The sequence below is a fragment of the Spongiactinospora sp. 9N601 genome (assembly GCF_044326295.1).
In the GTDB taxonomy this organism is placed as follows: domain Bacteria; phylum Actinomycetota; class Actinomycetes; order Streptosporangiales; family Streptosporangiaceae; genus Spongiactinospora; species Spongiactinospora gelatinilytica.
The window spans coordinates 1-57,671 of sequence record NZ_JBIRBB010000028.1; the positions used below are offsets into that span (position 1 = coordinate 1).

The window sequence follows — 57,671 nt, forward strand, 5'->3', positions numbered from 1 at the left end:
GTGGAGGGGGTTGGGTGGGGCGGGGGCGGGGGCGGACGAGGATGGAGGTGAGGGTAGCGGCGAGAAGGAGCAGGAGTCCGGCGCCGGCGAGCACGCTGTGGCCGAGGATCTTGGTCCGGTCGCGGACCACCGCCTTGATGGGGGTCTTGGGCGGGCCGCCGCCGGCGCGGGTGCTCTCGGGGAGGGTCTTGCCCTCGGCGTCGGCCGTGTCGGCGATGTCGGTGAGGTCGCCGGCCGCCTTCAGCGCCGCCGCCGGGTTGATGATGCCGTGGCCGCGTTCGAGGTCGTAGCCGCCGGGTGGCCGGCCGCGGGTGGAGGAGGTGATGGCGCGGGCGACCAGGTCGGGCGGTAGTTTCGGGTGCTCCTGGCGGATCAGTGCCGCGGTGCCGGCCACCCAGGCGGCGGCGACGTCGCCGCCCTGCACCCACCAGCTCGAACTGCCGCCGTCGCCGGTGGTGTCCACTTTGGTGCCGGGGGCGGACACGGCGATCGTGGAATTGCGGGCGGAGTAGGCGGGGGCGCGCCGTCCCTGGCCGTTCAGGGTGCCGACGCCGATCACGCCGGGGAACCCCGGCGGGTAGCCGATCTGGGAGGCGGGGGCCTTCTTGAGCGAATCGTCCACCAGGCGCGGGGAGGCCGACACGATGACGGCGTTCTTGCCGTTGGCGTGCTCGATGGCGGAGAGCAGCTCGTCGTTGCCGCCGGCTTCCCCGCGCGCGTCGGTGACGAGGATGACGTCGGCCCCGCGGTCGGCGGCGGAGCGGATGCCGTCGGCGACGTTGTCGAGGTCGTCGCTCTTGACGAACCGGCGGTAGGCGCGCTCACCGGTGGGCATCACCCTGATCGACAGGATGTCCGCGGCGGGCGCGACGCCGCGGACCGACGTGCCCCGGGGGTTGCCCTTCCCGGCGATCAGGCCGGCCAGCAGCGTGCCGAACCGCTGCTCGCTCTCCTTGGGTGTGTAGAGGTCGGGGGCGGCCTTGACCCGGCCGCGCAGCTCGGGCAGGCGCGCGTCGATCCCGTCGCCCAGGATGGCGACCGTGACGCCGTCGCCGTCGGCGACGTCGTGCGCCGCGCGCAGGTCGGCGGCGAGGCGGGACAGCACGTCGTCGGCGGCGGACGGGCCGGGCGCGGCGAGGAGGGTGATCGCCGCGACCGACGCCACCAGGGTGATCCGGGTCACGGTGGTCAGCACTGGACCACCCCCGCGACCTCGCAGGGATCGCGCTCCTCGCCCAGCGCCGCGCCGACCCGGGTGATCAGCGTGTCGTCCAGGTCGAACAGCTTCGGACGGTCGGCGGTGATCCGCTTACGGCCGTCGGCGTAGCCGCTCGCCGCCAGGAGCACGTAGTTGGCGTAGCCGCCGACCGTGTCGTCCTGGCGCGCCGCGTCGCGGTACCAGGCCGCGCGGGTGCCGGGGAAGGCCGCCGCGCGCAGCATGCCGTCCGCCGCGCGGATGGTCTCGACGGCCTTGTCGGCCGCCTTCTCGGAGGGCAGTACGGCGATGCCGACGGTGGTCACGAGGGTGCGCGAGTGGTCGATGTAGGTCGCGCGGAGCACGGCCGAGCAGCCGTTGTCGACGAACACCAGGGCGACGGCGGGGTCGGCGGCCTCATCGCACCGCGCCTGCGGGGCGATGCCCACGCGCCGCGCCCGGTGGCGCTCACCGTACTCGATCTCGGCCGGGAAGATCTGCCCGGCCGTCCTGGTCCGCCAGCGCAGGGCGACCTCCTTCACCGCGGCGGCGTCCTTCTCCGCCTGGGTGGGCGGGCGTTCGAACTCCCGGCGGACCTCCAGCCCGCCGTACACCCCGGCCGCCACTCCTACGACGGCCATCGCGATCAACGCGACCCACAGCTTCCATGGCCTCCCCCTGCGCCGGGGAGGCGAGCCTAAGTATTCGACTACGGTATCCTCCATGAACGCAAAATCTACCCTATTGACGGCCTTTCTCTAAGCCAATTGATTCCTTATGGAAATGGAGCAGTGAGCGTTAAACGACCTCAAAGTCCGCCATCATCGCCATGTCCTCGTGCTCCAGGTTGTGGCAGTGCATCATGTACCGCCCCCGGTACCCCTCGAACCGCACCAGGACCTCCACCACCTCATATGGCCGGACGTCCACCGTGTCCTTCCATCCCGCGTCCGCCGGGGCGGCCGGCCGGCCGCCCCGGGAAAGCACGAGAAAATGCGCCAGATGCACATGTACCGGATGGTGGAAATCGCTGGCCAGCCGCCACACTTCGGTCGTCCCCAGCCGTGGCGCGGCCAATGGGCGGCCCGGCCGGAACGGCAGGCCGTTGATCGTCCACGCCTCGTGCGCCCCTTCGCCGGTGCGCCGGAAATCGAACACCCGGGTGGCCACCGCCGCCCGCCGTTCGGCCCGCGGCGGAGCCGACAGGCGGCGCGGCACCGGCGGGTCGCCGCCCGGCCGTACCCGGCCGGTGACCCGGAAGCGCAGCACGTTCCGCGCGAGGCCCTGCCCCAGCGTGTTGACCACGGTCACCTCCGTCCCCGGCCGGTAGGCGGCGAAGTCCACCACCACGTCGAACCGCTCGGCCGGGGAGATCGGCAGCGACCGGTGCTCGACGGGCGCGGCCAGCAGTCCCTGGTCGCCGCCCACCTGCGTGAAGCCGCCGCCGGGCCGCAGTTCGAGCCGGTAGCGGCGGGCGTTGGAGGCGTTCAGCAAGCGCAGCCGGTACCGCGCGGGCGCGACCTCGTGGACCGGCCACGGGGCCCCGTTGACCAGGATCACGTCCCCCTCGACGCCCGCCATGTAGGCCGCCGCCACGCCCGGCCGGCCCATCAGGCTCGGATCGACGGACGGATAGCGGAAGGAGCCGTCCTCGGCGAACGCCCGGTCGCAGATCATCAGCGGGATGTCACGCTCGCCCCTGGGCAGCGGCAGCGCGTCGTCCTCCTCGTCGCGGACCAGCGCGAACCCGGCCAGCCCGCGCCACACCTGCGGCCCGGTGAAGTCCATCCGGTGGTCGTGGTACCAGAGCGTGGCGGCCCGCTGCTCCAGCGGGTAGACGTAGTCCTTGGCCCCGCTGTGGACGGTGACGGGGTGGTGTCCCCCGCCGTGCGCGGCGTGCCCGGCGGGCACCACCAGGTCGGTCGGGTAGCCGTCGGAGTCCGGTGGGGTGACCCCGCCGTGCAGGTGCGTGGAGGTAGGCACGCGCAGCTCGTTGCGGACCCTGACGGTGGCGCGCTCCCCCGCCCGCAGCTCGAACGTCGGCCCGGGGAACAGGCCGTCGAAGCCCCACACCTCGGTCGTCGTCCCCGGGATGATCTCCACCCGGGCGGCCCGCTGGGTCACCTCGTAGTGGCCCGGCCGCAGCGCGCGGGCCACCGGCGGGATCGGCAGCGGGACGGTGAACGGGCGGGGCGGCGGCAGCGCGCTGGTCAGCAGCCGACCGGCGACCTCGGCGGTCAGCGCGCCGCAACCGGCCGCCGTGGCGGCGACCCCGCTCACCCCCGCGAGGGCCAGAAATCCGCGGCGCGAGATCATCGTGCCGCCCCCCGCCAGCGCCAGGACCACAGCGTCACCATGAGCGACACCCCGAAGATCAGCATGCCCAGCGGCATGTGCAGCGCGAGCCGCCGATCCTGGCCCAGCACGATCTGTACCGTCTCGACCACCACCAGCGCCCCACCGGCCCACGCCGGCCACGACGGGCCGCGCCCCGGCCGCCACACCAGCACCGCCGCGACCGTCAGCAGGATGCTCACCACATGGGTGTAAAGGGCGTTGTCCGAGTGCAGGGCCAGCATGTCCACGTCGCCCGTGACGAACATCCCGGCCAGCACCGCCTGGCCGAGCACCCCCAGCAGGTGGACGGTGGTCAGCACGCGCAATGACCAGATGACTGTCTTCATGGGGTCCCATGCTCGGCGGGCCTGTCGGTGAGGTCGTCAGCCCAGCGCGGGCCCGGCGGTACACCCCAGGGCGTACGTCACCCCGTTTGTCCGCATTCGCCGATCAGTGCGGCGGCCGGGATAATTGTTCGGGATGGAACGTTCCGAGCGCGTTGACGACCCACCCGGCGTGGCCACGCTCGTGCCACCGCCGCCGGGCGGCGTCCGCCGGGACCGGCGCGGCGGCGCGGTCGTGCTGTGGGCCATGACGGCGACCTGCCTCGGCTGGGGCGGGCTGCGGATGACCGGGTGGGAGCCGGTGTTCCGCTGGTCGCAGGCGGTGTCGTTCACGCCGTACCTGGCGGTGGCCGCGCTGGTCCCGCTCGCCTGGGCGGCCCTGACCCGGCGGTGGCGCGCGGCGCTGACGGCGTTCGTGGCGGTGGCGATGTTCGCGGTGATCATGCTGCCCCGGATGCTCCCCGGGGCGCAGCCACCGGCGCGCGGCCCCGCGCTGCGGGTCATGACGCTCAACATGTGGAACGGCAACGTCCCGATCTCCGCGCTGATGGAGCAGGTCAGGCGCTACCGCCCGGACGTTCTCACGCTTCAGGAGGTCACCGGGCCGGTGCCGGAGCGGCTGGCCGCCGAGGGGATGGCCGGGCTGCTGCCGTACGCCTACACGCTGCCCGAGGAGGACGCGAACGGCGTGGCGATCTACGCCCGGCACCCGATGAGCGAGGGCAGGCGGCTGCCCGGTACCGGACCGGGCCAGGCCGCCGCCATGGTGACCATGCCGGACGGCCGTCGGGTGGAGATCGTGTCGGTACACGCCTGCGCGCCGTCCTCGGGCTGGCGTACCGCCTGCTGGGAGCCGAGCGTCCGGCGGCTGCCCGGGGCCGGCGGCCCGCTGCGGGTGCTGGCCGGCGACTTCAACGCGACCCTGGACCACGCCGTGCTCAGGGGCCTGATCGCCACCGGCTACCGGGACGCGGCCGACGCCACCGGCCACGGGCTGACCATGACCTGGCCCTACCACGAGCAGCCGTTCTTCTTCCCGAAGATCGCCATCGACCACGTGCTCGCCGACGAGCGGATCGCGGTACGCGACTTCCGGGCCGTCACCCTCCCCGGCGACGATCATCGCCTGACGGTCACCGACCTGACCCTGCCCTGACCCTCGCGACCCCCTGCGGGTATAGCCGTGGTCCATTCCCGCCCATGCGAGCACCGAGATTGCGGCGATGGGCGGCGAGCACCGTTTTTCCGCAGGTCGGCACGGGCATGAGCGGCGCACGTACCGCCGCTCGCCGCGCCGGGAGAACTCGCCGCGCCAGGAGACGATGTGACCAGAGTCGAGCCGCCGCCGGATCGGGAACACCTCGTACCCGGGCCGGTGGAGCACCGGACCAAGGGCGCCATTCTCGTGTCATGGCTGTCCAGCACCGACCACAAGGTGATCGGCAACCTCTACCTGATCTCGTCGTTCGCGTTCTTCCTGGTCGCCGGGATCATGGCGATGGTGATCCGCGCCGAGTTGTTCGCGCCCGGCCTGCAGTTCGTCTCGCGCGAGCAGTACAACCAGATGTTCACCATGCACGGCGCGATCATGCTGCTGCTGTTCGCGACCCCGCTGTTCGCCGGGTTCGCCAACGCCGTCATGCCGCTCCAGATCGGCGCGCCCGATGTGGCCTTCCCCCGGCTGAACATGGTCAGCTACTGGATGTTCCTGTTCGGCGGGCTGATCACCCTCGCGGGTTTCGGCGTGGCGGACGGGGCGGCGTCCTTCGGCTGGTTCGCGTACACGCCGCTGTCCACCGCGGCCTACTCCCCCGGGCCCGGCGGCGACCTGTGGATCATGGGGCTGGTACTGGCCGGGCTCGGCACGATCCTCGGCGCGGTCAACTTCATCACCACGATCATCTGCATGCGCGCGCCCGGCATGATCATGTTCCGGATGCCGATCTTCACCTGGAACGTGCTGCTCACCTCGATCATGGTGCTGCTGGCCTTCCCGGTGCTGGCCGCCGCGCTGCTGGTACTGGAGGCCGACCGCAAACTCGGCGCGCACATCTACGACGCGGCCACCGGCGGGGCCATCCTCTGGCAGCACCTGTTCTGGTTCTTCGGGCACCCGGAGGTCTACATCATCGCGCTGCCGTTCTTCGGCATCGTGACCGAGGTCCTGCCGGTCTTCAGCCGCAAGCCGCTGTTCGGGTACATCGGCCTGGTGGCCGCCACGATCGCCATCGCCGGCCTGTCGATGACCGTGTGGGCGCACCACATGTTCCCCACCGGGCAGGTACTGCTGCCGTTCTTCTCGTTCATGACGTTCCTGATCGCGGTGCCCACCGGCGTGAAGTTCTTCAACTGGATCGGCACCATGTGGCGCGGCCACCTGACGTTCGAGACCCCGATGCTGTTCGCGATCGGGTTCCTGGTCACCTTCCTGCTGGGCGGCCTGACCGGCGTCATCCTGGCCTCGCCGCCACTGGACTTCCACATCAGCGACACCTACTTCGTGGTCGCCCACTTCCACTATGTGGTGTTCGGCACGGTGGTGTTCGCGATGTTCGCCGGGTTCTACTTCTGGTGGCCCAAACTGACCGGCAGGATGCTCAACGACACGATGGGCAAGGTCCACTTCTGGCTGCTGTTCGTGGGCTTCCACACCACTTTTCTGGTGCAGCACTGGCTGGGCGTGATCGGCTTCCCGCGGCGGTACGCCGACTACAGCCCGATCGACGGATTCACCGGGCTCAACGTCGTCTCCTCGGCCGGGGGCTTCCTGCTGGGCGTGTCCACCCTGCCGTTCCTTTACAACGTGTGGCAGACCTCGCGGAAGGGCGCGCGGGTGACCGTGGACGACCCGTGGGGGTTCGGCAACTCGCTGGAGTGGGCGACGTCCTGCCCGCCGCCGCGGCACAACTTCACCTCGATCCCGCGCATCCGGTCCGAACGGCCGGCGTTCGACCTGCACTACCCGAGGGTCCGGCGCGTCCGCCGATGACCAACTAGGTCATGAACCGGCCTATATGGGTTCTAGCGTTGCCGAGTCAGTGCGGCGACGACCCGAACCTAGGAGGCCGGCACATGCCCGTCAACGCGATTCCCGAGGGCTACACCACCGTCACGCCGTGGATCATCTCCACGGACACCGGCGCGGTGATCGACTATCTGACCAGGGCGTTCGGCGCGGAGGAACTGGGCCGGGTGGTCGATGACCGGGGGCGGATCGGGCACGCGGAGGTGCGCATCGGCGACGCGGTCGTGATGCTGTTCGACGGCGATCCGAGCTGGCCGGCCCTGCCGTCGTTCCTGCGGCTGTACGTCGAGGACGCGCACGCCGTACTGCGGCAGGCGGTGGCCGCGGGAGGCGTACCGATCAGCGAGGTCACCCACCTGGCCTTCGGCGACCTGGTGGGGCGGGTGCGCGACCCGTTCGGGAACGTCTGGTGGATCCAGACCCGCATCGAGGACGTGACCATGGAGGAGATGGAACGCCGGATGACCGATCCGGTGTTTGCCGCGGCGATGGAGTACATGCAGCGGCCGGAGACCGCGTTCTTCCCCCCGGCGGCACCGGACGCACGAGCCTGAAGGGTGGGGCCCGCCCCCGGATGACTGGGGGGTCTTCCGCGTGGTCCGGGCGCATCGTGCCCGCCTAGCGTTGTCGATCACGACACGGCTCGACGACACGAGGGGGAGACCGACTCATGCGCCCTGGATGGGCCCTCGCATCGGCGGCGGCCTGCCTGCTCGGCGCGTTCGCCCCAGGACCCGCGGCGGCGGGGCGGCGGACCGGCACGGGACGTACGCGCTGGGCCGTACGGCGGGGCATGTCCGCGACACCTGGTTCCGCCTGGCGGCGCGGGTGGACCGAGAGCCCGTCGCCGGGACCGACGGCACCGCGTTCCGCTGGATGACCCGCGTGCTGCTGTACCGCGACGAGATGTTCCCGCAGCTCGCGGGCCGGCTGGCGGCCGTCGCCGCGGGCAGGCCCCCGACGCTGGACCAGCCCGGCGACCAGCCGCCCCCCGCGCCCCCGGACAGCGCCGCGATGGCCGCCGTGACCTGCAACGACACGGCCCGGCCGAGGGCCACCTGCCCGCGACCGACCGCTTCTGCCGCGCCACCGGCTGAGTTCTCCAACCGGTCGTTCGTGCGACTGGGGCGGTTCCGCAGTCGCACGGCGGGGGGTCACGAACCGTAGGGAAGGAGGCTTTTGGCGGCGCGGATGTGGCGGGCCCACCAGGCGAGTTGGTCAAGGAGCAGCTTGGCCGCGGCGTTCACCTTTTCCGGCTGGAGTGGCCGGCCGGTCGCGTCGAAACGGGAATGGGCCATGCTGAAGCTGACCGTCTCGCGGATGGTGATGGCGTGCAGTTCCGCGAATACCGCGCGGAGTTGTTCCACCGACCGCAGGCCGCCGGAAATGCCGCCGTAGGACACGAAGGCCACGGGTTTGGCGTGCCACTCCGGATTGAGCGAGTCGATGGCGATCTTCAGTGGTCCCGGATACCCGTGGTTGTACTCGGGCGTGATGATGACGAAGGCGTCGGCCGCGCCGATTCTGGCGGCGAAGGCGCGTACCTCGGGCGAGTCGTACTCCCCGGTCACCACCGGGCGCGCCTGACCGCGTGGCGGCAGCGGCGTCTCGGCGAGGTCTATCACGTCGAGGATCACGTCGTCGCGTCGCCGGACCTGCCCGATGAACCAGTTCGCCACGGTCGGGCCGAAACGGCCCTCCCGGACACTGCCGATTACGACGGCGAGGCGGAACGATTCAGACTGCACCCCAATTCCTCTCTCCGGATCTGGATTCTCCCTGCGATCGCCACTGATGCTAGAACCTGAATATTTGTTAAGGTCAACTCGTGGCGGAGAACTCCCATGGCTAAAATCCCGGCCGAGCTCACCATCGGTGAGTTGGCGGCGCGCAGTGGCGTTTCGGTTTCGGCGTTGCACTTCTATGAACGACAGGGGCTGATCACGAGCCGTCGTACGGCCGGAAACCAGCGGCGGTACGGGCGGGAGACCCTGCGCCGGGTCGCCCTGATCCGGATCGCGCAGCGGGTCGGGGTGTCGCTGGCGGAGATCGGAGAGACGCTCGCGGAGCTGCCGGAGGGGCGCACTCCGAACCGCCAGGACTGGGAGCGCCTGTCGGCGAGCTGGCGGGAACAGCTCAACGAGCGCATCCGGCGGCTGGAGCAGCTACGCGATGACTTCACCGACTGCGTGGGGTGCGGCTGCCTGTCGATCGACCGTTGCGTGGTCGCCAACCCCGACGACGCGCTCGGCCGGCTGGGCTCCGGTCCGCGCCGCCTGCTCGGCGACGCCAACCCCTGACGTTCGCTCAGCGGGGTCCGGCAATGACGAATTCGCGTTCCCAGGGCTCCTCGTGGGTCAGGCGGAAGCCACGGGCCTGGTAGTTCGCCCTGGCGTGCGGGTGGTCGGAGCGGGAGGTGCGCAGCCAGACCCGGCGGATCTCCCCGCCCCCGTCGCCCCGCGGCTCCTCGACCGGCGCGATCTCCCAGGCCATCCGGGTGATCAGGGTCAGCAGGTGCCCGCCGATCCCGTTGCCCACGTACTCCGGCGCCAGCCCGAAGTACTCGATCTCCACCGTGTGCCCCGGCTGCGCCTGGAGCTGGGCGAGCCCGGCGGGCCGCCCGTCCACCTCGGCGATCCACGCGCGCACCCCCGGCCGGGCCAGGTGCTCGCGCCACCGCGACTCCGGCCAGGTGAGCGACGGCCAGCCGTGCGGACCGGCCACCCGGTCGTGGATCTCCCGGAACTCCCGCACGTCCTCGGTGCCGGTCTCGCGCAGCCGCACGGCGGCGCCGGACGGGCGGGCCGGGCGGAGTTCGGCGGGGGAGGTCATCTCCAGGTGGTAGACGACGTCGTGTACCAGCATGGGCGAAATCCCTTCAGGTCATCGTGAGACGGGTTCGGGGGTACGCCCGGTCGTCCGGGCGGGGGCGCGCAGCAGTACCGTGACCACCAGCACGGTCACCAGCGCGAGCCCGGTCATCGACCACAGCACGACCCGCAGTCCGCCGGCGAAGCCGGGCTCGGCCAGCCGGCCCGCGGTCATCGCGGCCAGCACCGCGCCGAACACCGCGATGGCGACCGTCTCACCGCCCAGCCGGACCGTGTTGAACAGGCCCGACGCCGTTCCCGCACGCTCGGGCCCCACGCTGCTGAGCGCCACTCCGTCGATCAGCCCCGTGGAGACGCCCACGCCGAAGCCGATCGTCAGCAGCGGCCCGGCCAGCCCGAGCGCGGTGGACGCCGGACCGCTGAGGGCCAGCCAGGCCGAACCGAGCCCCACCAGGACGACCGCCAGCACCACGATCACCGCGGGCGGCACCCACCGGGTGATCAGGCCAGCCAGCGAGGGCAGTACCAGCGTGGGCGCGGTCAGCATGATCAGGACCGCGCCGGCCTGGTCGGGGCCCATGCCGAGCACCCGGGTGAAGTAGGACGGCAGGTAGATCAGCAGAGGGATGAGCACGCTGACGATGGTCGCGGCGGCGATGGAGATGCCGAGGAACCGCGGCGTGGTGAGCAGGCTCAGGTCGAGCAGCGGTTCGCGGGTCCGGTACTCGATCACCACGAAGGCGGCGAAGAGCACGACAGAGGCGACGAAAGCCCCCAGCACGGCGGGCGACGTCCAGCCCAGGGCCGGCCCCTCGACGAATCCGAAGATGAGCAGCAGGAGGCCCGCCGTGAAGGAGACCGTGCCCGCCCAGTCCACCCGGCGCGAGCGCGGGTCACGGGACTCCGGCAGCAGCCGGACGACCCCCAGCACCAGCAGGCACGCGACGGACGGCACGCCGAACACGGCCCGCCAGCCGAACGCGTTGACCAGCACCCCGGCGATCGTGGGCCCGAAGGCCAGGCCGATGCCGAGCGCGGTGCCGAACAGGCCGAACACCCGGGCCCTGGCCGGGCCCTGGAAGGAGGCGGCCAGCAGGGCCGAGCCGCTGGCCGCCGCCGCGGCCCCGCCGACCCCGGCGAGCGCGCGCACGACGTCGAGCAGCACGATGTCGGTGGCCACGGTGCTCAGCAGGCCGCTGACCACAAAGATGATCAGCCCGGACGTGTAGACCCGCCGCCTGCCGATCAGGTCCGCCAGCGAGCCGGAGGCCAGCATGAAGCTCGCGAAGGTGGCGTTGTAGCCGGTCACCACCCACTGGACCGGCGCGAGATCCGCCTGGAGATCGGACGCGATCTCCACGAGCGCGACCGACGCGCCGGTCAGCGTGATCGGCAGGGACACGCTGGAGAGCAGGACGGCGGCCAGTACGAGAATCGGATTGTTACGCACGTATCACCTGTCAACCGCGGCAGCTTGGACGCTCCCAGGGTGCAACCTCAACCAATATTGAGGTCAACCGGCGAGCGAGCGGCCCCGGCAGGTTCAGGCACCGATCACTTCGAGGGACAGTTCGTGGTGCGCGTGGACCATGGCCTCGTGCAGGGAGCGGATCGTGCGGGAGGGGCCCAGGCCGAGTTCCGCCGCCAGGGTGGCGCGCAGCCGGTGGAAGACGTCGAGCGCCTTGACCTGCTGGCCCGATCGGTACAGCGCCAGCATGTACTGGGCCTGGAACTCCTCATTGAAAGGATGCCGGGCCGCCGTGGTGCGTAGTTCACCGAGAATGTCCTGGTGGCGGCCGAGGCGGAGTTCGGCGTCGAAACACTCCTGCATCGCCGCGATCCGTGACTCTTCCAGTCTTTCCACCTCCGGTCGCAGCCGTGGCCCCACCGGCACGTCGCCGAGCGCCGGGCCCCGCCACTGCGCCAGCGCCATGCGCAGGCAGCGGGCCCGGGTCTCGTCGTCGTTGCGCAGCGCCGCCCGCCGGCCGTCGCGCAGCCATCGCCGGAACTCCATGACGTCCAGGGAGTCGGCCGGGACGATCAGGTGGTAACCCCGATTACCGGTGATCAGCACCTTACGGGCCTGCGCCACCGAGCCGATCTCCGGCGACATGGCGAGCGAGCGCCTGATCTGGAGGATGTACGTTTGCAGGGTCGCGGTCACCGTTCGCGGCGGGCCGCTGCCCCATAATTCCTCGATACAGGCGGAGGCCGGCACGAAATGGCCGGCGTTCATCAGGAAGAGGGCGAGCAACTGCCGCTGCTTGGGCGCGCTGGGCAGACGGCCGATCCCGTTGTCGTCGATCGTGAGCGGTCCTAATACTCCGAAACGCATAATTCCCCCAGATTGCCGGTGGCCACGGTCGTAAGCCGCATCGGGACGGCGGAAGGGTGATGGAGGGATGATGGAAGGATGTCCTCGCGGCTCGGGACTGCGGCGATGTCGGCGATGTCATGGCGAAACCCCCGGTCGGGTGCGGGCGGCGCAGCGCGCCCGCGAATGCCTCCGACCCCACTACGTCAGGATGCCAATACCGCGTAACCCTGTAATTTAGGTCTTGTTAACTTTTCCACTTACAGACCAGGTTACTTATGATTGTGGCTCGATAGAACTGGTCTCCAATGCGGCGGAGGGTGCTCGCATGTGGTTCAGATACCTCGGGCGAGTCGAATTTCGGACGGACATCAACTGGTATCCGATCCCGGGGCCTCGCCCGCGAGCACTGCTGGCGCTGTTGATGCTGGACGCCGGGCGGGTGGTCTCGGTCGATCGGCTGGTACTCGAACTGTGGCCCGGCAGACCGCCCGCCTCCGCCGCGGTCCTGATCCGCAACTATGTGCTGCAGTGCAGGCGCGCCCTGGGCGACCGGGAGGGCAAGGTCATCGCCACCAGCGCGGGCGGGTACGAGCTACGCTGCCCGCCGGAGTCGATCGACGGCGTGCAGTTCGAGACCCAGATCACGGAGGGTCTCGCGGCGCTGGACCGCGGCGAGGCGGAAGAGGCCGAACGCCGGCTCTCCGCGGCCCTGTCGCTGTGGGACGGCGAGCCGTTCATGGACGCCGCGCCCACCGCCTCACTGACCGCCATGACGCACCGGTTCACCGAGCTGCGGCAACTCGCCGCCGAAGGACACGTCGAGGCCCGGCTGCTGCTCGGCCGACACACCGAAATCGTGGTGGAACTGCGCACGCTGCTCGCCCAGCATCCGCTCAGGGAGCGGCTGTGGGGCCAGCTCATGCGCGCGCTGCACGCCGCAGGACGGCGCGCGGAGGCGCTGGACGCCTACCGGGAGGCCCGCTCGGTGATCACCGAGGAGCTGGGACTTGAGCCCTGCGGCGAACTCCAGGCCCTCCACCAGGCGATCCTCACCGACGACGGCTCCAGCGGGCAGGAGGAGGGCGCGTCCCGCGCCGTGGCGGGGCTCGCCGAAGACCCCGACCCGGTCTCCGCGCCGCCCAACGAGATCTTCCGCGGCAGCGGCGTGTTCGCCGGGCGGCAGGCCGACGTGAACCGGCTGGAGCACCTGCTGCTCGACCCCGAAGGGCCGGGGATCGTGGTGATCGACGGCGTGGGCGGCGTGGGCAAGTCCGAGCTGGCCACGTACCTGGCCCATCGGATCAGCCGGCACTTTCCCGACGGGCTGTTCTATGTTGATCTGCAAGGTTCGTCCAGGTGCCTGAAGCCGCTGGAGCCGACTGACGTGCTCGGACGCATGCTGCGCTCGCTGGGCGTGGCCACCCACGCGGTACCACCCGAGGAGGCCGAGGCCGCGGCCCGCTTCCGGTCCCTGACCGCGAACCGGCGGATGCTGCTGCTCCTCGACAACGCGGTGGACTCCGCGCAGGTCCGCCCGTTGATGCCGGCCAAGTCGTGCTCGGTACTGGTGACCAGCCGCCGTACGCTGCCGGCGCTCGGCGGCGCGGTCCACCACCTTCAGCCGATGTCGGAAGAGGAGTCGCTGGCGCTGCTCTCCTCGGTCGTGTCGGCCGAGCGCATCGCCGCCGAACGCGAGCAGGCCGTACGGATCGCCCGGCTGTGCGGCGGGCTGCCGCTGGCGCTGACCATCGCCGCCGCCCGGCTGGCGTCCCGCCCGGCCTGGCCGCTGCGGTTCCTGGCCGACAAGCTCATGTCCAAGCACCACCGGCTGGACGAGCTGAAGGTCGACGACCTCGAGGTCCGGACCAGCTTCGCGACCAGCCGCCAGGAGCTGGACAACGACCCGCGCAGCGAGGAACTGGTCAAGGTCTTCCGCCACATGGGGCTGCCGCACTGGCCGGAGATCACCGTACCCGTCGCCGCCGCACTCACCGGCCTGCCGCAGCGGCGCTCCGAAGAGGGCCTGGAGGGGCTGCTGGACGCCCGGCTGGTCGATTCGCCGCGCCCGCACCACTACCTGATGCACGACCTGGTGCGGTTGTTCGCCACCGAGGAGGCCCGCTCGCACCTGTCGGACCGGGAGCGGCACGAGGCGCTGCTGCGCGCGTTCCAGTACTACCACGCTGCCGCGTTACAGGTCACCGAGCTGCTCGACCCGCTCAACCTGCGCTGGCTGCACGAGGACGAACGCCGGCCGTACACCGCCGCCGAGATCTACACCCCCGCCGACGCCCTCGCCTGGCTCGACGACCACCGCCGCAACCTGGTCCCGGTCGTCCGGCAGGCCGCCATCGTCCCCGGCAGCCACGAAACGCTCGCCGTCCAGCTCGCGGCGGCGCTGACCGGCCCGCTGCGCATCCGCGGCTACCTCCAGGACTGCTGCGCGCTGAACCAGATCATCCTGCCCGCCACCGCCCGCCGGGAGACCATCCACGCCGAGGCCCGCACCCACCTGGTGCTTTCGCACTGCCACGGGCTCGGCGATCAGGACACCGAGCGCGCCCTCGGCCACATCGCCCGCGCCCAGGCGCTGTACCGGGCCGCGGAGGACACCACGGGCGAGGCGCGGGCGATGCTCGAATGGGGCAGCCTGCTGGTCCGGGAGGAGCGGTACGACGAGGCGGCCGACCGGCTCCTGCGGTCCATCGCGATCCTGCGGTCGGCGGGCGAGCCGTACGACGAGGTGCTCGCCCTGCACCGGCTCGGCCTGCTGGAGGAACGGATCGGCGACACGCCTGCGGCCATGGACAACTACCGCCGGGGGGCCTGGCTCTCCCAGGACCTCGGCTACCGGCACGGCGGGTACTACCACCTGGCCAGCCTGGCCCGCGCCCACTACCGGAACGGCGACCACGACCAGGCCGTGCGCCGCTACGAGCAGGCGCTCCTGCTGGCCAGGGAGGTGGGCGACCGGCACGGCGAGGCCGGCCTCCTGTGGGACCTCGGCCGCCTCTTCCACGAACTCGCCCGCGGCGACCGCGCCCGCACCTACCGCCACCAGGCCCTGGACATCATGGCCAGCATGGGCACCCTCCCCCTCACCTCCCCCGAAGCCCCACCCACCTCCTCCAACACGCCCTGCCACCGATGATCAGAGACCACCGGCCCGAGCCTGCCGCACATCCGGGACACCCCCACCCAGCACACGCCAGAAAGTGCCCCATCGCTGCCGCCAGATGACCTTAGGTCGGACTGCCCCCGCCGAACCCTCACCATCGTCTCGGTACACGACCACACACCCGCCCACCATCGGTAACAGGCAGTAGAGCCCCGCCCACCCTTACCGAAAACACGCAGACGGCCACCACAACCTCGCCCCCCGGCATACGAAACGGCCGCCGGACCATAAGGCCACACCCACCCCACATCGGAAACGGCCACCGGGCCACAACGCCCCGACCACCCCATACCGAAAACAGGCAGACGGCGGCTACAACCTCGCCCCCGGCAGAGGAAGCGAACACCGGACCACAACCCCCGCCCACCCCGCATCGAGAAACGGACGCTGAACCACCACGCCCCGCCCACCCCGTACCGAAAACACGCAAACGGCCACTACAACCTCGCCCCCGGCAGAGGAAACGAACACCGGGCCACAATGCCGCGACCACCTCACATCGGAAACAGGCACTGGACCACCACGCCCCGACCACTGAGCACCGGAAACACGGGCGACCACTACAACCTCGCCGGGGCCCGGGACGGCGTCCCGCCGACCCCGCTCCCGGCATACGAAACGGCCGCCGGACCATAAGGCCACACCCACCCCACATCGGAAACGGCCACCGGGCCACAACGCCCCGACCACCCCATATCGAGAACAGGCGCTTCGCCGGGCCACCTGCCGGCGCGGAGGTATCGCCTGCATCCCCTGTGGCCCGCTGGGCGGCGGCGGACCTGCCCGCCCTGTCCCTAACTAACCCCCTCGCCGACCGTCCCCGCCCCCAGAGCTGCTGTGCCGCTCCCTGGAGGGTGCCGCCCGCCCCCGCCACCGCATGAGACACCCACCCAGAGAGGCGAATGCTAGAAATTCCCGGAGAATGCCGGGATTTCCGGGGCCTTCCCCCAAAGGCGCATACCGCCCTTAAAAACGAGAAAACCCCCGGACCCGAAGGTCCGAGGGTTTTCCTTGGTAGCGGGGGCAGGATTTGAACCTGCGACCTCTGGGTTATGAGCCCAGCGAGCTACCGAACTGCTCCACCCCGCGTTGCGTTGTGTCTAAAGACTATCGGGCTAACGGGGCGGACGCAAATCGGTTCGGGCTCAGGAGGCGGCCGACGTCGACGGGCTGCCCGTCGAGGCCGGAGTGGGTGGTGGTGCGGTCGGTGTGGTCGAGGTCGTCGGGGCCGCAGACGGCGTTGTGGTCGGCCCAGTGGCCGGGGGTGTCGCCGTGCTCGGCTTGGCCGACTGGAGGCGGTTCAGGGCGTCCTGGAGGCGCTGCTGGGCCTTGCCGTACTCCACCCAGTTGGGCGGGTCGGCGGACAGGGCCTTCTTGGCGTCGTCGTACGCCTTGCGGGCCTCGTCGATGGCCGCGTTGAGCTGGGCGGCCTGGTTGGTCTCCGTAGGCTTTTGCTGCTGGTTGTTGGGCTGTTGCGCCGCCGCGCCCTCGAAGACCTGTTCCAGGGCCCCTGCGAGGGTGTCGTGCGAGCCGACCTTGTTGCCGTAGGCGACCAGGACACGCCGCAGGATCGGGTAGGGCTCCTGCCCGGAGGCGGCGGCCGTCTGGACGTACACCGGCTCGACGTAGACCAGGCCGTTGGCGAAGGGCAGGGTGAGCAGGTTGCCGTAGCGGATCTTGGCATTGCCCAGCCCGAGCAGGTTGAGCTCACCGGAGAACTTGTTGGTGAAGTTGTTCTGGACCTGCCCCGGCCCCGGGATCGTCGTGTTGGACGGCATGCGCAGGATGCGCAGCTTGCCGTAGTCGCCGCCGTCCGTCGCGTCCACGGCCATGAACGCCGCCAGGTTGGGACCCTGGCGTGGCACGAAGGTCGTGGTCAGCGAGAAGGAGGGCGCCGAGGTGCCGGGCATCTTGACCGACAGGAAGTAAGGCGGCTGCTTGACGTCGCTGTCGCTCAGGGACGGGTCGTTGGGGACGTTCCAGAAGTCCTGGCCGCCGTAGAAGGCCCGGGCGTCCTCGATGTGGTAGCGGGCGAGCACATCACGCTGGACCTTGAACAGGTCTTCCGGGTAGCGCAGGTGGGAGCGCAGGTCCGGGCTCATCTGAGCGGCCGGCTTGACGATGCCGGGGAAGGCCTTGCTCCAGGTCTTCAGCAGCGGATCCTGGGAGTCCCAGGCGTAGAGGTTGACGGTGCCGTCGTAGGCGTCGACCGTGGCCTTGACCGAGTTGCGGATGTAGTTGATGTGGTCGCGCGGCTGCTGGGCGATGGCCCGCGTGTCGGTGGCCGTGTCGCGGACCATGTCACCGAAGCTGCGGCTCTGCGAGTAGGGGTAGTCGTTGGACAGGGTGTAGGCGTCCACGATCCACACCACGCGCCCGTCCACGACCGCCGGGTAGGGGTTGGCGTCCATCCGGAGGAAGGGCGCGACCTTCTCGATGCGCTCGCGCGGGTTGCGGACGTACAGGATCTGCGACTTTTCGTTGACGTCGCCGGAGAGCAGCAGGTTGATCTCGCTGTACTTCGCCGCGTAGAGCATGCGGTTGAAGAACGAGCCGATCGCGACGCCGCCCTTGCCCTGGTAGGTGGTGTTCTCCTGGCCGGTGCCGCCGCTCTCCGGGTAGTCGAGCTCCTGCCTGACCTTCGGGTCGCCGCCGGCGATCACGTACTCGGTCGAGGAGTTCTCGCCGAAGTAGATCCGCGGCTCCTTCAGGCCGGTACGGTCCACCAGCGGGCCGGTCACCGGCATGTCCTTGACCTCGAAGTCGGGCAGGCCCTCGGAGTCGACCTTGTTGCCCGGCGCGGCGACGATGCCGTAGCCGTGGGTGTAGACCAGGTGGCGGTTGATCCAGTTGTCCTGCTCACGGGGCGGACCGATCAGCTCGCGCACGCCCACGACCGTGTCGCGCATGCTGCCCGCGGAGTCGCGGTAGCGGTCGACGTCGAGCTGGTCGGGGAAGTCGTAGAAACCACGGATGCGCTGGCGCTGCTGGTAGGTCTTGGACACCAGGTTGGGGTCGAGCAGCCGCACCCCTGAGATGGAGGAGTCGGAGTTGAAGTCGACCTTGCCTGGGTCGCCCTGCGCGTTGTAGTCGATGACCTCGCTCTTGTCGACGCCGTACGCCTTTCTGGTGGCCTCGATGTTGCGCGAGATGAACGCCGCCTCCCGGGCCTGCTGGTTGGGCCGGACCTGGAACTGCTCCACCAGGGCGGGGTAGACGCCGCCGATCAGCACCGCGGAGAGCACGAGCAGGCCGAAGGCGACGCCGGGGAGCATGCCGCCCGGCCGGATCACCCCGGCGAAGAACAGCAGGGCGCAGATCAGCGAGATGATGGCCAGGATGTTCTTGGCCGGCAGCACCGCGTTGACGTCGGTGAAGGACGCGCCGTGTACGAACCCGCGGTCGGAGAAGACCAGGCCGAACCGGTCGATCCAGTAGGCCACCGCCTTCAGCAGGACGAAGACGCCGACCAGCACGGACAGGTGGGCGCGGGCCGCGCGCGAGGCGTGTACGCCCGGCGACTGGAACCGGAACCCGCCGTACAGGTAGTGCACGATGGCGGCCATCGCGGTCGAGATCACCACGGCCGTGAACAGGAACGTCAGCAGCATCCGCAGGAACGGATGGGTGAAGACGAAGAACGACTTGTCCATCCCGAACAGCGGGTCGACGTCGTTGAACGGCGTGGCGTTGACGAACTGGAGCCAGATCTCCCACTGCCCGGCCATCGTGGACCCGGCGAACAGGGCGAGCACCGCCATGCCGATCCAGAAGATCAGCTTTCTGTGCGGATCGACGGCCATCCGGTATCGGTCCGCCCCGCTCGACCCGCCGAACATCGACGGCCCGAACATCGGGCGCATCCGGAAGGCCAGCATCATGTTGCCGCCGACGATGGCCACCATGAGCAGGCCGCCGACGACGAACAGCAAGATCTGGGTCAGCAGCACGTTGGAGAACACCGAGGTGTACCCGACGGCGTCGAACCACAGGAAGTCGGTGTACACACCGGAGAAAAGGAAGAACAACGCCACGATCGCCACAAGTGCGATCGCGACGGGCACCAGGAGGTGCGGCCGGCGGGGCAGGCGCATCGCCCTGCCGGCTCCGGGGGTCCGGAAGCTCAAGGCCAACCCCTTGTCGTCATATGCAACGGTCCGTGTCTGGCAACCTACACCGGTGGGGCGGCGCCCGCCCCGCACCGCTCGGGCGCGCTCAGGGCATGATGCTCCACCACTAGGACCAACGCCCCGAACTCGTCATGAGTGCCCGAGCCGAGCATCGGAGGGAAGGGCCTGGTCAGTAACCGTACGTCAGGTCGCGGGGTGCGAGCGGACACCGAACCGGATTCTGTGGATAAACCTTGATCACGACCCCTGAGCGACCCAGCCTGTGGACAACCTGGGCCGCGCACCTCTCAACGGTGAGCAGGCCCGGCAGACCAGTGGGCGGTCAGTTCGCCGTGCAGGCGGGAAGGGTGCCGGTGCCGGTGCGCACCATGTCAAGGGCCTGGACCGCGCTGTGCAGCGTCTCGATCTTCACCAGGCGCATCCCCTGCGGCACGGCCTTCAGGGCCTCGTCGCAGTTGCCCGCCGGAGTGAGGAACAACGTCGCCCCGGTCTTGCGCGCGCCGACCATCTTCTGCTGGATGCCGCCGATCGGCCCGACGCGCCCCTCCGGGGTGATCGTGCCGGTGCCCGCGACGAACTTGCCGCCGGTCATCGCGCCGGGGGTCAGCTTGTCCATGATGCCGAGGGAGAACATCAGCCCCGCGCTCGGCCCGCCCACGTCGCCCACGTTGATGGAGACCTTGAACGGGAACTTGAACTTGGCCTGCATGACGATGCCGACCATCGGCTTGCCGTCCACTCCCTTGACGGTGGTCAGCGGCACGGTGAGCGGCTTGCCGTCCCGGGTGACGCTGATCGAGACCTGCTCGCCCGCCTTACGGGAACGGACCTTCTCGGCTACCTTCTCCACGTCCTTGGCGGGCGTGCCGTCCACGGCGGTGATCTCGTCGCCGGGCTTGAGCTTGCCGTCGGCGGGCTTGCCCTTCTCCGCCGACATCACGGCCACCACCGACGTGTACGGGATCTTCAGCTCGGTCAGGGCGGCGGCGGTCGCGTCGTCCTGGGAGTTGGTCATGTCCTGGATGTTCTGTTCCTCGACCTGCTCCGCCGTACTGGACTTGGGGAAGATCGTCTCCTCCGGGACCACCGCGATACTCGGGTCGATCCAGCCGCGCAACGCGGTGAGCAGGTCGATGCGGGTGCCGGGACCACCCTGGTAGGCCACGGTCACCAGGCTGAGCTTGCCCTGTGTCGGGTACGTCTGGCGGCCTTCGATGGAGATGACCGGTTTGCCCTTGACCTTGCCGATGGTGTCCTCGGTGGGCCCCGGGCTGAGCACGACGTACGGCACCGGCAGCATGGCGCCCGCAACGCCGAGCATCAGCGTCAGCATGGCCGCCACCATCAGGGTCAGCGTGCGTCGGGACATGAACGCAGCCTATGCGCTGAAACGTCGGGTCATTCGCAGGCGCCGACCCATTCGGCGGTGCCGTCGGCGAACATCTGATGCTTCCAGATCGGCACCTCGCTCTTGAGATCGTCGATGAGACGCCTCGCGGCCTGGAACGCCTCCTGGCGGTGCGGGCAGGCCACGGCGACGATCACCGCGATGTCGCCGAGCGAGAGGTCTCCGGTGCGGTGGACCGCGGCGAGCGCGGTGACCGGGAAGTCGGCGGCGACCTTCTCGGCGACCCGCCGCAGCTCAGCCTCGGCGGTCGGGTGAGCCGAGTAGGAAAGCTTGACCACCGGTTTGCCGCCGTCATGGTCGCGGACCGTGCCGACGAAAAGCGTGGTGCCCCCAGCGGACACGTCACCGACGGCGGCGAACACCTCATCGACCGACAACGGGCTGTCGCGTATCCCGAGCAACCGGATGGCATCCACGTCCCGAGCCTACAACCGTCTCCCCCGGCGCTCTCCAGACGCGCCCGCCCGCGCCCGCCGCACCTGACGTGGCGCTACAGCCGCCGTCGCCGCCGGGCCCTGCGCACGATCGCCGCGGTGCCGATCACCGCCACGGTGGCGCCCGCCGCGGTGATCGTCGCCTCCTTGCCGGACAGGCGGCGGCCGACCACGGCGTGCTTGCCCTCACGCAGTTCGAGCAACTGCTCAAGGGCCGCCTCGTTGGTCCAGGCCGGCTTCCAGCCCGCCGCCCGCAGTGACGCGCCGTCGGCCACCCAGGGGTAGACGACGTAGTGCAGGTCGGTCGCGGGGGCGGGCGTGATGCCGAGCCGGTGCAGGCGCTGGGCGGTGCCGAAGGTCAGCGCGGCGGGCAGCTCGAAGCGCCGCAGCCCGGAGATCTCCTCGACCTTCTCCTGCTCCAGCCAGCCGTCGCAGCCGACGACGACCGTGCCGGTCACCGTACCGAGCGCGGCCAGTTCGAGGGCGGTCACCAGGTCGTCGATGTGGCAGAACTGCCAGTACTGGTCGCAGCCCTTGACCGTCAGCAGCCGGGGCGCCTCGAAGTGCCGGGTGACGACGGTGTCGATGCCGGGGCCTACCACCGCCGCGGGCCGTACCACCGTGACCTCAAGGCCGGGGTGACTGCGCAGGGAACGCCGGACCAGTGCCTCGATCTCCAGGTAGTCGCCCACGATGCCGGTGTCGGGCTCGGCGGTCACCGGCGCGTCCTCCGGGAGCGGCACCGGGTTGTCGGGCGCCGCGCCGTACACCATCGCGCTGGTCACCACGACGACGCGGCGCACCCGCGCGGCGGCACTGGCGGTGAGCACGGTCTGCGCGGCGCGCAGGTTGTACGCCCGCCGCTCGGCGGGGTCGGCGTCGAGCGCGTACTCGGCGGACAGGTGGACGAGGACGTCGATGTCGGAGAGCCGGTTCGCCAAGAGCGGATCTCGCACGTCGATGACCCGCCAGGTGACATCGGACACATCACCGCGTTGCTCATCAATGGCCACGACCCTGCGGAAATCCGCAGACGAGGCCACGTGGGCGAGGAACGCCCGGCCCAGTCCGCCGGCAGCGCCCGTGACGGCGATGACCGGTGGCCGGTGGCGATTCGAGGTAGGCACCAGGTCCTCACTTTGCACTGATCCGCCCCTCGACGGATAACGTGGCGGATGTGGACTCCTCCATCCTGCCCGAGGTAGACCGGTGACTGACCTGCCAGGTCGTGAAAACGACCCAAACGACAACCCGTTCGCGATGTTCGGCAACCCTGAGCAGATCGCCGCCGCGATGCGCCAGTTCGCCGACATGCTCTCCGCACCGCCGAGTTCAGGCCCAGTCAACTGGGACATGGCCAAGAACATCGCCCGACACGCCGTAGTGGCCGAGGGTGATCCGAGCGTCATGGAGGGTGAGCGCCGTCAGATCCTCGACGCGCTCAGTCTCGCCGACCTGTGGCTCAACGAGGCGACCACGCTCCCGAGCGGCGTAGACACGCCGGAGGCGTGGAGCCGATCGGAGTGGATCGAAAAGACCGTCCCGGTTTGGCAAAAGCTCTGTGACCCGATCGCGGCGCGGATGGTCGAGACGATGGGGGGCACCCTCGGCTCGGCCGGGCTGCCCGCCGAGGCCCAGTCCATGGCCGGGCCGCTGATGGGCATGCTGAAGCAGATGGGCGGCATGATGGTCGGCAGCCAGATCGGGCAGGCCCTCGGGTCGCTCGCCCGTGAGGTGGTCGGCTCCACCGACATCGGCCTGCCGCTGTCCGGCACCGCGGCCCTGCTGCCGGGCGGCATCGCCTCCTTCAGCGAGGGCCTGGAGCTGCCCTCCGAGGAGATCCGGCTCTACCTGGCCCTGCGTGAGTCCGCGCACCAGCGGTTGTTCAAGCACGTGCCCTGGCTGCGTGCCCACCTGCTGGGGGCGGTCGAGGAATATGCCAAGGGCATCACGGTCGACGTCTCCGCGCTGGAGGAGCAGCTTCGCGGGCTCGACGTCAACAACCCCGAGCAGCTCCAGCAGGCGCTGAGCGGCGGCGCGCTGCTCAAGCCCGAGGAGACCGAGCGGCAGAAGGCCGCTCTGGCGCGGCTGGAGACGATGCTGGCCCTGGTCGAGGGCTGGGTGGCCACCGTCGTGGACAAGGCGGCCGGCGGCAAACTGCCCTCCGCCGCGGCTCTGGCCGAGACGGTACGCCGGCGCAGGGCCACCGGCGGCCCCGCCGAGCGCACGTTCGGCACCCTCGTGGGGCTCGAACTCCGTCCCCGCAGGCTGCGTGAGGCCGCGGCGCTGTGGGCGGCGCTGGAGGAGGCCCGCGGGCTCGACGGCCGCGACGCCGTATGGGGACACCCGGACCTGATGCCGCGCGCGGAGGATCTGGACGACCCCGCCTCGTTCGTCAGCGGCGGTGTCCAGTTCGACCTCTCGACGCTGGAGCAGGGCGAGAAGGACACCCGCGACGACACCGGCGACGACACCGGGGAAGGCCCCGAGGACACGGGCGACGGCAAGTGACCCTGCACCAGGACGCGCATGCCGTCCTCTCCGGCTGGACGGCCCCCAGCGACGAGGAGGAGGCCCTGCGCAAGGAGTTCCTGCGCCACCTGGAGACCCATGACGACGCCATGTGGCGGACATGCGCGCCGGGGCATCTGACCGCCACCACGGCGGTGCTCTCCCACGACGGTGAGCAGGTGCTGCTCACCCTCCACCCCAAGGCGGGCAAGTGGCTGCCGATGGGCGGGCACTGCGAGCCGTACGACGCCTCGATCGAGGCGTGCGCGCTGCGCGAGGCCACCGAGGAGTCCGGCATCGCGGGGCTGCGGCTCCTGCCGGGGCCGCTCGCGCTGGATCGGCACGAGGTGTGGTGTCATCCGCCGCGGAGCTGGCACCTGGACGTGGAGTTCGGCGCGGTGGCCCCCGCGGGCAGTGCGCCGGTGATCAGTGACGAGTCCCTGGACCTGCGGTGGTTTCCGGTGCTGGAGATTCCGGAGCCGACCGACGAGGCGACCCGCAGGCTCGCCCTCAGGGCCGGCGAGCGCCTGCGCGGTGCGGGCGTTTAACCCGTTTTCACACCCCGCTCGCTAGGGTCCGTCACAGAGGGCGCGGAGCCGGGTTCGTGAACGAATGGGGCACCACAGACGTGGATCTCACCAAGGGGAAGGCCGGGGAGCCGGTCGGAGGCGTGATCGTCACGCCGCGGCGGCGGCGTCGTGTCTGGCACGTTCCACGAACATTGGCATGGATTGTGGTGGCGCCGTTCGCGATCTGGGCGGTGGCGCGGATCGCGGGCCTGGAACGAGGGTCGCTCCCCACGCAGATCATGACCGCGACGCCGTACGCGGCGGCGGCCTCGCTGGTGGCGGTGCTCCTCGCGGCGATGTCCCGGCGCAAGATCGCGACCGCCGTGGCGGTCGTGACGGCCGCCACGCTCGGATTCAGCGTCGTTCCGCGGGCGATCGGCTCGGCGCACGCCGCGTCCTCCGGACGGACGCTGAAGGTCCTTTCGATCAACATGCTGTACGGGCACGCCGACCCGGGCGAGGTACTGGCTCTGGTACACCGCCTCGATCCCGACGTCATCAGCGTGCAGGAGCTCACTCCGCGTGGCGTGCGGGCCCTGGACGCGGCGGGGCTGGCCCGCCTGATGCCGCACCGATATCTGCAGGCGGAGTGGGGTGCCAGCGGAGGCGGGATCTACGCCAGACATCCCCTCACGCCGGTGACGAACCTTTTTCGGCCCGTTCAGCACAAGATGCCCGTCGCGGACGTGGCCCTCCCCGGCGGCGCCCCGGTCCAGGTCGTCAACGTGCATCCGGTACCGCCGATCGGGGACCAGGTGCCCAAGTGGACGGCGGGGCTCGACGGGCTGCCCGCCGCCGCAGAGGACACCGTGCGGGTCCTGGCCGGCGACTTCAACGCGAGCCTCGACCACGCGATGCTGCGCCGCCTGCTGGCGCGCGGGTACGTCGACGCGGCGGACCAGACGGGCGAAGGACTCACGCCGACCTGGCCCGCGAACCGGCGGGTGCCGCCGATCATCACCATCGACCACGTTCTGGTGGACCGGCGGGCGGGCGTGCGTACCGTGAGCATCCACACCGTGCGGGGCACGGACCACCGCGCCGTCTTCGCCGAACTCACCCTGCCGACCGGCTGAGCGCGCTCACCCTGACAGCAGCTCGCGGGTGTTCTCCCAGCCTTCGAGGCCGGGGTCGAGCAGGCTCAGGTCGCCGGGATGGCGCAGCCGGTGCCAGCCCGGCCCGGTGGCGACCGCCCGGCGTTCGGGGGCCGCGGCCCGCAGCGCCGTGACGACATCGGGCGCGTCCATCCCGCGGTCGGCCCACTCCGGGTACGGCAGGCGCGCGGCCAGTGCGACCGCCCCGCCGCCGTGGGCGGGACACACCGAGACCTGGGCCCGGCCGAGCGCGCGGAACAGCTTGCCGATCAGCAGGGAGGGCAGATCAGGCGCGTCGGCGCTGATCAGCACCGCCTCCCCGGCCTCCGGCGCGACCTTCGCGATGCCCTCGAAGGCGGCTCTGACCAGGTCGGCGCCGTCGAGTGGAGGCACGCTCACCACCGGTGTGCCCGGCCAGGTGATGTCCTCGATGCCGGGGACGCTGCTCACCACGGCGGGTGTGACGAGTTCCAGCCCCGCGGCGATCTCGTAGGTGTCTTCCGCGACGGCGCGGAGGAAGGCGCCGGGGTCCACGCCCGGCGGCGCGGCTTGTCCTGTCGAGGGGGTGACCAGTACGGCCGCGATTCGCTGCACGCCTGGCAGCGTATCGCCGTACGGCCTGCCGGGTCAGTATTCCTCGGCCGAGCCCTGCGAAGCGACGGAGAAGCCCTCCAGGTAGCCGCGGGCGCGCTCGGACTTGGGGTAACGCTCGACCAGCGCCCAGAACGCCGGGCCGTGGCTCGGCACGAGCAGGTGCGTGAGCTCGTGAATGATCACGTAGTCGACCACCCAGGAGGGCATGCCCCGCAGCCGGGTGGAGATCCTTATGGTGCCGTGGTCGGGGGTGCACGACCCCCAGCGGTGGCGCTGGTTCTCGACCCAGCGCACGCTCACGGGGTCGGCCTTGCCGTCGAGGTAGCGCGCCGAAAGATCTCGTGCCCGCGCCAGCAATTCGGCGTCGGAAGGCCGCCTGCGCTGCTCCTTGGCGGCCAGGCGGTCGAGCATTCTGCGCACCCACTGTTCCTCGTCGGTACGGCTGAGCCCGGCGGGCAGCAAGACGATCGTCTTGTCGCCGTCACGGTACGCGGAGACGGTCCGGCGGCGACGAGAACTACGACGGACCTCGACTGTCTCGGGGGGCACATATGCACGGTAGCCGAGAGAAGGGAAATTCCAACAGGGGGTAAGTGCTGTTCTCGCTGGTCAGTCCGCGTTCGCTCAATGTTCAACCACACCAGATCGCTATAGACGGGACATTTGCCAAAACCCCCGAGTTACCCGAGTCCCGGCCCCATCGCGAATGATCCGGCCCGCTCCGCGCCACCCCCTTGATCAATTCAGGCCGGCGTACGGCGGGCGTGCCGCCGCAGGCCACGGGCATCTTCGATCACCTGGAGACCGACCCGCCGCTTGATCGTATGCTTGATCGTAGCCATCGGGAAGATGATCTGTGTGGCGCATCCGCGTACATCATCGGAACCTATGGTGAATCGCGATCAGGCGCGGAAGTAGCGGCTCAAAGAGCCCGGACCGGCGATGGGGACAGATCTTTGCGCCGGCCCCCGGAACCCGGCCAGGAGAAAGATCCGAGCGGCCGATCAGTGCACGCTCGATCCGGCCGGATTCGCGCCGTTGGTTTCGCACGCGGGTTTCGCGCTGTTGGTTTCACCGGCCGAGCCATCCTGAACCACGCTGAACCACACTGACATGACTGCGGAAAGTAGTGTCATGACAACAAGTGGCGATGAGCGTGGAGAAGACGGCTTGCTCGGCATTCGCCTCCGTCCTGGCGATTCCGGATGCTCCCGGATCAATCTGGACGCCCGTGAATCGCAAGTCCCGGCGTCATCGGAACACCTACAGCGCCCGCCCTCGGGCAGCGCCCATCCCTCGGGGCGGCATGCCCGATCTGATGGGATATGCCCCCCGATCTGCCGCCTCCCGGCGTTATCCACAGCCCGTGAGCTGGGCTTATGGAGTTATCCACAGGTTGGGGGTTGGTCGGCTCGCGAGTGCCCCAAGGCGTGCGATGCTGGCGGCTCGCCGCGAAATGCGACCGCTCGAAGGCCGGTCGGCGCGCGGCCCATCGTCACGACGTCGATCAGGGAGGAGCACTGTGTCCACTCACCAGCGTGCGCACGAGGCCGGCGGCATTCGCGAGGTGCGCCGGCCCCGGCTGAAGGCGGCCCTGCGGAGGGTCGCCCGCGACCCGCGGACGTTGCAGTTCGGGCTGCATCCGCAGCGCGCGTCGGTGCTCCACGATCTGGAGCCTCCGGTGCTGCGGGTGATCGAGGGCCTGGACGGCACGCGCGAGCTGCGCCAGGTCGTCGCCGACGCCGCCAAGGAAGGGCTCGCCGAGGAGCAGGCCCGCACGCTCATCGGCATGCTGGCGCAGCGCGGCGTTCTCGACGACGCGGCGTTCCCGCCGCCGCTGACCTCGCTCAGCCTGGCCGAGCGCGACCGGCTGCAAGCCGATCTCGACGCGCTCTCCCTGCATCCCGAGACCACCGACGGCGGGGCCGCCGTGATGGAGCGGCGGCACGCGGCGCACGTCCGCGTATACGGCGCGGGCCGCGTCGGCGCCCAGATCGCGGTGCTCCTCGCCGCCTCCGGGGTGGGCAACCTGTGCGTGGGCGACACGGCCATCGCCCGCCCGCGCGACGTCGTCCCCGGCGGGCTCGGCTGGTCGGCGGTGGGCGCGCCACGCCACGACGGCGCGGTCGCCGGGGCCCGCGCCGTCGCCCCCGGCATCAACGCCTGGACCTCGGCGTTCGCCTCCCACCCCGCCGACCGGGCGCACCGCCCCGATCTGGCGATCCTGGCCCCCGTCGAGCCGCTCGACCAGATCCTGGTGGCCGATCTGGCGGAGGCCGGCATTCCGCACCTGCTGGTCAGCGCGTTCGAGGGCCTTGGCGTGATCGGCCCGCTCGTCCAGCCCGGGCTGACCGCGTGCCTGCGCTGCCTCGACCTCGCCCGCCGCGACCGTGACCCGGCCTGGCCGACGGTGAGCGCACGGCTCGGCGGATACCCCGCCGGAGAGGTCGCCTGCGACACGGTGACCGCCACGATCGTCGCCGCCACCGCGGCCGGTCAGGCGTTGTCATGGATCGACGAGAAGAAGAGCATTGTGACCAACGGCACACTCGATGTCTTGCAGATATGGGGCTGGCGACGGCGATCCTGGAGTGTCCACCCGCAATGTCGTTGTTCCCGAAACCAGTTGCATTAGCAAGAATGGTCGCATCGACGATCGGAGCCTGATCGGGCTCACGGCCGGCGCGCCCCCAGAGCGCGGCCGATGCCCGCCGGTGCGTCCGGATGCCCGTGCCGCCACGTCCGGCGGCCCGCCATCCGGGCGGGCCTCCTTCAGGCGAAACATCGTCAGGGCGAGTAGCGAAGGGAGGTAGTGGTGTCGGTGCCCGTGATCCATCGCCGTGACACCGCGCAGACAGGTGAGTGACCTTCCCCGCCGCGCCGTGACGCGGTCGGCCAAGCTGGCGACCCTCCCCCTCGGGTTCGCCGGGCGTACGGCCCTCGGCCTCGGCAAACGCATCGGCGGGAAGTCCGCGGAGATCGTCGCTCAGGAGATCCAGCAGCGCACCGCGGACCAGGTCTTCAAGGTCCTCGGCGAGCTCAAGGGCGGGGCGATGAAGCTGGGCCAGGCGTTGTCCATCTTCGAGGCGGCCCTCCCCCCGGAGATAGCCGGCCCGTACCGCGCCACGCTGACCAAGCTTCAGGACGCCGCTCCCCCGCTGCCCGCCCCGGTGGTCCACCGGGTGCTCACCGAACAACTCGGCGACGACTGGCGCGACAACTTCCTGTCGTTCGACGACCGGCCCACCGCCGCCGCGTCGATCGGCCAGGTACACCGGGCGGTGTGGCACGACGGCCGGGCGGTCGCCGTGAAGGTCCAGTATCCGGGCGCGGGCAAGGCGCTGCTCGCCGACTTCAACCAGCTCGCCAGAGTGGGCAAGCTGTTCGGCGTGCTGCTCCCCGGGCTCGACATCAAGCCGCTGCTCGGCGAGCTGCGCGACCGGATCGCCGAGGAGCTCGACTACTTCAACGAGGCCGACGCGCAGCACGCCTTCGCGGGCGAGTTCGCCGGCGACCCCGACTTCCACGTCCCCGACGTCATCGCGGTCAACGAGCAGGTGCTGGTCACCGAGTGGATGGACGGCACGCCGCTGTCCCGGGTCATCACCGAGGGCACCAAGGACGAACGCGACCGGGCCGGGCTGCTGCTGGTGCGGTTCCTGTTCTGCTCCCCGGCCAGGGTCGGCATGCTGCACGCCGACCCGCACCCCGGCAACTTCCGCATCACCCCCGACGGCCGGCTCGGCGTCCTCGACTTCGGCGCGGTCAACCGGCTGCCCGACGGCTACCCGCCGGTCTTCGGCACCCTGACCCGGATCTTCAACCAGGGCGACATGGAATCGGTGGTGGCCGGGCTGCGCGCGGAGGGCTTCATCCGCGAGCACATCACCATCGACCCCGACGCGCTGCGCGGGTTCCTCGCGCCCTATATCGAGCCCACCGCGGTGGAGGAGTTCACCTTCAGCCGCGAGTGGCTGCAACGGCAGGCCGCCATGGTGACCGACCTGCGCCCGAACAACGTGGTCAGACAGCTCAACCTGCCCCCGTCCTACGTCCTGATCCACCGGGTCCACGCGGCGGGCGTGGGCGTGCTCTGCCAGCTCGGCACCACGGCCAGGTTCCGCGACGAGGTGATCGCCTGGGTCCCCGGCTTCACCGACGACCCCGGCCCCACCGACCCCCACCCCGAACCGGTCGCCACCGGCTAAGGCCGCCCGGCCTCCGAGACACGATCACGTACATCCAGGCGTGAACGATTCTGTGGCGGCCACCGAAGACTCGAAACGCCCAGACCCCCTCGCCCCTGAGGGGGCGCGGGCGGCCACCGACGCCCCTATGAGGACCCTCGACGGCCGGCCGACGGGGAGAAGGACCGGCTCCCGAGTACAGGCTCCGAGGCCAACGTAGGCGGCTGCCAACGACCGCGTGAAGGTCCGCCTCATGGAGGCGGGACCAGGTGCGGACGCGAAATGACCGCCGACAACCGCATATGAGGGCGGGCAGGTGCCATACCGGCGACCATGTGAGCCCCAGGCGAGAAGGGACGCCGACCGCCGACCATCATCACAGAGCCCGAGTTCCGAGTACGGGGCCGAGCGGACGTACACGGCTGCCAGCACACCGCATGCGGGGCTGAGGCGGACGTGCACGACTGCCAACGACCGCGTGGTGGTCCGCCTCATGGAGGCGGCGTCCAGGCGCGGACGCGGAACGACCCCGACAACCGCATATGAGAGCGGGCATATGCGATACCGGCGACCATGTGAGCCCAGGCGAGAAGGGACGCCGACCGCCGACCATCAGCACAGAATCCGGGTTCCGAGTACGGGGCCGGGGCGGGCGTACGCGGCTGCCAAGCATCTTCGGAGAGCCCGGCACCTGGTGGTGGGCGTGTGGGGGTGTCGGCGACCGGGGGTGGGAGATCGGGGTCAGGTGGCGTGGGCGACGGCGCGGCCGGTTCGGTGGCCGGAGAAGAGGCAGCCGCCGAGGAAGCCGCCCTCCAGGGCTCGGTAGCCGTGCATGCCGCCGCCGCCGAAGCCCGCCGCCTCGCCCGCCGCGTACAGTCCCGGAAGTACCTCGCCGTCGGGGCGGAGCACCCGGCCGGACAGGTCGGTCTGGAGCCCGCCCAAGGTCTCCCTGGTGAGCACGGTGAGCCGGACCGCGATCAGCGGCCCCGCCCCCGGGTCGAGTATCCGGTGCGGCGCGGCGGTGAAGATCAGCCGGTTGCCCAGATAGCGCCGGGCGTCGCGGATGGCCGTGAGCTGGGCGTCCTTGGCGAACCGCTTGCCGATCTCCCGGTCCCTGAGTTCGATCTGCCGTTTGAGGTCGTCCAGGCGGATCAGCGGCTGCCCGACCAGGTCGTTCATCCCCTCGACCAGTTTCGGCAGCGTCGGAGCCACCACCGAGTCGGCCCCCAGGCTCAGGAACGCCCGCAGCGGCGGTGTCATCCGGGGCATCAGCCGCTTGACCATCGCCAGCGGGTCCCGGCCCGTGAGGTCAGGGTTCTGCGCGGCCCCCGCCAGCGCCAGCTCCCTCTCAGCGATCTTGCGAGTGAGCACGAACCAGGAGTGGTCGTGCCCGGATTCGGCGATGGCCCGCAGGGTGGTGAGGGTGTCGACGCCGGGGAAGTTCGGTGCGGGAAGCCGGTGACCACAGGCGTCCAGCCAGAGCGCGGACGGACCCGCGAGGATGCGGGTGCCGTGCCCGGCCCAGATCGGGTGCCCGTCCCGGATGCCTTCCGGCAGGTGCCACATCCGGTCGGAGTTGACCAGACGCGCCCCGGCGCGTTCGCTGATCGCGAGCATCCGCCCGTCCACGTGCCCCGGCACCCCGGCCAGCATGCGCCGGGGCGGCGGGCCGAGCCGCGGCGGCCAGTTCGCGCGTACCAGCGCCTGGTCCCCACCGACCCCGCCGGACGTGACGATCACCGCCTGCGCGCTGATCTCGAACGCCTCGCTGGACGCCTCGGCGCACGGTACGGACACCGCGGCGCGCTGGTACGGCACGGCCCCATCCGTGCCCGCGCAGTCCGGCGGGCGGATCGTGCCGCGGACGCCGGTGACCGCCCCCGCCGTGACGACCAGCTCGTCCACCCGGTGGCCGAGACGCAGTCGCACCGTGCCACGCTCGACGGCCGCGCGGACCCGCCGCTCCAGCGGAGCCAGCAGTCCGGGCCCGGTACCGCGGGTGATGTGCAGGCGGGGTACCGAGTTGCCCTGGCCGCCGGCGAGCTGGGCGCCGCGCTCGTGCCAGTACACCAGCGGAAACCAGCGCACCCCCTGCGCGCGCAGCCACGCCCGTAGTTCGCCCGACGCGAACTCCACGAAGGCCCGCGCCCACTGCGCCGCCCAGAAGTCCTGTCCTTCAGGATCTTGTACGCCGCGGTCGAAGCCGGCCGTGCCCAGCCAGTCCTGCCAGGCCAGTTCGGTGGAGTCGCGGATGCCCATCCGCCGCTGCTCTGGCGTGTCGATCATGAACAGCCCCCCGGACGACCAGAGCGCCTGCCCGCCCAGCCCGCCCTGCTGATCGACCAGCACCACCGTACGGCCGGCCTCGACCAACTCGGCCGTGGCGGCCAGCCCGGCGATCCCGGCCCCGACCACGACGACGTCCGCATCCGTCACACCGCGTCTCGCCCGTCTCCGATGCGCTGGGCGGGTACGGCGGATCGTGACGGGCGTGCTCATCGCCTGCTAAGTAGGAAGATCCACGACCAGATGCACGGCGGCGGCCCGCCGCTCGCCCCCTCAATCGCAGCGCGGCCATCGGGCCAGTGCCGCGCCGCCCGTTGCGGACGGGGCGCATCGACCGGCCAGGCTGGGAGGCTCATAAGGCTCCAGTATGCGCCTGTCGTAATTGCTTGACTACTATCCGTAGCGCCACGACTTCGTAGCCACACAGCTTGCCGCCCCAAAATGGCCTGACCTGGGCTGATTTGCGGATGGACTGTGAGGTGTGCGAGCCTGGAGCGATCTCCTCCCGGAAAGGGCCGGTCATGACGCTCGGCATGGTTCTCGGCGACGTCTCCTCGCGCGCTTCGGCGCGGGAGCGCTGACCCGTCCTTCCTGACATCCGCTTTATGGCCTGAGCGGCGGCGGCTTTCTCTGCTCCTCGTCGAAATGCGCTTCGTGCCTTCGTACGTTCGAGCGCGAGGAGTACGTCGTGTCCACGATTCGCTGGACCGAATCTCACACCACCGATTCGACCGAACTTTCCGCCCGCTGGCATTCGGAGAACGCCGCACCCCCGCCCCGGCGAATTGTGATCGCCGACGACCGAATACGAGCCGGCACCGCCTGCCGGCTGGCCCGCCAGGGCACCGGTCTGCTGTGGCGAGGAGATTTCCACAATGCCCGTCAATTGCTGCGCGCGATGGGCCGGCGCATTGACGCGAAGCCCTTGCCCACCGGCACCGATCCGGCGCAGGCGTTCCGGCTGCACCGCCGTACCCGCGCACGTCGTGCCCAGGTCATGGGCATGCTCCTGGTGGAGCTGGCGAGCGACCACTCCCTGGCCCTGCGCCGCGCGCCCGACGTCCGCCGGGCCTGCGCCGAGGCGTACGGCCCGCCGCGTGAATCAGTGGTGGTCTCCCTCAGCGAACTGCTCGGAGTGATCGGCGCGCATCAATGGCGACTGAAAGGCGTGCGGATTCCGGCGCTGGCCGGCGCTCACATTCATCCGCACTATGGAGTGTTCTCACCGGTGCGCGGGGAGTACGTCGATCTGGTCGCCCAAGCGCCGCTACCTCCGGCGACCGGCGCCTCCCGGGTCGCTTTCGACATCGGCACCGGAACGGGAGTACTCGCCGCCGTACTGGCCCGGCGGGGATTTCATCGCATCGTGGCCACCGACGACTCCCCGCGCGCCCTGGAATGCGCCCGCGACAATGTCCGGCGGCTGAATCTCGGCGGCCGTGTGGATATCGAAGGGCCGTGTTTGTTTCCCGAGGGCCGGGCCGGCCTCATCGTCTGCAATCCCCCCTGGCTCCCGGGCCGCCCGGCTTCCGCCATCGAACACGGCGTCTACGATCCCGGCTCCGCCATGTTGTCCGGCTTCCTGGACGGGCTGGCCGCCCATCTCACCCCCGGCGGGCAGGGCTGGCTCATCCTGTCCGACCTGGCCGAACACCTCGAACTCCGAACGCGCGGCGAACTGCTGACGGCCATCGCGGCGGCGGGCCTGCACGTGTCGGGCCGGATCGACACCCGACCACGCCATCCGCGAGCGAGCGACCCCGAAGACCCGTTCCACACCGCCAGGGCCGCCGAGGTCACGTCCCTGTGGCGCCTGGAGGCCCGGTCGTAGTGCTCACCCGGTGGCCCGGCCTCCCCGAGCCGGGTCACCGCCGAGGGCGCTCCGGCGTACCGGCCGGTCAGGGCCACGTACGGCGGGACCCGCCGTCACGCGAACCGGCACGGTCGCGCCGATCGCCGAGCGCCGATGACCTCGTCCCTCCGATATCGGACGAAGAGCGGCCGATCAGGCGATCGAGCACAGAACCCTCCTCCTCAGGGGCGAAGGGGACGCCCATCGCGCGGGCCCGCAGCCCCAGCGCGACGGCCTCACCCAGCAGGCCGATGCCGATGGACAGGCCCATCGGACGGACCTGCTCCGGTGTACCGGCCGCCGTGGCCAGCGCGCCGATGCCGAAGTTGACCACCACCGAACCGACCCAGACCAGCAGTGTCCAGACGGTATAGCGCTGCCAGAGATGGCCGTCACGGGCGAAAAGTCGCGGAGTGAGGCCACGTACCGCGCCCAGCAGCAGGCCCGCCACCGCGCCGGCCACCACCCACGCCAGGTCGGCCCCCTCCGGCCGAACGTCCTTGATCAGCCCGTACGCCCCAATGCCGACAAGCACGACAGGCGCGACGAACAGGTCGCGAGCCGTCAGCGGCTCCCCCCGGAACCGCCGTATCACCACGGCGACGACCAGGCCGATCACCACGACCGGGAGCAGTATCTCGCTCATTACACCTCCGTTTATGGCACGGCCATGCTATAAACGACCATAGCATGCCCGTGCTATAAAGACGGTGTGCCGAAAATCGTGGACCCGGACGAGCGGCGGCGAGCGGTCGCCGAGGCGGTGTTCCGCGTGGTCTGCCGCGACGGCCTGGAGCAGGCGTCACTGCGCAACGTCGCCGCCGAGGCCGGACTGGCCATCGGGTCGGTCCGTCACTACTTCGCCGGGCACACCGAGCTGATGGTGTTCGCGATGCGCGAGATGTCCGCCCGGCTGATGGCCCGGCTGACCGTCCACGCCGACCGCCTGCTGAACCCCTCCGCCCCGCTCCCCCCGGCCGAGCGACGCGAGACCGTCGTTCGCATGCTCGCCGAACTCCTGCCGCTCGACGACCAGCGCCGCACCGAGGTCATCGTCTGGCTGTCCTTCGTCGCCGCCGCCCGCACCCGCCCCGAACTCCGCGCCCACGCCGACGAGCTCTACGACGGCCTGCTCACCCTCACCACCCGCATCCTGCACGGCGCCGACCGAGACGGCCACCTCCGCGCAGACGCCGACATCCCCACCGAGTCCCGCCGCCTCTGCGCCCTGATCGACGGCCTCTCCCTGGAAGCCGCCTTCCACCCCACCCGCCTCGACCCCTCCACCACACTCACCGTCCTACGCACCCACCTGACCACCCTGACCCCCTTCATCCATTGATCCGCCCATGAGCTGCGGCGAAACACGCCGTCGCAATGTGCGGACGCTCGCACCGGCACAGCCAGAGCATCTGAATACGGATCAGAAGGTCACGGGTTCGACTCCTGTCGCCGCGCGCAGCGGACGGCCGGCCCTGGAAACGGCCCAGCGCACCGAATCCCGCCGGGCCATCCAACAACGCGCCGGAGTGGAGAACGCCCTCACCGGCGACCGAGACTTCTCAGCCCGCGAACTCCTGGCCGCCGATAACGCAGCACACCGCAGCCTGAGCCGACCCTCTGCCTGATCACATCAGGGACGCGGTAGAGATCAAGGCGGCGCGCGGTGCGCCGCCGTACCCTCGGCCCTCCGCCCGCCCGCCGTCCGGGCGTGCGGCCTGGAGCCGGTCCCGGACGGCGGCGGGAGACCGGGCCGACACCGTACGCCGGCCCGCCCGTACGGACCGAACGCACGGACCGAACGTACGGACCGAACGTACGGACCGAACGCTCCGACCGGGGTTGCCACGCCGCCGCACGGATGCAGCCCTATGATCGCCACTGCATGGCTGGTCACCGCACATGGTTGAGGGCGATCGAAGGCCCAGGGCTTCATTCCTCAGCCCTGGCCCACCGGGATGGCGGGCACCTCTCTGTACGTGCCTCACGTCTTCGGTGAGGTCGGCGCACTCGCATCGGTCCCGGAGCCTGCTGTCCTCCGTCCGGATGTCATCAAGGCGAGGAGCAATCGGCGGGCGTCGCGATCCAGGCTGATGATGGTCACCTTGACGCGGTCGCCGATCTGGACGACCTGCTCGGGAGTCTCGACAGGCATAGAGACGAGTTCGTCCAAGGGCACCAGCCCCTCGATGCCCTCCATGATCCTGACGAAGGCTCCGAACGGAACGAGCTTGGTCACGGTTCCGCAGAACTCGTGTCCTTCGCGAGCCGCGTCGGCGAACTCCTGGAACGGATCAGGTTGAAGTGCGCGAAGGGAGATCCTGGCTTCGCCCTGTGCGGTATCGCAGCAAAGAACGGAACAGGTGACCCGCTGCCCTATCTCGACGACCTCAGACACCTCATCGAAATACTGCCAGGAAAGTTCGGGGACCGTGATGAAACCTACTCCTGGATAGACGGAACCTTTTTCATCCTTGGAATGAGGCCTGCTGATCACAGGATGATCGCGGATGCGGCGTTCGCCTGGCGACGTAAAGAAGCCCCTGGTAGACGGGTTGATCACCACAATCACGTTCGCCGGACCAGGGGCCTTGGATGCTGTTCTATCGTGCCGCCGTCGATTTGTCCTCCCAGACCCTCAACTACGTGGCAGGCATCATCCGGCGGCACCGTAAGGCGATCCGCTCGCCCTGGCGGCGACTCACCCCCGGCAGACAAGCCCTGCTCGTCCTGGTCTACCTGCGCAAAGGCGAGACCTTCCACATGGCCGGCGCGGGGTTCGGCGTGTCGGCGACGACCGCGTGGCGACATGTGGAGGAGACGGTGATGCTGCTGTCGGCGCGTTCACCGAAACTCGACCGAGCCGTGAGCAGGGCCCGCCATGACAAGCTGCACTACCTGGTCCTGGACGGCACGCTGATCCGCATTGACCGGGTCAAGGCCGACCGGCCCTACTACTCCGGCAAGCACCGGGTGCACGGCATGAACGTGCAGGTGATCGCCTCACCGGATGGCACGATCGTGTGGACCTCCGGCGCGCTGCCGGGCAGCACGCACGACCTTTCCGCCGCGCGGATCTGGGGAATCCTGCGCGCGCTCGAACAGGCGGGCATCGTCGTCCTGGCGGACAAGGGTTACCAGGGAGCAGGCGGTGTGGTGGTCACACCGTACCGGGGCAAGGACAAACCGGTCTCGCAGAAGCAGGCCAACCGGGCCCACGCCCGTCTACGCGGCCCTGGAGAGCGGGCCAACGCCCAACTCAAGAGCTGGGCCATCCTGCGCAAACTGCGGTGCAGCCCCAGCAAGGCCGGTCATCTGTGCAAGGCCATCGCAGTACTCCAGAACTACGAGACCGCCCAAGGATGAAAAGGGTTCACGGGATGCGGCGGCCCATCTTCCAGCCTTACGAACACACCGAACCGCTGGATGTCTGCCACTTCGCCGCTGAGTACATCGCCGGGGCGAAGGCCTTTCAGGAATGCCCAGAGTTCGGGATTCTCGGTCGCGGCCAGGGACAGGCCAATGCCTTTCCGTTCGTCATCGACATCGATCACTTCGGCGGTGACGCGCCGGCCGACCTGTACAGCCTCATCCGACCGGTGGCCCCAGGAGACGTCCAAAGGCCCGATGTCCGCCGAGACCAGCCCCAGGCGCCCGTCGAGCTTCACCGCAGCGCCGCGAGGACGTCCCACATGTGTGACCGTCCCCGAGACGATGTCGCCGACCTGAACCGCCCTCAAGACCTCAACTATCTCTTGATCGTCCGTCGGTCTACCCACATTGCCAACTCTGTCATGACCTGGCCCGTCCCAGAAACGAGCATGATCGGTATACATCTCTGTAAGCAGGTGATCAACAAGCTTTCCGGGAGCCACCCGGGCAGGATCATGAACTGAGGCGAACAGGCTCGAACGGTCGGAGGTCCGGTGGCCAGCGCGGCGAATGGGCCTGAACGACATTGTAGGTCGTTCAGGGACCTGCGGATCAGAAGGCCGGGGGTTCGAGCCCTTTCGGCCGCGCAAGGCGAAGGCCCAGCTCATTATCCGGCGAGCTGGGCCTTTTCGTGTCCTGGCGCATAGGCTTGTCGAATTGGCCAGCGATCGACAGGTTCCTTCATCGTTGGGAAACGTTGACCTTGATGCCGTTCGGATTGACCGACTAGCGGCGCCAGCATCGGGCGAAGCCCGACCTAAGAAGGGCGTCCGAGCGGAGCGAGGGCGATTGGGCGCGCGGAGCGCGCTCCCCGCCGGAAGGGCGGGTAATGGCGGGAAAGCCTCAGGGGCGTGGCGGCCGAGGAAGTGGCGGTTCGGCGGGGGTTGCGGCCAGCGGGCAGACCGGGGCCAGGACATTGCGAGGTGTGGCGTGGCGGTGGATGGAAAGTGTGCCACACAAGAAGGACAAGAATCACAAAGAGACCATTGAGGCCCCCGGAAAAAAGCCCGAACAGCGGACACAAGACACGCCCAGGAGCAACGTCACGGCGGGTGGAAAGTATGCCGCGCAAGAAGGAGAAGAATCGTATAGAGGCGATCGAGGCCCTCGGGGAAGATGCCTGGGCGGTGAGTAGAGGGGCTTGCTGTAGGAGTGCTGCGGCATGGGCGAGGAATGTCGGTGTCGGATGTCCGATGAGAAGGAGTTCGGAGACGCGGCGGCCGGGTGAGGTGGGGCCTCACCCGGCCGGTGGTAGGTGGTGGTGATTATCGAGAGTGCCTGGGTCAGCCCAGGCGGAGCAGGGCGTGGCGGAGGCGGGCGGAGGCGCGTTCCGCGTCGCGGCGGGCGCGGCGGACGCGGATCACCTGGCGGATCATGCGTTGCTCCTCGGCCTCCTGGTGGAGGGACCGTATTCGGTCACGCACCAAATCTTCAGACATCGAGGGGATTTCGTTGCTCCGTCCGGTGAAGCCGCTCATTTCGGTGGTCCTTTCGTGGTGGTGATGAACTCGCGGGAAGGGTCAGGCTGCGACCGGGGTCTTGCGCGGGCGACCGCGGGGCCGCTTGCGCGGGACGATGGTGCCGCGCAGGATCAGCTCGCCGCCCCAGACGCCCCAGGGCTCGGCGCGTTCGAGCGCGCGGGCCAGGCAGGTCTTCTGGATGGGGCAGCCTCCGCAGAGCGCCTTGGCGAACTCGACGTCCTCCGGGGACTCGGCGAACCACAGGTCGGGGTCGGAACGACATGGGATGTCGGCTTCGTCGATCAGGTCCATGATCGGCTTGGCCCGCATCAGGGTCACCTCTCTGAAAGTCGTGTTGATCTTCTTGGGCTGTACCTCTTGAGGTGGACGGACTGCGGAAATAACTAAGGCCGCGGATCCTGTCTGCGGATCCGCGGCCCTGGAGGTCTTCAGCCGGTCAGGTCGTGACCGGATCTCTCCAGGGGTGCGAACCACGCAGGCCACCATTGGCGAACGGGTCGTCGTGCTTGGTCTGCTGCTGTTCACGGACGGTCATGAAGACCGGGGCGCCCTTGACGGTGGGCAGGTAGCCGCGCATGGCGGCGCCCTTGAATCCACTGCGGACGGGCATGGCCAAGTGGGCAGACTCCTGCCGTCGCGCTCTTGCCGGCCCATCAGCGAGCAGCCCGGTGATCGGGGCGCCGAGGAACACGACATTGCAGCGGCGCGCGGACGCGAGCCACACCGATGGCGTCTCGTTGATAATCACCGGGGACTCACCTCCGCTCTCAGATCTGCTTCACTATCGGGTGAAGTCGGCCGGACAGGAGCGTCCGACTCGCATGTCCATGACCTTAAACCCCAGCACCGCAACCCGGCAACACATTTTCTACCTGCAGTTTTACGTGTCGGTCAGGCGGATCATGCACTCCTGTACCACCGACACCACGAGATCACCGGACGCGGTGAACATCTGTCCGCGGGCCAGGCCGCGGGCCGAGCCGGACCAGGGCGACTCCTGCGCGTACAGCAGCCACTCGTCGGCGCGGAACGGACGGTGGAACCACATCGCGTGGTCGAGCGAGGCGCCCATGATGGGCGACACCCCCCAGGCGAGGCCGTGCGCGAGCAGGACCGTGTCGACCAGCGTGTAGTCGGAGGCGTAGGCGGCGAGCACGATGTGCAGCAGCGGGTCGTCGGGCAGGTCGGCGTCGTAGCGCAACCACACCTGGTTCTCGGAGGAGATCAGCGTGGGGTCGCGGTGCGCCTCCCAGGTGAGCGGGGTGACGTAGCGGGCGTCGACCGGGCGCGGCGCGGACAGCCCCTCGCGCAGCTCGTCGACGTCGCCGAACTGCGCGCGCAGGTGGTCGAGGACGGGCGGCAGGCCCTCCGGCCGGGCCACGGCCGGCATCGGCGCCGCCTGATGGGTGATGCCCTCCTCGTGGAGGTGGAAGGAGGCCGACAAGGTGAAGATCGGCCTGCCGTGCTGGATGGCCACCACCCGGCGGGTGGTGAAGGACCGGCCGTCGCGCTGGCGATCGACCTCGTAGACGATCGGCACCGAGGGGTCGCCCGGCCTGATGAAGTAGGCGTGCAGCGAGTGCACCTGCCGGTCGGACGGGACCGTACGGCCGGCCGCGACCAGCGCCTGGGCGGCGACCTGCCCGCCGAACACGCGCTGGATACGCTCCCGGGGGCTGCGTCCGCGGAAGATGTTGAGCTCGATCTGTTCCAGGTCGAGCAGGTCGAGCAGCTCCTTGAGGGCCTCGTTCACCGCGCCGCTTCCCTACCCATCTTGCTCGAAAAGCTCAACATGCTCGCCGTACTCGTCGTGTGAGTGCTGTTCGTCCGCCTCGCCGCCCGCCGCACGACACAACGTGAGGACCATCTCACCGTACCGGTCCAGCTTGACCCGCCCAATACCCGGGATCATCAACAGATCGGCCTCGGACGTGGGAACGCGCTCCGCGATGGCCTGCAACGTGACGTCCGTGAAGACCACGTAAGCGGGGACCTTGGCCTCCTTGGCCGTGGCGCTGCGCCATGTCTTCAGCTTCTCCAGCAGCGCCTCGTCATAGTCGGACGGGCAGGTGGTGCACCGGCCGAGCTTCTGTTCCGCCCCGGTGACCAGGGTCTTGGCGCAGATCCGGCAGCTCACTGGGGCCGCCGCGGCACGGCGGTCGCGGCCGGAGGAGGTGGTGCGGGGCGGGGCGACGGGGCGGCCGGTCAGGCCGTCCAGGAAGCGGGACGGGCGGCGGCTCTTGCGCCCGCCCGGCGTGCGGGCCAGCGCCCAGGAAAGGTGCAGGTGGGCGCGGGCACGGGTCACCCCGACGTAGAGCAGCCGGCGCTCCTCCTCGGTCTGGTCGGGCGTCTCGGCGTAGACGATCGGCATCATGCCGTCGGTGAGCCCGACCAGGAACACCGCGTCCCACTCCAGGCCCTTGGCCGAGTGCAGGGAGGCGAACGTCACCCCCTCGATCGGCGGGGCGTGCTGCTCGGCGGCCCGCCGCTCCAGCTCGGCCACGAACGCGGGCAGGTCGGCGCCCCGGGCCGCCATGTCCTCGGCCAGCTCGGCCAGGGCCTTCAGCGACTCCCAGCGCTCACGCGCCCGGCCGCCGTCGGGCGGCTGCGGGGTGAACCCCTTGCCGCCCAGGATGTGGTGGACGGTCGGCGCGAGCGGGTCGTCGGCCGCGGCCGAGCGCGCGGCCCCGCGCAGCAGCACGACGGCCTCGCGCACCTCGGGGCGCTCGAAGAAGCGCTCCGCGCCGCGCACCAGGTAGGGCACGCCCGCGGTGGTGAACGCCTGCTCGTACGCCTCGGACTGGGCGTTGATCCGGAACAGCACCGCGATCTCGCGCGCGGACACCCCGGAGTCGATCAGCTTGCGGACCGCCTTGGCCACGCCTTCGGCCTCGGCGGGCTCGTCGTCGAACTCGGCGAACACCGGCACCGGCCCCTCGGGGCGCTGGGCGATCAGCTCCAGCCGGTGCGGTGACCGGGCCTTCTCCAGCACCTTGTTGGCCAGCCCGACCACCTGCGGCGTCGAGCGGTAGTCGCGGACCAGCCTGATCACCGACGCGTCGGGGTGCTCGACCGTGAAGCCCGTGAGGTAGCGCGGGGTGGCGCCGGTGAAGGAGTAGATCGTCTGGTTGGGGTCGCCGACCACGCACAGGTCGTCGCGCCCGCCGAGCCAGGTGTCCAGCAGCAGCTTCTGGAGCGGGTTGACGTCTTGGTACTCGTCGACCACGAAGTAGCGGTACTGCTGCCGGATCTGGGCGGCGACCTCCTGGTGCTCGGTCATCACCGCCGCGGTCAGCTCCAGGATCGTCTCGAAGTCGACCAGGTGCCGCTCGCGGCGGATCTGCTCGTAAGCCTCATAGAGGCGCGCCACCTCTTCGGCGGGGATCGGCGGGGTGCGGCCGGCCTTCTTGGCCGCCGCCGCGTAGTCGTCGGCGGCGACCTGGGTGACCTTGGCCCACTCGATCTCCGAGGCGATGTCGCGCAGCTCCGCCCGGTCGGGATTGCGCCTGACCCGGCGGCACGCCTCGATCAGCACCGGCAGCTTGGACTCGATGATGGACGGCGGGTCGCCGCCGATCACCCTGGGCCAGAAGTAGGTGAGCTGGCGCAGCGCCGCGGCGTGGAAGGTGCGGGCCTGCACGCCCGGCGTGCCGAGCGCGCGCAGCCGCTGCCGCAGCTCCCCCGCCGCGCGGGTGGTGAACGTCACCGCCAGGACCGCCTGCGGCTCGACCACCCCGCTGTGCACCGCATAGGCGATGCGATGCGTGATCGCGCGGGTCTTGCCCGTGCCGGCCCCCGCCAGGACGCACACAGGACCCCGCGTGGCCTCGGCGACCGCACGCTGCTCGGGGTCGAGGCCATCCAGAACGTCATAGGGCTCCACGCGATCTCCTTACGCGCGTCGAACAGCTCTGCCGCAACCATCCTTTCAGCCGCCGGCCGCACCTTGCTCCGCTTCGGGCCCGCCTGTGGATAACTCGCAATGCAGGCAAGATGCGAAAACCAAGGGATCTACCCCAGAATGTTGGCGACCATGCCCAGGGAAGGATTGAGATCTGTGCGGACCGTGGTGACTGTGGGTGCGCTCGCTCTGGCCGCAGCAGTGTTCCCGACCGTCCTGGCGCCGGCCGCGGCGCAGGCGTCCCGTCCGGTGCCGCCGCCCCCGCCGGTGTCGGAGGAGCAGGCGGAGCCGACGGCCCCGCCCGCGTACACGCCGACGGTGTACCCCGAGGTCCCCGACGCGGTGACCAAGACCGTCGCGTACGGCAGGCACCACCGCCAGCGGATGGACGTCTCCTGGCTGCCCGGCCAGGGCCGCAGGCCCGGCGTGTTCGTACTCCACGGCGGCTGGTGGTCCTCCGGGGACAAAAGGTCCACGACCGCCATCGCGCGGGGCTTCGTGGCGCAGGGTTACACCGTCTTCAACGTCAACTACCGGCTGTCCGGCCAGGCCACCTGGCCCGCCCAGCGGGACGACCTCCTCGCCGCCATCGCCGCCGCCAAGCGGTACGCCGCCCGCTACTCCTTCGACCCGGGCAACTACGCCATCGTCGGCTTCTCGGCGGGCGGGCACATCGCCGCCGCGGTGGGCACCTACAAGAACGGCCAGGTGGGCCTGAAGGGCGTCGTCGGCATGTCCCCGGTCATCTCGCCGCTGACCGCGTTCGCGGACGGCGCGGGCGAGGCCGTCAGCCTCCACGGGCGCAAGCTGCGGCAGTCGGCGATCCAGTTGGCCGGGGGCTGTCAGCCGTACGGCCTGTGCGAGAAGATCTGGGCGAGCATGGAGGTGCCGTGGCAGGCGAGCCGCGGCGACGCGCCGATGCTGGCGATCCACTCGCGCGGGGAGTTCGTGCCGCCGCTGCACAGCCAGTTGCTTCAGGAGCAGTTGCGGCAGGTCGGCGTGCCGATGACGGTCCGCGTGATCCCCGGCGCCCGGCACTCCTCGGCTCTGTACGGCGACGCGGCGGTCTCCAAGCAGGTGTACGCCTGGATCGCCGGAGTGCTCAGGCCGTCCGCGAGATGACATGATCCGGGAAGATGAAGGACCCTCCGCTTGTTGCCAATGGACGGCCGATCTTCCACCCCCCGAGGCTCCACTAAACGAAGGGAATCTCCGGAAATGGCGCTCACGGTCTACACGACGAGCTGGTGCGGTCCCTGCCGACGGCTCAAGGGCCAGCTCACGCGTGAGGGGATCAGTTACCAAGAGATCGACATCGAGCGCGACCCGAAGGGCGCGGAGCTCGTGATGAGTGTCAACAACGGCAATATGACCGTTCCGACCGTGCTCTTCGAGGACGGTACGACGATGACCAACCCCTCGGTCATCGATGTCAAGGCCCGGATGGCCGCCATCACGGCCTGACGGGCACCGACTTCAAGGTCATCACCAGTCGCCGGTGAGCCGTTCGCCGTACCAGGTCTCGATGAGGCGGCGCGCGATCGAGACCTCGGGCGGCAGCCGTATCTCACCGGTACGCAGCGCGGCGGCGAGCTGGGCGCGGCTGTACCACCGCGCCTCGGCGATCTCCTGAGGGTCGAGGGTGATCTCGGTCGCGGCGGCCCGCGCGAAGAACCCGAGCATCAGGCTGCGCGGGAACGGCCACGGCTGGCTGCCCAGGTACCGAGGCCCGCTGACCGGCACGCCCACCTCCTCCGCGACCTCGCGGATCACGGCGTGCTCCAGCGACTCCCCCGGCTCCACGAACCCGGCCAGCACCGAGAACCGCCCCTCGGGCCACTGCGGCCCCCTGGCGAGCAGGCAGCGGTCGTCCTCGTCGTGGACCAGCATGATCACCGCCGGGTCCACGCGCGGGAAGTGCTGACTGTCGTCGGCCGGGCAGACGCGTACGTGACCGCCCGCCCTGACCTGCGTACGGCCGCCGCAGCGCGGGCAGAACTCGTGGGTCGCGTGCCACGCCTCCAGCGCCACCGCGTAGACCATCAGGCCCGCGTCGCGGTCGCCGAGCAGCATGCCCACCTGGCGCAGGCCCGCGGGTACGGCCAGGCCGTCCTCCAGGTCGCCGGCACCGAGCGGCGGCAACGTGCGGATCTGCCGGGCATCGGCGTGATCGACACCGCGGGACGTCACCCCGGGCAGCGGCGCGGCCACCGCGAAGTAGGCGATCTGCCGCGAATCGACGCCGAGCAGGTAACGCGCGCCCGGCGGGCTCTCGTGCGGGGAGAAGTAGACGATCTCCGTGTCGTCCCCGGTACGGCGGACGAGCGTGCGTCCCTCTTCGATGATCAGTACGCGGGTGGTGGTGTCACCCCAGGCCCGGTCCAGCCATTCGGCGTCGTTGCGCTGCAACGCCGATCTGTCGATGGCGCTGCGCGCGAGCAGTAACGGTCCCAAAAGCTGTTCTTCGGCCACATGCCCCACGTATTCCACCCCTTTTACGGTGGACATCCTACTTCGCGGAAAAAGATCCCTTGTATCGCGGAGTGGGGGACGCCCCGCCGGGGGGCGCATCCGGCGGGGCGTCTCTTCCGGGGTGGACCGGGGTGGGGTGTGGCAGGTCAGCGGGAGGTTCGTGCCCGGTCGGCGAAGACGACCAGGTTGTCGCGATAGCTGCGGCGGCCGGGGTCGAACGCGCCGGCGCAGGTGATGAGGCGGAGCTGCGGGTCCTTCGTGGCGCCGTAGACCACCTGGCCGGGGATGCGCGTCTTGGGGTACTGAGCCAGGCGGCGGACGGTGAAGGTGACGGACGTACCGTCCGCCCGTTCGATGTGGACAGGGTCGCCCTGCTTCAGGTGCCGCAGGCGGTAGAAGACCGCCGGCCCGGTACGCGAGTCGACGTGACCGGCGACCACGGCCACGCCGGGCTCCCCCGGTTCCGGCCCGGCGACGTTCCACCCGGCCACGTCGAACCGCGCGGGCGCGGCCAGACGCCCGCGCCGGTCCATCCGCAGGCCGACCATCCGTGTGGAGACCCCGACGGACGGCAGATGGAGCACGACGGGCTTCGCGGCGTCACGCTTCGGCGCGGGCGAACGCGAGGGTGAAGGCGAGGGTGAAGGAGAGGGGGACGGCAACGGGACCGGTACGGCTCGCGGGGCCCCCGCCGGGGAGGACGAGGTCGCGGTCCGCCCGTCAGCGGGCACGAGGCAGGTGCCCGCCGCCAGGGCCATGGCCAGGGCGGCGGCGCCCATCCCGTGGAAATCGGATCGGCGTACGCCGTGCCGGTGCTCCACGGTCAGCTCTCCGCGTCGACGCGGCGGCGCAGCCACAGGCCGAAGGCGGCCAGCCCGCCGAGCCCGGCCAGGCCCGCGACGCTCGCGAGCAGGCCGCCGGGCAGGCCCGTGTCCGTGCCGGGGGACTCCGCCGCCACCGGCCTGGCGTCCCGGGCGACGGTCGTACCGGCGGCCTTGGCGTCCTCCTCACCCCGCGGAGAGTCGTCGTCCCGGGACGTACCGCCTTTACCGGTGTCCACGCCACCACGCGGGACCCGGCGGTCGTCGTCATCGTCCTGGGACCCGCCGCCGCGCAGCGCACGGCGGTCGTCGTCATCGTCGTCGTCGCGGGACCTGCCGCCGCGCGACGCACCACGATCGTCGTCGTCATCGTCGTCGGCCGAGGCCGTCAGGAGGGCGAGGGCGGGCGTGGCGGGGGCCGCCATGGCCGGGGCGGCCAGGGCGGCGCCGGAGGCGGCCAGGGTGAGGACAACGGCGGCGGTGAGGGCCGTACGGCGAAGGTCAAGGGTCATGGGAGGCTCCCTGTCGTGTGCGTGCGCGGTATCTCCGCGGCGACACCCACCCTCACCCCCGCCCGTGAGCCCCCGATGAGGGTCGGATGAGAGGTCTCCCATCACGTCGCCCCAGGTCATCCCAAGATCAGTCCCAGGTCAGCCCCAGATCAGCCCCTGGTCAGCCCCTGGTCAGCCCCGCAATCGGTACCCTGTCCCGCGAACCGTCTGGATCCGGTCGGCCCCGATCTTGCGCCGCAGGTAGCGTACGTACACGTCCACCACGTTGGACCCCGGGTCGAAGTCGAACCCCCACACATGGCTCAGCAACTGCTCGCGCGTGAGCACCTGGTCGGGATGCCGGAAGAACACCTCCGCCAGCGCGAACTCCCGCGTGGACAGCTCCACCGGCCGGTCGCCGACGTTGACCCGGCGGGCCCGCAGGTCGAGGGAGAGGTCGCCCACCCGGAGCACGGTCACCTCCGGCACACGGTCGCCGCGCAACCGCAGCCGGACCCGCGCCAGCAGTTCCTCGAACGCGAACGGCTTGGCAATGTAGTCGTCCGCCCCGCCCGAAAGGCCCGCCACGGTGTCGGCCACGCTGTCCCTGGCGGTGAGGATGATGACCGGGATCGCGGCCCGGGTCTCGCGGAGCCGCCGCAGCACGGTGAAGCCGTCCCGCAGCGGCAGGCCGATGTCCAGGATGAGCAGGTCGAACGCCCCACCGACCGCGTACTCGTAGGCCGCCACGCCGTCCTCCACCACGGTCGTGGCGAAGCCGTTGCCGCGCAGCCCCTTCTCCAGGAAGGAGGCGATGCGGCGTTCGTCCTCCGCGATCAGGATGCGGTTCATCGGGACTCCAGCATGATCTCGATCGTGTCGCCGACGTCGTCCGGCGGTTCTCTGCGCGCGTTGTGGAAGGGGATGGTGATGACGAACAGCGCGCCGCCGCCGTCCGCGCTCTCCACGTGCACCCGGCCGCCGTGCGCCTCGGCGATGGACCTGACGATGGCCAGGCCCAGCCCGGCCCCCTCGTGCGTACGGCTGCCGCCGCGCACGAACCGCGCGAAGATCCGCTCGCGGTCCTGGGCGCGTACGCCGGGGCCGCTGTCGCGGACCCACAGCACCACCTCGGCCCCCCGTACGGCCGAGCCCGCCGCCACCAGGTCGCCCGGCCCCGTGTGCCGCACCGCGTTGGCGATGAGCTGCATCATCGCCTGGGTGAGCCGCTGCCCGTCGGCCCTGATGGAGGCGTCGGCGACCTCCTCGACCCGCCAGTTGCGCGGGCCGAGCGGGCGGGCCTTGGCCAGCACGGTGACGGTGAGGTCGGCCAGTTCGACGTCGTCGAGGGCGAGGAAGCCGGGCTGTTCGGCCTTGGCGAGGGTGAGCAGGTCGTCCACGATGCGGTTCATCCGGGTCAGCTCGTCGGTGACCAGCGCGATCGTCTCGGCGCGGTCCTGCGGGTCATCGCCCATCAGCTCCAGATGGCCGCGGATGACGGTGATGGGTGTGCGCAGTTCGTGACCGGCGTCGTCCACGAAGTCGCGCTGTACGGCGAACGCGCGCTCCAGCCGGTCCAGCATGCGGTTGAAGGTGGCGGCGAGCGCGGCGACGTCGTCGTTGCCGGGCACGTGCAGCCGGCGGGTGAGGTCGCTGGAGTCGTTGATCCGCTCGGCGGCCTGCCGTACCAGGCGTACCGGGGCCAGCACCCGCCCGGCCACCCACCAGCCCGCCGCGCCGGCCAGCAGCAGCGCCACCCCGGCGGTGACGGCCACCGCGCGAACCGACTCGTCGACCTCCCGTGAGTGGTGCTCGTAGAAGACCACGATCACGAAGTGCCCGACGTCGGCCCCGCTGCGGACCGGGATCACGGCGTGGCGCACGGTGCCCGCGGCGGTCTCCAGCCAGGCCGCGTACGGCTCGGTCGCCCGCGCGAGCCTGGCGACCAGCGCGTCGTCGGCGCTGAGGTCCAGTTCGGGGGTCACGTACGTCCTGCGGCCCTTCTTGCCGTTGACGATCGTGAAGAACGTCTCGTGCCGGTCGGGCGCGTTGACCACGAGGTGGCCGGTCAGCAGCCGCTCGACGTCGCGTTCGGCGCGGCCCGCCTCCTTGATGTAGTTGCCGAGCTTTTCCGCCTCGTTGCCGAGTTCGGCGTTGACCCGCTCCTCCATGCGGGCGTGCAGGAGGGTCCAGGTCGCGAAGACCGACACCGCCAGAGCGAGGGTGACGACGAGCAGCATCCAGCCCACGATCCGGGCCCGGGCGCTCATCGGTCAGTCATCCCCGCCTTCGTCGCCGTCGTCACCGCCATCGTCGTCGCCTCCGCCGCGCGGCGGCGGTGGCGGCTCGACCGGCTCGGCGGGCCGGGCCGTGCGCTCCCGCGCCTTCTCCCCGGACGGCGAAGCCCTCTCGGGGGAGGACTTCTCAGGCGAGCGCTTCTCGACCGGCTTCTCGGCGGGCTTTTCGGCGGAGGACTTCTCGGCGGCGGACGACTCTGGGCCGACCACGATCGTGCGGCGCAGGTCGGGCGGATCGACGCTGACCGCCCGCACCAGCCCGACCATCGCCGGCACCGCCGCCACGGCCCCCAGGGCGACGGCGAGAACGGCGATGACGGAAGTGCGGCGGCTCATGCCCCCAACCGTAGGCGGCCTTACCCGAGAAGACGGTGAGAGCCGCATGAGAACCCTCTCATCCGTCCACCTCACGCCACCCACAGGCCGATTATCGACATGTTTCGCGAATGACCACTCGCGCCACGGGCCGCTCGTGGCGGGACTAAGATGCTACGGGTTAGGTTAGCCTTACCTGATCCGGGGGTGCCTGCGTGCGGCTGTACATCACCGCGCTCAAACCGACCGACTCCGTGACCGACGGATTCCTGCCCGCCGCCCGCGCCCTGGGCTGTGAGGTCACCGTACTCACCGACCGCCCCGCGGACCACCGGCGGGTACACCCCGGCGAGGTGATCGCCTGCGACGTACGCGACCCGCGCGCCGTGATCGACACCATCGCGCACCACCACCGCCCCGACGCGATCTTCTCCAACTCCGACCACATCCAGCCGGAGACCGCCCTGGCCGCCGCCTACTTCGGCCTGCCCGGCAAGGACTGGCGGGCCTGCCTGGCCGCCAAGAACAAGGCCCTCACCCGGCGGAGGCTGGCCGAGGCCGGGGTCGAACGGGTCCGGTCGGTACGACTGGCACCAGACGACCCCATCGACTCCGCCGCCCTCCCCTTCCCCGTCGTCGTCAAGCCGCGCGAGGGCGTGGCCAGCGAAGACGTCGTCCTGGTCGAAGACGCCGCGGGGCTGGCCGCCGCCGTCCGGCGGACCAGGGCCAGGCGGCCCGGCGAGGCGCTGGTCGTGGAGGAATACCTGGACGGCCCGGTACGCACCCTGGAGACCATCGGCGACGGCCGCGAGACGCGGGTGCTCGGCGGGTTCGCCACCACGCTCGGCCCCCGCCCGCACTTCGTGGAGGAGCGCCTGGACTGGTCCCCCGCCGTGCCGTACGAGCACACCAGGCACGTCCTGTCCGCGCTGACCGCGCTGGGTGCGGGCTTCGGCGCGTGCCACACCGAGTACGCGCTGACCGCCGCCGGGCCGCGGATCATCGAGGTCAACTACCGGGTGATCGGCGACCACTGCGACTTCCTGCTGGCCGACCTGCTGGGCGTGCCGCTGTTCGAGCAGATCCTGCGGGTCCATCTCGGCGAACGCCTGCCGCAGGCCCACCCCGCGCCGCCGGAGCGGGCCGGGGTCGCGCTCAGCCTGCTCGCCGAACGCTCGGGCACGATCAGCGCGGCCCCGCCCGCGATCGACCCGGCGGCCGGGAGCGACGGCGTCAAGCTGTGGCACCGCCCGCTGCGCGCGCTCGGCGACCGCGTGGAGCACAGCAACACCAACCGCGACTATCTGGGCATCGTGCGGGCCATCGGCGGCGACACCGCCGCCGTGGACGCCGCCATCGCGGCCTTCCGCGCCGCCCACCCCTGGACGGTGACCGCGTGAGCGACCGGGAGTGCTACCTGGCCGCCCGCGTGGTGAACGCGCTGCTGCGCGAAGACTACGGCGGCCTGGCCGGCCGGGTCACCCGCACCAAGGACGGCGTCGCGCTGGAGCTTCCGGGCGCGCGCCGGGTACGGCTGGCCCCCGGCTCCCTCTACCAGGACTTCGTGGTCGCCCCCGATGAGTCCCTGGGCCTGTCCACCGTGCTCGGCGCGGTCACCGAGATCTCCGAGCACGCCGACGCGGCCGGGGTGAAGGCGCTGGCCGTCGAGTGCCGGGCCGCGCTGCGCGCGCTGGAGCTGCACGACGCGCGGCGCGAGGAGGTCATGGCGCGGATCGGGCGCGACCCGCGCCACCGCGACCCCATCGACTACGAGACGCTGGCCGCGTTCGTCGATCATCCGGTGTACCCGACGGCCCGTGCCCGCTACGGCCTGTCGGAGGCGGAGCTGCTGGCCTACGCGCCGGAGTTCGCGCCGTCGTTCGAGTTGCGCTGGGCGGCGGTGCCGCGCGGGCGGGCGCGCGGCGCGCGGGTGCCGTTCGGCCCGTCATTCCGGGAGGTGGGCCTGCCCGACCTGGGCGCGAGCCATGTGCTGTTCCCGGTGCATCCGCTGTCGGTGCGGGTGGTGGGCCGGATGCCGGGGGTGCGCGTCGGCCCGCTGCCGTACCTCCGGGTGCGGCCCACGCTGTCGATGCGCACGGTGCAGGCCGGGCCGGGCACGCACCTGAAGCTGCCGCTGGCGGCCAGCACGCTGGGGCTGCGCAACCGGCGGTCCATCAAGCCCGGCACCCTCACCGACGGCGCGCTGGCCGAACGGCTGCTGCGCGAGGTGCTGGCCGCGGAGCCGGAGTTCGCCGACGCGATCATGCTGGCCGACGAGCAGGTCTTCGGGCACGCCGGGCACGAGTACCTGGCCTGGATGGTCCGGACCATCCCGGACACGCCGGTCATCCCGGTGGCCGCGCTGCTCGCCCCGGCCCCCGGCGGCGACACCGTGATCGCCGAGGTCGCCCGCGCGTCGGGGCGCGACGTCGCCGACGTCCTGCGCGGCTACCTGCGGCTGCTGCTGCGCTGGAACGTACGGCTCTTCGTCAGGTACGGCATCGCCCTGGAAGCCCACCAGCAGAACCTCTCGCTGACCTCCGCCGGGCCCCCGGCCCTGCTGATCAAGGACAACGACGGGCTGCTGGCCTCGCCCGAGCACCTGCGCGCCGCCGGGCTCGGCGTACCCGCGTTCGCCGACGCGCGGATGCTCACCGACGACCCGCACGCGCTGGCCGACGTGTTCGTCACCATCACCCTGCACCTGGCCGCCGCCGCGGTGGCCTTCGGCGCGCTGCCCGCCGGCGCCGCGCGCCGGATGGTCAGGGACACCCTCGCCGACGCGCTGGCCGAGCACGGCGACCACCCGCTCGCGAAGCTGCTGCGCGCCCGCACGCTCGACGCCGCGCGCCTGGTCGGCAAGGCCATGCTGACCGCGGGCACCCTGGTCGACAAGACCCGCTCCGGGGCCCTGGACGTGAACAAGTACTACGGCACGGGCGGGCCCAACTACCTGCGCCGGATCTGATCACCGACCCACTCCTACCTAAGGGGCATGACCGCACGTGGACAGCCTGCTGCTCGAATCGCCGGAGACCGCGCACGACACGCGTTTCTTGGCCGCCGCCGAGGAGGCCACGGTGGCCGCGCTGCTGCGCTGCTGCCTTCGGGAGGTGGCCGGGCCGCGCGGCGAGGTGTGGCCGGTGCCTCCGTACCTGTTCCTGCGGATGGCCGGCACGCTGATCCGGGTGCGGGCGAGCGGCGGTACGGCGCTGCGGTTCGACGGGGCGCCGGCCTGGCTGGAGGACGGCGAGTGGCGACCGCTGACCTCGCGGCTGCTGATCGCGCTGGTGCAGGCCGGCCTGGGCGAGGACGGCGGGGGCAACGAGGAGTTCGGCGGGCAGGTGGCGGCCAGCCGGGAGGCGATCAGGACCATCCTGGCGGCCCGCGAGCGCGCGGTGCCGCCCGAGAGCCCCTGGCTGGCCTCCGAGCAGGCGCTGACCGTCGGCCACCCCTTCCACCCCAGCCCCAAGGCCCGCACCGCCCCCGACTGGCTGCGCTACGCCCCCGAGGCGCACGCCCGCTTCCCGCTCCGGCTGCTCGGGGTCCGTCAGGACGTACTGGTGTCCAAGGGCGACACCACCGCCCTGGACAAACTCGACGCGCAGGGTACGACGCCCCCCGGGTACGCGCTACTGCCCGCCCACCCCTGGCAGCTCGACCTGCTCGCCGCCGACCTCGCCGGGCCGCTCGCCGACGGGCGGCTGGTGGATCTGGGGCACGGCCGCCTGCCCGCGGTGCCGACCTCTTCGGTGCGCACCGTCCACGAGCCGGTCACCGGCATGTGCCTGAAGTTCAGCCTCGATGTGCGGATCACCAACTGCGTCCGCAAGAACGCCTGGTACGAGCTGGAGGGCGCGGTGGCCCTCAGCGAACGCCTGGAGCCGGTGTTCGCCGACCTGGCCGAGCGCTTCCCCGGCACCCGCTGGCTGCCCGAGCCGGGCTTTCGCAGCGCCGCGCTCGGCACCCGCCTGCTCGAAGGGCTCGGCGTGATCCTGCGGGTCTCGCCGCCGTCCACGTCGCTGCTGGCCGCCGCCCTGGCGGCCGGCGGACCACTCCCCCAAGCCGTACGCGAACGGCAGTCCGCCGACCCCGTCCGCTGGTGGGCCGCGTACGTCCGGCGGGTGGCCCTCCCGGTGCTGGACGCCTACTTCACCCACGGCGTCGTCCTTGAGGCCCACCTCCAGAACGTGCTGATCGGCACCGACGCCTGCGGCATGCCGGCCGAGGCCGTCTTCCGCGACCTGGAGGGCGCCAAGCTCACCACCGGCAGGCACGACCTCACCGGCCTGCCCGACACCGTGGCCACCGCGCTGTCCTACTCCGCCGACCAGGGCTGGAACCGCGTCGCCTACTGCCTGCTGGTCAACCACCTCCCGGAGATCGCCGCCACCCTCGCGGCGCGCGGCGACGGCGAGCGGCTGCTGGCCGAACTGTGGGGCGTGGCCTACGACGAATTGTCGGCCTATGCCGCTTCCCGGCGGTGGCCTGCGCGGATGCGCGACCTGCTGGCCGGGGCGCCGCTGCCGGCCAAGGCCAACCTTTCGGTACGGTGGGCCCGCTCGGCCGACCGGGCCGCCGGGTACGTGCCCGTCGCCAACCCGCTGGCGGGCCGGGACGGCGCGGGCATCAGGAAGGAGCCGGGGAAATGATCGAGCTGCCGGCCGCGGTCCGCGACATCGCCGAACGGCTGCCGCACGACCGGCCCGCCTACGTCTATGACCTGGCGGGGCTCGCCGCCCACGCCGCCGCCGTGCGCGAGGCGATGGCCGGCGTCGAGCTGTACTACGCGGTCAAGGCCAACCCCGACGCCGAGATCCTGCGGGTGCTCACCCCGTTCGTGGACGGGTTCGAGGTCTCCTCCGGCGGTGAGCTGGCCCATGTGCGCGCGGTCGCGCCGGGCGTGCCGGTGGCGTTCGGCGGCCCCGGCAAGACCGTGGCGGAGCTGTCGGAGGCGGCGGGGGTGGCCCGGCTGCACGTGGAGAGCCCGGTCGAGCTGCGCCGGCTGGTGGCCCTCGGCGACGGGCCGGTGGACATCCTGCTGCGGCTCAACCTGGACGTGCCGGTGGCGGGCGCGGCGCTGACGATGGGCGGCGGGGCGACGCCGTTCGGGATGGACGACGACGGCCTGCGCGAGTGCCTGCAACTGATCGAGGGCGAGCCGTGCGTACGGCTGTGCGGGGTGCAGGCCCACCTGGCCAGCGGGCTCGGCGCCCCCGAGCTTCTCGGCCTGGCCCGCGCCGTCCTCGGCCGCGCCCGCGACCTCGGCTACCACGAGATCAACCTCGGCGGCGGCATGGCCGTCTCCTACACCGACCCCGCCGCCCGCTTCGACTGGGCCGCCTACGGCGCGGGGCTGCGCGAGCTGCGCCGGGAGGGCGAGACCCTGCGCATCGAGCCGGGCCGGGCCATGACCGCCTACTGCGGCTGGTACCTGACCCGCGTGCTCGATGTGAAACGCGTCCACGGCCGGCGCTTCGCCGTCGTCACCGGCGGCACCCACCACCTGCGCACGCCGGTCACCAAGGGCCACGACCAGCCCTTCGTCACCCTCCCCGGCGACCGCCCCGCCCCCGAGCCCACCACCATCGTCGGCCGCCTCTGCACCCCGAAGGACGTCTTCGCCCGCGATGTCCCTGCCGCACTGGTGCCCGGTGACGTGGTGGCCTTCGCGATGGCCGGGGCGTACGCATGGAACATCTCCCATTACGACTTTCTGATGCACCAGAGGCCGGAGTTCCACTACGTTACGTGACGAGCCGGTAAAGATTCGTTATCGTTGCGTGGTTAAGGAGCCCGAAAGGTGGAACCGTCATGCTCATGGCACTCTCTCGTGACCACCCTCCACGGGTCGCGCCGATCGACACCCTGTGCCAGGAGCTCAACGACCTCGGCTACAAGGCGGAGATCGTGCGCGGGAGCGTCGTCGTGAGCCCGATGACCACGAGGCTCCACTCCCGGGTGGTGCTCAGGCTCACCAAGGCGCTCTTCCCGCTCGTGCTTCGGCACGAGTGGGAGCTTCACCAGACCGTCGGCGTGCGGATTCCGCCGGAGCGAGGTGACATGCGGCTGCCCGACCTGCTGGTGATGCCCTCCGACGACGAATTCGGCGAGGCGCAGGTCGATGGAGCCACATGCCTGCTGGCCGCAGAAGTCTGCTCACCCGGCACGCGTGATGTGGACTACAGGGACAAGCCCCTCGAATACGCCCGCGCCGGCATCCCGCTCTATCTCATCCTCGACCCCTTGACCGAGCCGCCCAGCCTGACCCTGATGAGCGAACCCGGCAACGGCTACTACGAGAAGGTCATCGCCGTCGAGGCCGGGAAGCCGCTCGCGCTGCCCTCGCCCTTTGGGATCACGATCGACACCGGGGTGTTGTTCGGGTCAGCCGGGGAGGAGGGGAATGCTTTCGATGAGGGCGGTGAGGGCGGCGGTGTCGAGGAGGTCGACCGGGCGGACGGTCTCGTTCGCCCGGACGTAGTGGAAGGCGGCGCTGACGCGGGTGAGGGGCGCGCCTGAGAGTTCGGACCAGGCCAGGCGGTAGGCGGCGAGCTGGACGGCGGCGGCGTGGGCGGCCTTGCCGTGGGGGCGTTCGCCGGTCTTCCAGTCCACGACCTCGTAGCCGCCGTCAGGGGTGCGGAAGACGGCGTCCATCCGGCCGCGGACCAACCGGTCGGCGATCATGGTCTCGAACGGCACCTCGAAGTCCAGCGGGCGGCGGGTGGCCCACTCGCTCTGCTCGAAGCGCTCGCGCAGCTCGGCCAGCGCCAGGTCGGCCTCGGCCGGGTCGTCGGCCGCACCCGGGAGGTCCAGCTCCTCCAGCAGCGCCTCCTGTCCCCAGCGGGTCTCCAGCCAGTGGTGGAAGGCGGTGCCCCGGCGGGCCAGCGGCGCGGGCCGGACCGGCATCGGGCGGCGGATGCGGCGGGCCAGCTCCTTCGGGTCCTCGGCCAGGGTGACCAGGGAGGAGACGGTCAGGCGCTCGGGCAGCTCGACCGTGCTCGGCGGGCGGCGGCGCAGCCGCTCGCGCTCCAGCATCAGCAACTCCGTGTCGCGCTCCCAGGCCCGCATCCGGTCGCGGTCGCGCTCGCGCACCCCGTCGGCCGATAGCTCCTCGGGCGGCCCGGACAGCGCGGCCTCGACATAGCTCGCCCCGTCCAGCATCGCGACGTACCGCACCCCATCGGGGGTGACCGGCCATACGGCCTCGGCGGGCTCGGCCAGCAGCGGGTTTTCCGCGCCCTCCTCCACATCGGCCGCCCAGCGGGCCACCCGGCCGCAGGTGTCGCGGATCTCCAGCAGGAAATCGGACGGCTGGAGCGGCTTTGACCCGGTGCCCCACCGATATCCCGAGGCGATCAGCAGGTAGTGGGCGCGGGTGACGGCCACGTAGGCGAGCCGGCGTTCCTCCATCAGGTCGCGGTCGCGGCACGCCTCGTCGAAGGCCGCCAGGTCGTCCTTGTGCAGCCCGGCCAGCCTGGGCAGGTCGCCGACGTCGCCGCGCAGCGGGTAGGGCAGTTTGCGGGGGTTCTCCGTCCAGCGGGGGGTGGTGACCGGTTTGGCGGGGAAGATCGTGCCGATGGTGAGCGCGCCGCCCTTGCTGTGCAACTGCGACATGCCGGGCACCACGACCACCGGCCACTCCAGGCCCTTGGAGGCGTGGATGGTCATCAGCTTGACGCTGTTGCTGTCGCCGACCCGCCCGACGTCCAGGCCCTTCTCCTCCTCGTCGGCGGCCTTCAGGTAGGCCAGGAACGCCCCCAGCGTGGGATCTTCGGCGTCGCCGGCGAACCGGGCCGCGGCGTCGATGAAGGCGTCCAGGTCGGCGCGGGCGGCGAAGGCGCTCGCCGTGCCGGACCTCGCGGCCACCTCGACATCGAGGCCCGTCCGGCGCTCGATCTCGCCGACCAGGTCGGGCAGCGGCTGCCCGGCGCGCGCGCGCAGCGAGCGCAGCTCGGCGGCGAACGCCAGCAGCCGCACCCGCGCCAGCGGCGAGAACCGCTCCTGCCACTCCTCCCGCTCGGGCAGATCGTCCAGCGCGTCGACCAGGCTGCCGCGCTCTTCGGCCAGTTCGGCGACCACCTGGTCGAGCGGGTCATCGGCGCGGGCGGCGAACTCCTGCGTCTCGCGGTTCAGCTCGCGGGCGAGGTCGCCGAGCACCTTGAGGTC

The 57,671-nt window shown here is 70.8% G+C and carries 49 protein-coding genes, 2 tRNA genes and 1 pseudogene (1 of these 52 running past the window's edge); 22 read left to right on the forward strand and 30 right to left on the reverse strand.

Annotated elements, in window-relative coordinates; translation table 11 throughout:
* From ACH34R_RS41160 to ACH34R_RS41175, 4 genes are all read right to left on the reverse strand, one after another.
* On the reverse strand, nt 1-1,195 hold a 1,195-nt coding region (locus ACH34R_RS41160; RefSeq protein ID WP_397567048.1), incomplete at its 3' end, for a S8 family serine peptidase.
* A complete protein-coding gene (locus tag ACH34R_RS41165; RefSeq protein WP_397567049.1) occupies nt 1,189-1,836 on the reverse strand; it encodes a hypothetical protein in 648 nt (215 codons plus the stop codon). The genes ACH34R_RS41160 and ACH34R_RS41165, both read right to left, overlap by 7 nt.
* Nucleotides 1,837-1,993: 157 nt before the next feature.
* Complete coding sequence (locus ACH34R_RS41170; RefSeq protein ID WP_397567050.1) at nt 1,994-3,541, reverse strand: multicopper oxidase family protein; 1,548 nt, start codon at nt 3,539-3,541, stop codon at nt 1,994-1,996.
* Nucleotides 3,508-3,879, reverse strand: coding sequence for a hypothetical protein (locus ACH34R_RS41175; protein WP_397567051.1), 372 nt, complete (start codon nt 3,877-3,879; stop codon nt 3,508-3,510). Before ACH34R_RS41175 ends, ACH34R_RS41170 begins: the two co-directional genes overlap by 34 nt.
* A 133-nt stretch (nt 3,880-4,012) precedes the next feature.
* On the opposite strand from ACH34R_RS41175, the gene ACH34R_RS41180 reads away from it, so the two are divergent.
* The 4 genes from ACH34R_RS41180 (at nt 4,013) to ACH34R_RS41195 (ending at nt 8,068) form a co-directional block, all read left to right on the forward strand.
* Complete coding sequence (locus ACH34R_RS41180) at nt 4,013-5,032, forward strand: endonuclease/exonuclease/phosphatase family protein (RefSeq protein WP_397567052.1); 1,020 nt, start codon at nt 4,013-4,015, stop codon at nt 5,030-5,032.
* Between the two features lie 219 nt (nt 5,033-5,251).
* The gene (gene ctaD / locus ACH34R_RS41185) at nt 5,252-6,865 is read left to right on the forward strand and encodes a cytochrome c oxidase subunit I (protein ID WP_397567097.1); all 1,614 of its coding nucleotides are present in this window, start codon (nt 5,252-5,254) and stop codon (nt 6,863-6,865) included.
* A gap of 83 nt (nt 6,866-6,948) precedes the next feature.
* Complete coding sequence (locus ACH34R_RS41190) at nt 6,949-7,455, forward strand: VOC family protein (protein ID WP_397567053.1); 507 nt, start codon at nt 6,949-6,951, stop codon at nt 7,453-7,455.
* A gap of 127 nt (nt 7,456-7,582) precedes the next feature.
* Complete coding sequence (locus ACH34R_RS41195; protein ID WP_397567054.1) at nt 7,583-8,068, forward strand: hypothetical protein; 486 nt, start codon at nt 7,583-7,585, stop codon at nt 8,066-8,068.
* On the opposite strand, the gene ACH34R_RS41200 is transcribed toward ACH34R_RS41195, so the two are convergent.
* Entirely contained in the window at nt 8,056-8,649 is a 594-nt protein-coding gene (locus tag ACH34R_RS41200) for an NADPH-dependent FMN reductase (RefSeq protein WP_397567055.1), read from the reverse strand. The two genes, ACH34R_RS41195 and ACH34R_RS41200, sit on opposite strands and share 13 nt — an antisense overlap.
* A gap of 96 nt (nt 8,650-8,745) precedes the next feature.
* Here ACH34R_RS41200 and soxR point away from each other — a divergent pair, with 96 nt between their 5' ends.
* Nucleotides 8,746-9,201, forward strand: a complete 456-nt coding sequence (gene soxR, locus ACH34R_RS41205) for a redox-sensitive transcriptional activator SoxR (protein ID WP_397567056.1) — start codon at nt 8,746-8,748, stop codon at nt 9,199-9,201.
* A 7-nt stretch (nt 9,202-9,208) separates the two neighbouring features.
* Here the strand turns inward: soxR and ACH34R_RS41210 are convergent, their stop codons facing one another.
* The 3 genes from ACH34R_RS41210 to ACH34R_RS41220 form a co-directional block, all read right to left on the reverse strand.
* Nucleotides 9,209-9,766 (reverse strand): GNAT family N-acetyltransferase, encoded by a 558-nt coding sequence (locus ACH34R_RS41210; protein WP_397567057.1) that lies wholly within the window; start codon nt 9,764-9,766, stop codon nt 9,209-9,211.
* 18 nt (nt 9,767-9,784) lie between these two features.
* On the reverse strand, nt 9,785-11,182 hold the full coding sequence (locus ACH34R_RS41215; RefSeq protein ID WP_397567058.1) for an MFS transporter: 1,398 nt from the start codon (nt 11,180-11,182) through the stop codon (nt 9,785-9,787).
* A 93-nt stretch (nt 11,183-11,275) separates the two neighbouring features.
* Nucleotides 11,276-12,067, reverse strand: coding sequence for a BTAD domain-containing putative transcriptional regulator (locus ACH34R_RS41220; protein ID WP_397567059.1), 792 nt, complete (start codon nt 12,065-12,067; stop codon nt 11,276-11,278).
* A 307-nt stretch (nt 12,068-12,374) separates the two neighbouring features.
* On the opposite strand from ACH34R_RS41220, the gene ACH34R_RS41225 reads away from it, so the two are divergent.
* The gene (locus ACH34R_RS41225; RefSeq protein ID WP_397567060.1) at nt 12,375-15,200 is read left to right on the forward strand and encodes a BTAD domain-containing putative transcriptional regulator; all 2,826 of its coding nucleotides are present in this window, start codon (nt 12,375-12,377) and stop codon (nt 15,198-15,200) included.
* Nucleotides 15,201-16,239: 1,039 nt separating this feature from the next.
* Here ACH34R_RS41225 and ACH34R_RS41230 read toward each other — a convergent pair.
* The 5 genes from ACH34R_RS41230 to ACH34R_RS41250 all read right to left on the reverse strand — a co-directional run bounded on the left by ACH34R_RS41230 (nt 16,240) and on the right by ACH34R_RS41250 (nt 22,329).
* A tRNA-Met gene (locus ACH34R_RS41230) sits at nt 16,240-16,316 on the reverse strand.
* 56 nt (nt 16,317-16,372) lie between these two features.
* The gene (locus tag ACH34R_RS41235) at nt 16,373-19,354 is read right to left on the reverse strand and encodes a UPF0182 family protein (RefSeq protein ID WP_397567061.1); all 2,982 of its coding nucleotides are present in this window, start codon (nt 19,352-19,354) and stop codon (nt 16,373-16,375) included.
* 325 nt (nt 19,355-19,679) lie between these two features.
* Nucleotides 19,680-20,726, reverse strand: a complete 1,047-nt coding sequence (locus ACH34R_RS41240; RefSeq protein WP_397567062.1) for a PDZ domain-containing protein — start codon at nt 20,724-20,726, stop codon at nt 19,680-19,682.
* Between the two features lie 29 nt (nt 20,727-20,755).
* Nucleotides 20,756-21,181 carry a molybdenum cofactor biosynthesis protein MoaE gene (locus ACH34R_RS41245; RefSeq protein ID WP_397567063.1) on the reverse strand — a complete coding sequence of 142 codons (426 nt, stop codon included), beginning with the start codon at nt 21,179-21,181 and terminating at the stop codon, nt 20,756-20,758.
* Nucleotides 21,182-21,255: 74 nt separating this feature from the next.
* The gene (locus tag ACH34R_RS41250) at nt 21,256-22,329 is read right to left on the reverse strand and encodes an NAD-dependent epimerase/dehydratase family protein (RefSeq protein WP_397567098.1); all 1,074 of its coding nucleotides are present in this window, start codon (nt 22,327-22,329) and stop codon (nt 21,256-21,258) included.
* Between the two features lie 79 nt (nt 22,330-22,408).
* Between ACH34R_RS41250 and ACH34R_RS41255 the strand changes: the two genes are divergently transcribed.
* The 3 genes from ACH34R_RS41255 to ACH34R_RS41265 are packed head-to-tail and all read left to right on the forward strand — an operon-like array spanning nt 22,409 to nt 25,355.
* Nucleotides 22,409-23,710, forward strand: a complete 1,302-nt coding sequence (locus tag ACH34R_RS41255) for a zinc-dependent metalloprotease (protein ID WP_397567064.1) — start codon at nt 22,409-22,411, stop codon at nt 23,708-23,710.
* The gene (locus tag ACH34R_RS41260) at nt 23,707-24,258 is read left to right on the forward strand and encodes an NUDIX hydrolase (RefSeq protein WP_397567065.1); all 552 of its coding nucleotides are present in this window, start codon (nt 23,707-23,709) and stop codon (nt 24,256-24,258) included. The genes ACH34R_RS41255 and ACH34R_RS41260 overlap by 4 nt, the downstream gene beginning before the upstream one ends.
* Before the next feature lie 56 nt (nt 24,259-24,314).
* Nucleotides 24,315-25,355, forward strand: a complete 1,041-nt coding sequence (locus ACH34R_RS41265) for an endonuclease/exonuclease/phosphatase family protein (RefSeq protein ID WP_397567066.1) — start codon at nt 24,315-24,317, stop codon at nt 25,353-25,355.
* Nucleotides 25,356-25,361: 6 nt separating this feature from the next.
* Here ACH34R_RS41265 and ACH34R_RS41270 read toward each other — a convergent pair whose 3' ends face one another.
* Complete coding sequence (locus tag ACH34R_RS41270; RefSeq protein ID WP_397567067.1) at nt 25,362-25,967, reverse strand: hypothetical protein; 606 nt, start codon at nt 25,965-25,967, stop codon at nt 25,362-25,364.
* Nucleotides 25,968-26,000: 33 nt separating this feature from the next.
* Nucleotides 26,001-26,516 (reverse strand): M48 family metallopeptidase, encoded by a 516-nt coding sequence (locus ACH34R_RS41275; RefSeq protein WP_397567068.1) that lies wholly within the window; start codon nt 26,514-26,516, stop codon nt 26,001-26,003.
* Between the two features lie 973 nt (nt 26,517-27,489).
* Here ACH34R_RS41275 and ACH34R_RS41280 point away from each other — a divergent pair.
* Nucleotides 27,490-28,602 (forward strand): ThiF family adenylyltransferase, encoded by a 1,113-nt coding sequence (locus ACH34R_RS41280; RefSeq protein WP_397567069.1) that lies wholly within the window; start codon nt 27,490-27,492, stop codon nt 28,600-28,602.
* Nucleotides 28,603-28,825: 223 nt separating this feature from the next.
* A complete protein-coding gene (locus ACH34R_RS41285) occupies nt 28,826-30,175 on the forward strand; it encodes an ABC1 kinase family protein (RefSeq protein WP_397567070.1) in 1,350 nt (449 codons plus the stop codon).
* Nucleotides 30,176-30,895: 720 nt separating this feature from the next.
* On the opposite strand, the gene ACH34R_RS41290 is transcribed toward ACH34R_RS41285, so the two are convergent.
* Nucleotides 30,896-32,653 carry an FAD-binding dehydrogenase gene (locus tag ACH34R_RS41290; protein WP_397567071.1) on the reverse strand — a complete coding sequence of 586 codons (1,758 nt, stop codon included), beginning with the start codon at nt 32,651-32,653 and terminating at the stop codon, nt 30,896-30,898.
* A 475-nt stretch (nt 32,654-33,128) separates the two neighbouring features.
* On the opposite strand from ACH34R_RS41290, the gene ACH34R_RS41295 reads away from it, so the two are divergent.
* On the forward strand, nt 33,129-34,271 hold the full coding sequence (locus ACH34R_RS41295) for a methyltransferase (RefSeq protein WP_397567072.1): 1,143 nt from the start codon (nt 33,129-33,131) through the stop codon (nt 34,269-34,271).
* 67 nt (nt 34,272-34,338) lie between these two features.
* Here ACH34R_RS41295 and ACH34R_RS41300 read toward each other — a convergent pair whose 3' ends face one another.
* Nucleotides 34,339-34,938, reverse strand: coding sequence for a hypothetical protein (locus tag ACH34R_RS41300; protein WP_397567073.1), 600 nt, complete (start codon nt 34,936-34,938; stop codon nt 34,339-34,341).
* 66 nt (nt 34,939-35,004) lie between these two features.
* Here ACH34R_RS41300 and ACH34R_RS41305 point away from each other — a divergent pair, with 66 nt between their 5' ends.
* Nucleotides 35,005-35,634, forward strand: coding sequence for a TetR/AcrR family transcriptional regulator (locus tag ACH34R_RS41305; RefSeq protein WP_397567074.1), 630 nt, complete (start codon nt 35,005-35,007; stop codon nt 35,632-35,634).
* Nucleotides 35,635-35,671: 37 nt separating this feature from the next.
* A tRNA-Arg gene (locus ACH34R_RS41310) sits at nt 35,672-35,751 on the forward strand.
* Nucleotides 35,752-36,276: 525 nt separating this feature from the next.
* Here ACH34R_RS41310 and ACH34R_RS41315 read toward each other — a convergent pair.
* Nucleotides 36,277-36,855, reverse strand: a complete 579-nt coding sequence (locus ACH34R_RS41315; protein ID WP_397567075.1) for a S1 RNA-binding domain-containing protein — start codon at nt 36,853-36,855, stop codon at nt 36,277-36,279.
* Between the two features lie 32 nt (nt 36,856-36,887).
* Between ACH34R_RS41315 and ACH34R_RS41320 the strand changes: the two genes are divergently transcribed.
* Complete coding sequence (locus ACH34R_RS41320) at nt 36,888-37,658, forward strand: transposase family protein (RefSeq protein ID WP_397567076.1); 771 nt, start codon at nt 36,888-36,890, stop codon at nt 37,656-37,658.
* Here ACH34R_RS41320 and ACH34R_RS41325 read toward each other — a convergent pair.
* The 5 genes from ACH34R_RS41325 to ACH34R_RS41345 all read right to left on the reverse strand — a co-directional run bounded on the left by ACH34R_RS41325 (nt 37,637) and on the right by ACH34R_RS41345 (nt 43,088).
* Nucleotides 37,637-38,032, reverse strand: a complete 396-nt coding sequence (locus ACH34R_RS41325; protein ID WP_397567077.1) for a S1 RNA-binding domain-containing protein — start codon at nt 38,030-38,032, stop codon at nt 37,637-37,639. The genes ACH34R_RS41320 and ACH34R_RS41325 overlap by 22 nt on opposite strands.
* Before the next feature lie 1,212 nt (nt 38,033-39,244).
* A complete protein-coding gene (locus ACH34R_RS41330) occupies nt 39,245-39,514 on the reverse strand; it encodes a WhiB family transcriptional regulator (protein ID WP_111171209.1) in 270 nt (89 codons plus the stop codon).
* A gap of 127 nt (nt 39,515-39,641) precedes the next feature.
* The gene (locus ACH34R_RS41335; RefSeq protein WP_397567078.1) at nt 39,642-39,953 is read right to left on the reverse strand and encodes a hypothetical protein; all 312 of its coding nucleotides are present in this window, start codon (nt 39,951-39,953) and stop codon (nt 39,642-39,644) included.
* A 132-nt stretch (nt 39,954-40,085) separates the two neighbouring features.
* The gene (locus ACH34R_RS41340) at nt 40,086-40,958 is read right to left on the reverse strand and encodes an acyl-CoA thioesterase (RefSeq protein ID WP_397567079.1); all 873 of its coding nucleotides are present in this window, start codon (nt 40,956-40,958) and stop codon (nt 40,086-40,088) included.
* Between the two features lie 12 nt (nt 40,959-40,970).
* Nucleotides 40,971-43,088: an ATP-dependent DNA helicase UvrD2 gene (locus tag ACH34R_RS41345; RefSeq protein WP_397567080.1), complete on the reverse strand. Its 2,118-nt coding sequence runs from the start codon at nt 43,086-43,088 to the stop codon at nt 40,971-40,973.
* A 192-nt stretch (nt 43,089-43,280) separates the two neighbouring features.
* Here ACH34R_RS41345 and ACH34R_RS41350 point away from each other — a divergent pair, with 192 nt between their 5' ends.
* Nucleotides 43,281-44,228, forward strand: a complete 948-nt coding sequence (locus ACH34R_RS41350; RefSeq protein ID WP_397567081.1) for an alpha/beta hydrolase — start codon at nt 43,281-43,283, stop codon at nt 44,226-44,228.
* A 96-nt stretch (nt 44,229-44,324) separates the two neighbouring features.
* Entirely contained in the window at nt 44,325-44,570 is a 246-nt protein-coding gene (locus tag ACH34R_RS41355; protein WP_111171207.1) for a mycoredoxin, read from the forward strand.
* A gap of 21 nt (nt 44,571-44,591) precedes the next feature.
* Here ACH34R_RS41355 and nudC read toward each other — a convergent pair whose 3' ends face one another.
* The 6 genes from nudC to ACH34R_RS41385 all read right to left on the reverse strand — a co-directional run bounded on the left by nudC (nt 44,592) and on the right by ACH34R_RS41385 (nt 49,523).
* Complete coding sequence (gene nudC, locus ACH34R_RS41360; RefSeq protein ID WP_397567099.1) at nt 44,592-45,587, reverse strand: NAD(+) diphosphatase; 996 nt, start codon at nt 45,585-45,587, stop codon at nt 44,592-44,594.
* Between the two features lie 137 nt (nt 45,588-45,724).
* Nucleotides 45,725-46,399: a class F sortase gene (locus tag ACH34R_RS41365; RefSeq protein ID WP_397567082.1), complete on the reverse strand. Its 675-nt coding sequence runs from the start codon at nt 46,397-46,399 to the stop codon at nt 45,725-45,727.
* A gap of 2 nt (nt 46,400-46,401) precedes the next feature.
* Nucleotides 46,402-46,911, reverse strand: coding sequence for a hypothetical protein (locus ACH34R_RS41370; protein ID WP_397567083.1), 510 nt, complete (start codon nt 46,909-46,911; stop codon nt 46,402-46,404).
* A gap of 171 nt (nt 46,912-47,082) precedes the next feature.
* Nucleotides 47,083-47,742 carry a response regulator transcription factor gene (locus ACH34R_RS41375; RefSeq protein ID WP_397567084.1) on the reverse strand — a complete coding sequence of 220 codons (660 nt, stop codon included), beginning with the start codon at nt 47,740-47,742 and terminating at the stop codon, nt 47,083-47,085.
* Entirely contained in the window at nt 47,739-49,160 is a 1,422-nt protein-coding gene (locus ACH34R_RS41380; protein ID WP_397567085.1) for an ATP-binding protein, read from the reverse strand. Before ACH34R_RS41380 ends, ACH34R_RS41375 begins: the two co-directional genes overlap by 4 nt.
* Before the next feature lie 3 nt (nt 49,161-49,163).
* Nucleotides 49,164-49,523: a hypothetical protein gene (locus ACH34R_RS41385; RefSeq protein ID WP_397567086.1), complete on the reverse strand. Its 360-nt coding sequence runs from the start codon at nt 49,521-49,523 to the stop codon at nt 49,164-49,166.
* A 194-nt stretch (nt 49,524-49,717) separates the two neighbouring features.
* Between ACH34R_RS41385 and ACH34R_RS41390 the strand changes: the two genes are divergently transcribed.
* The 5 genes and pseudogenes from ACH34R_RS41390 to ACH34R_RS41410 all read left to right on the forward strand — a co-directional run.
* On the forward strand, nt 49,718-50,902 hold the full coding sequence (locus ACH34R_RS41390; RefSeq protein WP_397567087.1) for an acetyl-CoA carboxylase biotin carboxylase subunit family protein: 1,185 nt from the start codon (nt 49,718-49,720) through the stop codon (nt 50,900-50,902).
* Nucleotides 50,899-52,470 (forward strand): IucA/IucC family protein, encoded by a 1,572-nt coding sequence (locus tag ACH34R_RS41395; protein WP_397567088.1) that lies wholly within the window; start codon nt 50,899-50,901, stop codon nt 52,468-52,470. The genes ACH34R_RS41390 and ACH34R_RS41395 overlap by 4 nt, the downstream gene beginning before the upstream one ends.
* A gap of 37 nt (nt 52,471-52,507) precedes the next feature.
* The gene (locus ACH34R_RS41400; protein ID WP_397567089.1) at nt 52,508-54,154 is read left to right on the forward strand and encodes an IucA/IucC family protein; all 1,647 of its coding nucleotides are present in this window, start codon (nt 52,508-52,510) and stop codon (nt 54,152-54,154) included.
* On the forward strand, nt 54,151-55,257 hold the full coding sequence (locus ACH34R_RS41405; protein WP_397567090.1) for a type III PLP-dependent enzyme: 1,107 nt from the start codon (nt 54,151-54,153) through the stop codon (nt 55,255-55,257). Before ACH34R_RS41400 ends, ACH34R_RS41405 begins: the two co-directional genes overlap by 4 nt.
* Nucleotides 55,258-55,322: 65 nt before the next feature.
* Nucleotides 55,323-55,856 (forward strand): annotated as a pseudogene (locus tag ACH34R_RS41410) (Uma2 family endonuclease); the annotation flags it as partial.
* 33 nt (nt 55,857-55,889) lie between these two features.
* On the opposite strand, the gene ACH34R_RS41415 reads toward ACH34R_RS41410, so the two are convergent.
* On the reverse strand, nt 55,890-57,671 hold the 3' portion of the coding sequence (locus ACH34R_RS41415) for an ATP-dependent helicase (protein ID WP_397567091.1). 1,509 nt of this gene lie beyond the right edge of the window; only the last 1,782 of its 3,291 coding nucleotides appear in the window; its start codon lies beyond the right edge, outside the window — the gene reads right to left on this strand; it ends in the stop codon at nt 55,890-55,892.

Bases quoted from the DNA above. Each gene is read 5' to 3' on its own strand.
- ACH34R_RS41165 (WP_397567049.1), bottom strand. From the start codon at position 1,836: ATGGCCGTCGTAGGAGTGGCGGCCGGGGTGTACGGCGGGCTGGAGGTC.
- ACH34R_RS41175 (WP_397567051.1), bottom strand. From the start codon at position 3,879: ATGAAGACAGTCATCTGGTCATTGCGCGTGCTGACCACCGTCCACCTG.
- ACH34R_RS41180 (WP_397567052.1), top strand. From the start codon at position 4,013: ATGGAACGTTCCGAGCGCGTTGACGACCCACCCGGCGTGGCCACGCTC.
- ACH34R_RS41190 (WP_397567053.1), top strand. From the start codon at position 6,949: ATGCCCGTCAACGCGATTCCCGAGGGCTACACCACCGTCACGCCGTGG.
- ACH34R_RS41195 (WP_397567054.1), top strand. From the start codon at position 7,583: ATGGGCCCTCGCATCGGCGGCGGCCTGCCTGCTCGGCGCGTTCGCCCC.
- soxR (WP_397567056.1), top strand. From the start codon at position 8,746: ATGGCTAAAATCCCGGCCGAGCTCACCATCGGTGAGTTGGCGGCGCGC.
- ACH34R_RS41210 (WP_397567057.1), bottom strand. From the start codon at position 9,766: ATGCTGGTACACGACGTCGTCTACCACCTGGAGATGACCTCCCCCGCC.
- ACH34R_RS41220 (WP_397567059.1), bottom strand. From the start codon at position 12,067: ATGCGTTTCGGAGTATTAGGACCGCTCACGATCGACGACAACGGGATC.
- ACH34R_RS41225 (WP_397567060.1), top strand. From the start codon at position 12,375: ATGTGGTTCAGATACCTCGGGCGAGTCGAATTTCGGACGGACATCAAC.
- ACH34R_RS41240 (WP_397567062.1), bottom strand. From the start codon at position 20,726: ATGTCCCGACGCACGCTGACCCTGATGGTGGCGGCCATGCTGACGCTG.
- ACH34R_RS41290 (WP_397567071.1), bottom strand. From the start codon at position 32,653: ATGAGCACGCCCGTCACGATCCGCCGTACCCGCCCAGCGCATCGGAGA.
- ACH34R_RS41300 (WP_397567073.1), bottom strand. From the start codon at position 34,938: ATGAGCGAGATACTGCTCCCGGTCGTGGTGATCGGCCTGGTCGTCGCC.
- ACH34R_RS41320 (WP_397567076.1), top strand. From the start codon at position 36,888: ATGCTGTTCTATCGTGCCGCCGTCGATTTGTCCTCCCAGACCCTCAAC.
- ACH34R_RS41330 (WP_111171209.1), bottom strand. From the start codon at position 39,514: ATGCGGGCCAAGCCGATCATGGACCTGATCGACGAAGCCGACATCCCA.
- ACH34R_RS41355 (WP_111171207.1), top strand. From the start codon at position 44,325: ATGGCGCTCACGGTCTACACGACGAGCTGGTGCGGTCCCTGCCGACGG.
- ACH34R_RS41370 (WP_397567083.1), bottom strand. From the start codon at position 46,911: ATGACCCTTGACCTTCGCCGTACGGCCCTCACCGCCGCCGTTGTCCTC.
- ACH34R_RS41375 (WP_397567084.1), bottom strand. From the start codon at position 47,742: ATGAACCGCATCCTGATCGCGGAGGACGAACGCCGCATCGCCTCCTTC.
- ACH34R_RS41380 (WP_397567085.1), bottom strand. From the start codon at position 49,160: ATGAGCGCCCGGGCCCGGATCGTGGGCTGGATGCTGCTCGTCGTCACC.
- ACH34R_RS41385 (WP_397567086.1), bottom strand. From the start codon at position 49,523: ATGAGCCGCCGCACTTCCGTCATCGCCGTTCTCGCCGTCGCCCTGGGG.
- ACH34R_RS41405 (WP_397567090.1), top strand. From the start codon at position 54,151: ATGATCGAGCTGCCGGCCGCGGTCCGCGACATCGCCGAACGGCTGCCG.